This is a genomic window from Streptomyces sp. NPDC002276 (genome assembly GCF_053891435.1).
In genome coordinates, this window is the sequence record NZ_JBSFCQ010000004.1 from 113,719 (window position 1) to 171,216 (window position 57,498).

A 57,498-nucleotide genomic window follows, 5' to 3' on the forward strand; every position below is an offset into this window, starting at 1 on the left:
TCGCCGCCGCCCGCCCGGGTTCGGGGCTGACCGCCACCACCCGCTCCCTCTACGCCTCCCTCGCCAAGGCCACCGGACGGACCCCGGGCGAGCTGGCACGGGCGGTCGCCGCCTGGCGGCAGGGCGGCATCGAGGGGCTCGCGGTGCTCGAAGAGCCCTGGGACCCGCCGGCCGGCCGCTTCGACCGGGCCCGCCCGCTGCTCCTCGCCGCCGACCTCCCGGCCTTCCGCCCCTGGCACAACCACCTCACCCACCCGCACGGCCATGTCCAACTCCGCCTGGGCCGCGACGGCTTGTGGTACGCCTACGAATCGGAACCCGGCCACGACGACTGGTGGCCCAGAGGCACTCCGGACCTGGACCCGGTCGGCGCACTCACGGGCCTGGGCGCCCCCGGCGAAATCTGAGCCGTAACTCTGAGCGGCAACTCACTCACCACCGGCTCACCCACCACCCCCGCCCCGCGCGAATTCCGGTGAAGCCGATGTGAGAGTTCCCCACCCAAGTGTGGGAGCCGGGTGCGGAGACCGAGGGCCCCACAGCCGGGCCGTAAGAAACGGCGGTTACGTTGGAGCGGTGAGCGACATGAACAACAGCCCCGCCCTCCAGTACCGCTTCGACGGCCCCGAAGACGCCCCTGTTCTCATCCTGGGCCCCTCGCTCGGGACCACGTGGCACATGTTTGATCGCCAGGTGCCCGAGCTGTCGAAGCAGTGGCGGGTCTTCCGGTTCGATCTGCCGGGCCACGGCGGCTCGCCCGCGTATCCGGCAGGCTCGGTCTCCGACCTGGCCGACCGGCTGCTCGCCACGCTCGACGCGCTCGGCGTGCAGCGCTTCGGCTACGCGGGCTGCGCACTCGGCGGCGCGGTCGGTCTCGAACTGGTCCTGCGCCACCCCGAGCGGGTGGCCTCGCTGGCGCTGATCGCGACCTCGCCGCGCTTCGAAACGGCGGACGAGTTCCGCCAGCGCGGGGTGATCGTGCGCACCAACGGGCTCGACCCCATCGCCCGTACCTCGCCCGAGCGCTGGTTCACCGGCGGTTTCGCCGCCGCGCAGCCCGCGATCACCGAGTGGGCCGTGCAGATGGTGCGCACCACCGACCCCGGCTGCTACATCTCCGCGTGCGAGGCGCTGGCCGCGTTCGACGTACGGTCCGAACTCGCCCGGATCGGCGTGCCGACCCTCGTCCTCGTCGGCTCGGACGACCAGGTCACCGGCCCCGCCGAGGCCCGCACCCTGGTCGCCGGCATCCCGGACGCGCGCCTCGCGGTCGTACCCGGCGCCTCGCACCTGGTCCCGGTCGAGCAGCCCGCCGCCGTCACCGACCTCCTGGTCCGGCACTTCTCCACCGCCTGGCAGCCGCCCTACGACCAGTCCACCGGGCAGGTCGCCGTCGTGGCGCCCCCGGTCAGGCCGGTCCTCGCCGCGCCGCAGCAGATCGTGCCCATCGCCGAGATCGCGCCGCCACCCCCGGCCCCGCCGCAGGTCATGGGCCGTCCGGATCCCTACGACGCCGGGATCAAGGTCCGCCGGGAGGTGCTCGGCGACGCGCATGTGGACCGGGCGCTGGCGCAGGCGGACGAGTTCTCCGGGGACTTCCAGGAGTTCATCACGCGATACGCGTGGGGCGAGATCTGGGACCGGCCCGGCCTCGACCGGCGCTCCCGCAGCTGTGTCACCCTCACCGCGCTGGTCGCGGGCGGTCACCTGGAGGAACTGGCCTTCCACACCCGGGCCGCACTGCGCAACGGCCTCACCCCGGTCGAGATCAAGGAGGTGCTGTTGCAGGCGGCCGTGTACTGCGGGGTGCCCGCGGCGAACAGCGCCTTCAAGGTCGCCCAGCAGGTCATCCGGGAGGAGACGACCCCCACGGAGTGATCTTCAGCCCGGTACCGAAAGCACCAGTCTCGGCCGCCCGCCCGGAGCCGGGCAGCGGCAGGATGGACCCATGACGCTCACGACGCTCACGACGCTCACCAAGAAGTCGCACGCCTGCATCCGCCTGGAGAAGGACGGCCGGACCCTCGTCATCGACCCGGGCACCTTCACCGAGGAGGACGCCACCAACGGCGTCGACGCGATCCTCGTCACGCACGAGCACTTGGACCACTTCAACGAGGACCGGCTGCGGGCGGGCCTGGACGCCAACCCGGCCGCCGAGATCTGGACCCTGAAGTCGGTCGCGGACCAGCTCTCCGCCGCCTTCCCGGGCCGCGTCCACACCGTCGGCCACGGCGACACCTTCACGGCGGCGGGCTTCGACGTCCAGGTGCACGGCGAACTGCACGCCGTGATCCACCCCGACATCCCGCGCATCACCAACGTCGGCTTCCTCGTCGACGCCGGCCGCGTCTTCCACCCCGGCGACGCCCTCACCGTCCCCGACCACCCCGTCGAGACCCTGATGCTCCCGGTCATGGCCCCCTGGAGCAAGATCTCCGAGGTCATCGACTACGTCCGCGAGGTCAAGCCGCAGCGCGCCTACGACATCCACGACGCCCTGCTCACGGACCTCGCCCGCCCGATCTACGACCACCAGATCGGCGCGCTCGGCGGCGCGGAGCACCTGCGGCTGGCGCCGGGGGACAGCGCGTCGGTCTGAGTGTCAGTGCCGCCCGGTAGGTTGTGAGGCATGCGCATCGCGACCTGGAACGTGAACTCGATCACCGCCCGTCTGCCGAGGCTCCTGGCCTGGCTGGAGAGCAGCGGCACCGACGTGCTGTGCCTCCAGGAGGCCAAGCTCGCCGAGGCACAGTTCCCGTTCGACGAGCTGCGCGCGGCGGGCTACGAGGCGGCGGTGAACGCGACCGGCCGGTGGAACGGCGTGGCGGTGCTCTCCCGCGTGGGACTCGACGACGTGGTCAAGGGCCTCCCCGGGGACCCCGGTTACGACGGCGTCCAGGAGCCCCGCGCCGTCGCGGCGACCTGCGGCCCGGTCCGCGTCTGGTCGGTGTACGTGCCGAACGGCCGCGAGGTGGACCACCCCCACTACGCGTACAAGCTCCAGTGGTTCGAGGCCCTCAGAGCGGCCGTCGCCGACGACGCCCAGGGCAGCCGCCCGTTCGCGGTCCTGGGCGACTACAACGTGGCACCGACCGACGACGACGTCTTCGACGTGTCCGCCTTCGAGGGCCTCACCCACGTCACCCCGGCCGAGCGCGCCGCCCTCACCGCCCTGCGCGACGCGGGCCTCTCGGACGTGGTCCCGCGCCCCCTCAAGTACGACCACCCGTACACGTACTGGGACTACCGCCAGCTCGCCTTCCCGAAGAACAGGGGCATGCGTATCGACCTGGTCTACGGCAACGAGCCGTTCGCGAAGGCCGTCACCGACTCCTACGTCGACCGCGAGGAGCGCAAGGGCAAGGGCGCCTCCGACCACGCGCCGGTCGTCGTCGACCTGGACGTCTGACCGAACCGAACCAGGCCGAACCGAACCGGACCGGACCGCCCCCGCGCGCCCCCGCCCGCTCAGCCCAGCGAGGTGAACCACCGCACGACGGCCCCCGTCGCCGCCTGCTGGGAGCCCAGATGGCGGGAGCCGCCGTAGTCCGGAGTGCCGAGGTCGACGAGCGGTACGTCGACGCCCCGGGCCCGGAACGACGCCTGGCAGTGCTCGCTGTTGCCGTTCACGGCCTGCTCGTCGCCCTCGGCGTAGTAGAGCCGCATGGGCATCTTCGGTGTCCAGCCCGTGCACACCCCGTCGGTGATCCGCAGCGCGGCGGCCAGCCCGCCCGTCGGATGCGTGATCAGCGCCCGCCCGTGCCGGGTGAGGAGTGCGTCGATAGTGTTCGGCGTCTTCGCCATGACCTCCTGCCCGGTGTGCGTGCCGTCCAGCAGGCGCTCGATCGTGCGGGAGTACGGCGCCCGGAAGACCTCGCCCGGGCTGTCGTAGAGGTGATGGAGCCGGTTGAAGGAGACCAGGGCGAGCGCGGTGTAGATCACGCCGTCCTTCGGGTCCGCCCGCCCGTCCAGCAGGGACGGGAACGCCACGTCCCGGAAGGCGTACGCGCCGCTCACCGGTGCCACCGCCGCGACCCGGAAGCGGGGATCGGCCCCCTCCTGAAGGGCCCGGGTCAGCCCGAGCGCGGCCGACGCCCCCTGGGAGAAGCCGGTGGCCAGCACCTCGTGCCCCAACTGCCGCCCCACCGTGGGCGCGTAGGAGGCCGCGGCCCGCAGCAGGTCCAGCGCGGCCGTCGTCTCGGACGGCACGTCCATCCACGCCTGTCGACCCGGGCCGAGGCCGAGCCCGAGGTAGTCCGGGAGTACGACGGCGAAGCCCGCCGACGCGTAGGTGAGGGCGGGAGCCTGGCCCCACACCTCCGTGGACACCGAGGCGACATCGCCCTTGAAGAGTTCGGTGCCGTGCGTGAACGACACCGTCCGCAGTCGCCGCTCACCACCGCGCGGGAACGCCAGCAGCCCGCTCGCGGTGCTCGGCCGGCCCTTGGCGTCCACCGTGCGGTAGACCACGCGGTACGTGTCCACGCCGTAGCGGACGCTCCCCGTGTCCCAGTCCGGGCCGTCCTCGTCGCTCCTCAACTCGGCGGTCACCTGCCGCGCGGACAGCGTCCGCAGATGCGTCACCGACACCACCCGTCCGCGCCCCGCATCGTGCACGGCCTGCGCCGACGCGGCCGGAACCGCCCCCGCCCCCACGGCACCCGCGGACACCGAACCGCTCACCACCAGGGCCGCGGCAACCGACGACATCACGATCATCCTGCCTGTCCGATTCATACTGCGACCGTACGAACGGGACATCGCACCCACCATCCGGCCAACCCGCGCCCGGGAGAGGGGCTTTCCCCCGCCGCGGCCAGGGTGCTGACACGCCACCGGCGACGCCTTGTGGTGCGCACGGCGGTGCGAATGACACGCTGTATGTATGAACATCCCTTTCCTGGGTGACCGGGCCGAGAAGCACCGTATCCATGACGCCGAGGGCATCGCCGAGTTGCTGGCCGAGTGCGAACTGCTCCGCTCGCACGCGGCCCGGGAGGGCATCCAACTCGACGACTCCGCAAGCTCGTTGGAGGCACTCGACCAGCTGGTGCCGCGCTGGCGGGACGACGAGGAGACCGTGTCCTGGCTCGGCAACGACGCCGGTCTGTATCTGGGGACCGTGATCGTGCGCACGGTGGAGGGCGCCGCCTGGGAGATCCGGTCCGACGGCCAGCCCGTCGTACGGCTGGACTCCGGGCGCGAGTTCGACGTCGTGGCCTCCGGTCATGAGTGGGCCGCGAGCGGCGTGCCCGAGCTCTCGCAGCTCTACGCGGAGGTCTCCGAAGAGTAAGAGCGGCGTAAATACGGCTAATGCCCGAAAAGTGCGTGTCGTGCGTTAACTCCGTTCTTGTGTGGATAGTTTGCGGCAACCACGACACAGCTGAGAGTGAGTAGGGCTGGGCATGGCCGTCGATCCGTTGATCGAACTGCGGGACGTCAACAAGTACTACGGGGAGCTGCATGTCCTCCAGGACATCAACCTCACCGTCGGCAAGGGGGAGGTGGTCGTGGTCATCGGCCCTTCGGGGTCGGGAAAGTCGACGCTGTGCCGGGCGATCAACCGGCTGGAGACCATCGAGTCCGGGACGATCCAGCTCGACGGGCAGCCGCTGCCCGAGGAGGGCAAGGCCCTCGCGCAACTCCGCGCCGAAGTCGGCATGGTCTTCCAGTCCTTCAACCTGTTCGCCCACAAGACGGTGCTCCAGAACGTCTCGTTGGCCCAGATCAAGGTCCGCAAGCGAAAGCGGGACGACGCCGACCGGCGCTCCCTCGAACTCCTCGACCGCGTGGGACTCGCCTCGCAGGCACCCAAGTTCCCCGCGCAGCTCTCCGGCGGCCAGCAGCAGCGCGTGGCCATCGCCCGCGCCCTCGCCATGGAACCCAAGGCACTGCTCTTCGACGAGCCGACCTCGGCCCTCGACCCGGAGATGATCAACGAAGTCCTGGAAGTCATGCGGCAGTTGGCCCACGACGGCATGACCATGGTCGTCGTCACCCACGAGATGGGCTTCGCCCGCTCCGCCGCCAACCGCGTCGTGTTCATGGCCGACGGCCGCGTCATCGAGGACCGCACCCCCGAGGAGTTCTTCACCAACCCGCGCACCGACCGGGCCAAGGACTTCCTGTCCAAGATCCTCAAGCACTGAGCGGGGGAGTGCGATCCATGTTCCGTACCACTCGTGTGCTCCTCGTGCTCGTCCTCGCCCTGCTCGCGACCGCCTGCGGCAAGGAGGGCAGCCCGCCCGTGAAGGGCCCGGCCGCCGAGAAGCTCCCCAACTACCAAGTGGCACAAGGCTTTCAGCTGCCCGACTCCAAGACCTGGAAGCGGGCGAAGAAGCGTGGCTACTTCGTCGTCGGCGCCAAGGAGGACCAGCCCTACCTCGGCGAGAAGGACCCCGCGACCGGCGCCTACTCCGGCTTCGACATCGAGATCGCCAAGATGATGTCGGCCTCCCTCGGCTTCGCCCCGAAGACCGTCCACTTCAAGACGATCGCCTCGGCCAACCGCGAAACCGCCCTCCAGAACGGCCAGATCGACTACTACGTCGGCACCTACACCATCAACGACATGCGCAAGAAACTCGTCGGCTTCGCCGGCCCCTACTACATGGCCGGTCAGTCGCTCCTCGTCCGCAGCGACGAGCACGACATCCACGGCCCCCAGGACCTCGCCGGCAAACGCGTCTGCTCGGCGGCCGGTTCGACGCCGTACCAGCGCATCAAGGACGACTATCCGAAGGCCCAACTCGTCGCCTACGACACGTACTCGGTCTGTGTCGACAACCTGCTCACCTATCAGGTCGCGGCCGTCACCACCGACGACGCGATCCTCATCGGTTACGCCGCGAAGGTCCCCGATCAACTCAAGGTCGTCGGCAAGCCCTTCTCGAAGGAGCCGTACGGCATCGGTGTCCCGCACGGCGACAACGCCCTGCGGTTCGCCCTCGACGACGCGTTGGAGGCCCGTGAGAAGAACGGCGACTGGAAGAAGGCGTACGAGGCGACGCTCGGCCTGTCCGGAGTGCCCGCGCCCACCCCGCCCGCGATCGACCGCTACCCGGCGAGCTGAGGGAGGCAGACGTGAACGTACTGACAGACAACTTCTCGACCTTCGGCGACGGCTTCCTCGGCACCGTCGAACTCACCGTCTACGCCTCGGTGTTGGCGCTCGTCCTCGGCTTCCTGATGGCCTCCTTCCGGGTCGCCCCCGTCGGTTCGCTGCGCGTGTTCGGCACGGTGTGGGTCACCGTCCTGCGCAACACCCCGCTCACCCTGCTGTTCTTCGCGGTGCTGCTCGGCCTGCCGCGCTTCGGACTCGTGCTGCCCTTCAAGGTGTTCGCGGTCCTCGCGCTCGGCTGCTACACCTCGGCGTTCATCTGCGAGGCACTGCGCGCCGGCATCAACACCGTGCCCAGGGGACAGGGCGAGGCGGCCCGCAGCCTCGGGATGTCCTTCGGGCAGAGCCTCGGCCTGGTCGTGCTGCCGCAGGCGTTCCGCTCGGTGATCCCGCCGGTCGGCTCCACCCTCATCGCCCTCGCCAAGAACTCGGCTATCGCGGGCGCCTTCAGCGTCACCGAACTCCTCGGCACGTACCGGACGTTGAGCGAGCTCGGCTACAACATCGTCTGGACCTTCGTCTGGATCGCCCTCGGCTACCTGATCATCACCCTCGCCATCAGTGCGCTGTTCAACGCGCTGGAGAGGAAGTGGGGAGTCGCCCGATGACCACCGCCAACGCCCTCTACGACGTCCCCGGCCCCAAGACCCGCAAACGGCACCGGCTTTACGGCATCGCGTCCACCGTCGTCATCCTCGGTCTCCTCGCCTGGATCCTCTATCTCCTGTTCGACACCGACCAGTTCACGTACACGAAGTGGATGCCCTTCGAGTACAAGGGAATTCAGGAACTGCTGCTGCGCGGCCTCGGCAACACGCTCAAGGCCTTCGGGCTCGCGGCCGTACTGTCACTGGCACTTGGCACCCTGCTCGCCGTAGGGCGCCTCTCGGACCACCGCCCGGTGCGCTGGCTCTCCACCCTCCTCGTGGAGTTCTTCCGCGCCATGCCCGTCCTGGTGATGATCTTCTTCATCTTCGTGGCGCTCAAGGTGCAGCCACTGCCCGCACTGGTCGCCGGACTCACCCTCTACAACGGCTCGGTGCTCGCCGAGGTCTTCCGCTCCGGCGTCAACAGCGTCGAACGCGGCCAGCGGGAGGCCGCGTTCGCGCTCGGCCTGCGCAAGACCCAGGTGATGTCCTACGTCCTCGTACCGCAGGCCGTACGGGCCATGCTGCCCGCCATCATCAGCCAGTTGGTGGTCGCGCTCAAGGACACCTCGCTGGGCTATCTGATCACCTATGAGGAGTTTCTCCACGCCGGGAAGCTGATCGCGTCGAACCTCGACTACGATTTGCCGTTCATCCCCGTGGTGATGGTGATCTCGCCGATCTACATCGGGATGTGCATGCTGCTCTCCTGGTTCGCCGGATGGGTGTCCCGTCGGGAGCAGCGCAGTCCCAAAACCGAGGCCGCGGACGTTGCCCCGGCCGAACCAGGGACGCTGCTGCCGCGGGTGCAGTAGTTGGAGAGGGCACTTGCCCGTCCGGCGGCAGCCGGAGATCACTGCTCGCGCAGCGGGATCGACACGTACGACGGGTCGTTCGCGGGCGAGGAGAAGGTCAGCTGCGCGCCGGTCGGGTTGTGCTCGATGTAGAGCGGGTCGACCGTGTCGACGACCAGGGCGAGACGATGCCCTGCCGGGACGTCGTAGGCCGTGGAGAACAACTCCAGGTCCACACCGAACGGTTGGCCGGGCGTCTGCCCGTGCCAGGTGTACGGCGCGTTGGAGACCAGCTTGCCGAGGCCGAGCGGGCCCACGTCGTAGAGGTACGCGACGAGGGTGCCGCTCTCCTTGGTGTCCGTGACCGTTGTATGCAACTTCACGGTGCCGCGCACCTGTTGGGCGCTCGGGTACTTCGCCGACTGCCATACGGCGGCCCAGCGGCGCGGCAGCAGCGGAACCCAGGCGACCGGGGGCACCTGCGCCACCTGGTCGAGGATGCTGGACAGGAAGACGATCCCGCCGTCCGCGCCCGAGTCCACGTTGGTGTGGATGGTGGTCGTGCCCGCGAGGTCGATCTTCTTACGGGTCGCGCCGACCGACTTCCAGTCCGGATAGCCCTCGTAGCCGCCCGTGGAACGGGACTTGAGCTCCACGGGGTCCTCGCGGTTGATCCCGTTGTCCGCGCCCTTGAGGTAGTGGTCGAACCAGCGCTCGGTGTCCGTCCACACGTCGTTGGGCAGCCCGAACAGTCCGGTCAGTTCGGCGGTGGCGTGGTCGCCGGGGCGGAGTTCGAGCCGCTTGGGGCCGGTCAACTCGCCGTAGAAGTCGGCTATTTGGTTGGGCGGGAAGATCGTGTCGCCCCAGGCGTTGGCGAGCATGATCGCCGCGCCGTTCTTGTTGAGCTGATCGATGTAGGTCGCGGGGGAGCGTTCCTTGCCCCAGTCGATCAACTCCTGTTCCTTGGACAGGTCGGAGGCGAAGAAGTCCTTGAGGACCTGGCTCGTCTCCGCGCTCGGCCGGCCGGTGACGAGGCCTACGCCGTCCAGCAGGGCGGTCGCCTGGGAGTGTTCCGTGCGGCCCGAGTAGATCGAGTCGATCAGGTCCGCCCAGCCGCTCAGCGAGGCAACTGCCTTGATCCGCTTGTCGTGTGCCGCCGCGAGCAGGCTGATGCCGGCGCCGTACGACACGCCCGCCATGCCGATGTGCCCCGCGTCGGACGGGGTGTTGGCGAGCGCCCAGTCGATGACCTTGGACGCGTCGGCCACGTCGGCCGGGCCGCCGACCTCTATCCCGCCGCCGGACTGCCAGAAGCCGCGGACGTTGTAACTCACCACGACATAGCCGGAGTTCGCGAGCTTCTCGGCCTGGGCCAGGTACTGGACCTGGGGGAAGCCCCAGCTCGTGGGCAGGACGAGAAGGGGGTAGCGGTGCGATCCGTCGGCGTCCGCGGGTGTGACGACGTTCGCCGCGAGCTTCGTACCGCCGTCGCCCGCGATGTCGACGAAGCGGACGCCGCTCGTGGCGGCCTGGGCGGTGGGGGCGAGCCCGAGGACGCCACCGGCGACGAGAGTCGCGGAGACGGCGACCGCGGCGGTCGTACGCAGGGACTGGCGACGGTTTCGCACGGGTCACTCCTCACACGTGTCAATGCAAAGTGACCCGACGGTAACCGCAGCCCTTTACCTGAGGTAACCCGTGGGTAAGTTACGTGCCAGTAACGATTGTTGAAGTGTGGGTGACTTCAGGAGGCGCGGTGCGTACTTCGTGGTGCCGGTGCAGGTAGAGGGGTCTCCGCGGCTCGCGTCACATCCGCCACCAGCTCCACCACATCGGGGCCGTACGCCTGCGAGTTGACCACCTTCAGCAGCAGGACGAAGGTGTTGCCGCCGTGTTTGCGGGCCAACTTCTCGTGGTTGCGGGCGAGATAGCGGCTCGCCGCCTGATTGGTGATCGCGCGCTGCCCGCAGAAGAGGAACACCGGCCGCGCGCCGCCGAGTTGACCGGCGGTGAGGCGGGCGAGCAGCACGTACTCGCCCCTGCCGGGCTCAAGTCGGTAGCGCTCGCTGCCTATTTGGAACGCGCCACGGTCCGGCCCCGGCTCCGGGTCGACGTTGACGCGGATGCCGGGCAGCAGGGACGCGAGATGCGCGGCCATCCGGCGGTTGGAGGCCGGGCCGCCCACGCAGAACTCGGTGCGTTCGCCGAAGCCCTGCTGGGCCGCGTCGTGCGCGACGACCTGGGCGTGCGCGTTGCAGTCCTTGATCAGGGCGGCGAGTTCGAGGAGCGCGAACACGTCGTGCCGCATCACCGTGAGTTCGGGGCCGCCCGCCTCGCGGTTGACCACGAGCAGCGACTCGGAGTTGTCGGGCAGCCCGAAGAACGCCTGCTTGCGCCGGAGTTTGCGCTTCCACAGGTAGGTGCGGGCGAGCCAGCCGAGCGCGGCGCTGATGCCGGCGGCGGCCACGCCCAGAACGATGTTGCGCAGGTCGTCATTCATGGGCGCGCATGTTAGCGGCCCGATGTGGCTGGTACGTACCGGTGTTCGACGTGTGACGTTCGTGTGGCGGCGGCCGGAAGCGGTCTGTCCGGGCCCGTGCCAGGTGGATACGCTGCGCGGACGGTTCTGGACTGGAGGTACGGATGCGTCGCCCTGTGGCACGGAAACTGTCGGTCCTGGCGGTCTCGGCCGCCGTGGTGTCGGTCGGGGCAGCGGCCCCACCCGCCGCGACGAGCAGCAGCACACCGACGAAGGTTCCGGTCGCCGTCGGCTACGGCGGCGCCGTGGCGAGTGTCGACGCGGACGCCACCGCGGCCGGTATCGAGGTCCTGAAGAAGGGCGGCAACGCGGTCGACGCGGCCGTCGCCACCGCCGCCGCGCTCGGCGTCACCGAGCCCTACTCCTCCGGCATCGGCGGAGGCGGCTACTTCGTCTACTACGACGCCAAGTCCCGTACGGTGCACACCATCGACGGCCGCGAGACCGCCCCGCTGACCGCCGACTCCAACCTCTTCGTGGAGAACGGCAAGGCCCTCGCCTTCGCCGACGCCGTCAGCAGCGGCCTCAGCGTCGGCACCCCGGGCACGCCCGCCACCTGGCAGACGGCCCTCGACCAGTGGGGGAGCAGGACGCTCGGAACGGTCCTCAAGCCCGCCGAGCGGATCGCGAGCGACGGCTTCACGGTCGACGACACCTTCCGCACCCAGACGGCGGCCAACGAGACCCGCTTCCGTTACTTCCCCGACACCGCCAAGCTGTTCCTGCCCGGCGGCGCGCTTCCGGTCGTCGGCTCCACCTTCAAGAACCCCGAACTCGCAGCCACCTACAAGGAGTTGGGCAAGAAGGGGATCGGCGACATCTACCGCGGCGCCCTCGGCAAGGACATCCTCGCCACGGTCAACACCCCGAAGGTGGACGCCAGTACCGGCTGGAACGCCCGCCCCGGCCAACTCTCCGCCAAGGACCTCGCGGCCTACCGCGCCAAACTCCAGGCGCCCACGAAGACGACGTACCGCGGACTCGGCGTCTACTCCATCGCGCCCTCCTCCTCCGGCGGCACGACCGTCGGCGAGGCCCTCAACATCCTTGAGAAGACGGACCTTTCGAAGGCGAGCGAGGTCCAGTACCTGCACCACTACATCGAGGCCAGCCGGATCGCGTTCGCGGACCGGGGCCGCTGGGTGGGCGACCCCGCCTTCGAGGACGTACCGACGAAGGAACTCCTCTCGCAGAAGTTCGCCGACTCGCGCGCCTGCCTCATCAAGGACGACGCGGTCCTCACCAGCCCGCTCGCGCCCGCCGACCCGCGCGACCCGACCGCCTGCACCGCCGCTGGCACGGCCGCCCCGACGACGTACGAGGGCGAGAACACCACCCACCTCACCGTCGCCGACAAGTGGGGCAACGTCGTCTCCTACACGCTCACCATCGAGCAGACCGGCGGCAGCGCGATGACCGTGCCCGGCCGTGGCTTCCTGCTCAACAACGAGCTGACCGACTTCTCCTTCACCCCCGCCAACCCGGCCGTCCACGACCCGAACCTGCCGGGTCCGGGCAAGCGCCCGCGCTCCTCGATCTCGCCCACGATCGTCCTCGACAAGCACAACAAGCCCGTCGTGGCGCTCGGTTCACCCGGTGGCGCGACCATCATCACGACCGTGCTCCAGACCCTCACGGAGTTCCTCGACCGGGGGCTCCCGCTGGTCGACGCGATCGCCGCGCCCCGCGCGAGTCAGCGCAACGCGGCCAACACCGAACTCGAACCGGCGCTCTACAACAGCGACTTGAAGACCCAACTGCAAGCCATCGGGCACTCCTTCACGCTGAATCCGGAGATCGGCGCGGCGACGGGTGTCCAACGGCTGCCGAACGGCGAGTGGTTGGCGGCCGCCGAGAAGGTACGGCGCGGTGGCGGCTCGGCGGCGGTGGTCAATCCGGCGCCGTAGCCGGTGAGTCGGAGGCGGGCGGAGTCGCGGACGGGGAGTCGGAGGCGGGCTGGGCCGCCGTGTCCGTCCGGAACGCGAGCCGCCCGTCCGTCACGTCCACCGTCACCCGGCCGCCCTTCGCGATCCGGCCGTCCAGGAGCAGCCGGGACAGCTGGTTGTCGACCTCGCGCTGAATGGTGCGGCGCAGCGGCCGGGCGCCGTACTCCGGCTGGAAACCCTGCCGGGACAGCCAGTCGACGGCCGGGTGCGTGAACTCGACTGTGATGCCCTGCGCGTGCAGGAGACGGCGGGTGTGTTCCAGCAACAGCTCGGTGATCAGCCGGAGTTGGTCCGCCGTGAGCTGGCGGAAGACCACGATCTCGTCGATCCGGTTGAGGAACTCGGGGCGGAAGTGCTCGCGCAGCGGGCGCAGGATCTGCTCGCGCCGGGCCTCCTCGTCCGCGTCGGCGCCGCCCGGACCGAAGCCGATTCCGGCCCCGCGCCGGGTGATCGCCTCGGAACCGAGGTTGCTGGTCATCACGATCACCGTGTTGGTGAAGTCGACAGTCCGGCCTTGCGAGTCGGTCAACCGGCCGTCGTCCAGCACCTGGAGCAGGATGTTGAAGACGTCCGGGTGCGCCTTCTCGACCTCGTCGAGGAGGAGAAGCGAGTAGGGGTGGCGGCGTACGACCTCGGTCAGCTGACCGGCCTCCTCGTGGCCGACATAGCCCGGCGGGGCGCCGACGAGACGGCTCACCGTGTGCCGTTCCTGGTACTCGCTCATGTCGAGGCGGACCATCCGGTCCTCGCTGCCGAACAGCGCCTCCGCGAGCGCGCGGGCAAGTTCCGTCTTGCCGACGCCCGTTGGGCCCAGGAACAGGAAACTGCCGATCGGCCGGTCCGGGCTCGCCAGCCCGGCGCGGGAGCGCAGCACCGCGTCCGACACGACCCGTACCGCCTCCTCCTGGCCGACGACCCGCCGGTGCAGATGCTGCTCAAGACCGAGCAGCCGGTCCTTCTCCTCCGCGGTGAGACTGCTCACGGGGATGCCGGTCTGCCGGGACACGACTTCGGCGATCGCCTCACCCGTGACCTCCAGGTGCTGCCCCTCGTCGCCCGTGTCCTCGCCGCCGGCCTCCGCCAGCCGTACCTTCAACTCGGCGATACGGTCCCGGAGTTGGGTCGCCTTCTCGTAGTCCTCATCGGCCGCCGCCTGGTCCTTGTCCCGGGCGAGCTGCTCCATCTCGCGCTCCAGGGCCCGTACGTCCGTGCCCTTCGTGCGCGCCCGCAGCCGAACCCGCGCGCCCGCCTGGTCGATCAGGTCGATCGCCTTGTCGGGGAGACGGCGATCGGTGAGATAGCGGTCCGACAGTTCCACGGCCGCCACCAACGCCTCGTCGGTGTACCGGACTTGGTGGTGGGCCTCGTAGCGGTCGCGCAGTCCGCGCAGGATCTCGATCGCGTCCGCGACGGTCGGCTCGGGCACCAGGATGGGCTGGAAGCGGCGGGCCAGCGCCGCGTCCTTCTCGATCCGGCGGAACTCCTCCAGCGTCGTGGCGCCCACGATGTGCAACTCACCGCGCGCCAGCGCCGGTTTGAGGATGTTGCCCGCGTCCATCGAACCGCTCTCGCCGCCACCGCCCGCGCCGACCACGATGTGCAACTCGTCGATGAACACGATGAGTTCGTCCGAGTGTGCGCGGATCTCGCCGACGATGTTCGTCAGCCGCTCCTCGAAGTCGCCCCGGAAACGGGTGCCCGCGACCACGCCGGTCAGGTCGAGGGCGACCACCCGCCGCCCGGTCAGCACGTCCGGGACGTCCCCGTCCGTGATGCGCTGCGCGAGCCCCTCCACGATCGCGGTCTTGCCGACACCCGCGTCGCCGATCAGCACCGGGTTGTTCTTGCCGCGCCGGGACAGCACCTCGATGGTCTGCTCGATCTCCTCGTCGCGGCCGATCACCGGGTCGATACGGCCGTGGCGGGCCAGGTCGGTCAGATCACGGCCGTACTTGTCGAGGGTCGGGGTGCCGGTGGGGCGGGGCTGGTCCGTGCGCGGCAGCGTGCCGTCCGGTGCCTCGGGCGGCACGCCCGTGGGGGCGAAGCGGGCCGCGTTCAGGATGTGGCCGGCGGCGGAGTCCGGGTTCGCGGCGAGGGCCCCGAGCACGTGCTCGGGGCCGATGTAACCGGCGCCGCCCGCCCTCGCCAGGTCGTGGGCGTCCAGGAGGGCGCGTTTCACGGCGGGGGTGAGGTTGAGGGACGTGCCCTCCGGGGGTTGGACCGGTCCAGAGCGCTCGTCGATCTCCGCGGCGAGGGAGTCGGGGTCCGCGCCCGCGCGAGTGAGGAGGTCACGGGTCGGCTCCGCGGAGAGCGCGGCGCGCAGCAGGTGCTGGGTGTCCAGGTCGTGGCTGCCGTGTTCCGCGGCGTACTGGGCGGCGCCTCGGACCAGGTCCCTGGCCGGTTGGCTCAGCAGGCGGGCTATGTCTACGTGGCGTGGACCGGGGCGGGTGGCTCCTCCGAAGAACCTGGCGAAGAAGTCCGCGAAGGGATCGTTTTCGGGGGGTATGTAGCCGCTGGTCATCAATCCACCATGGCACGGACCACTGCGTGGGGCATGTGCGGTTTGGGCGCGTTTGTGTGTGCGGGTGCGTTGTGGCCGGTCGCGCCCACGCGGCGGAGCCGCACATCGGCACGGCCTCGCGCCCCTGAAAGCACTCAGCGGGCCGTGAGGATCCTCGGACCGTCCTCCGTGATCGCCACCGTGTGTTCCACGTGGGCCGCCCTTGATCCGTCGTTCGTGCGGAGGGTCCAGCCGTCCTCGGCCTCGTGGTAGCCGTCCTTGCCGCTGGCGATCAGCATGGGCTCGATCGCGAGGGCCATGCCGTGGCGGAGGGGGAGGCCTCGGCCGGGGCGGCCCTCGTTCGGGACGCCCGGGTCCTCGTGCATCTGGCGGCCGATGCCGTGGCCGCCGAAGCCCTGGGGGATGCCGTAGCCCGCCGTACGGCACACCGTGCCGATCGCGTGAGCGATGTCGCCGATGCGGTTCCCCACGACGGCCGCCGCGATGCCCGCCGCGAGGGCGCGCTCGGCGGTGTCGATCAGGCGTACGTCGGCGGGGCGGGGCGTGCCGACGGTGAAGCTGATGGCCGAGTCGCCGGCCCAGCCGTTCAGTTTCGCGCCGAAGTCGATCGAGACCAGGTCGCCGTCGCGCAGGCGGTAGCCGTCCGGGATGCCGTGCACGATCGCGTCGTTCACGGAGGCGCAGACGACCGCCGGGAACGGGGTGGGCGCGAAGGAGGGGCGGTAGCCCAGGAAGGGTGAGGTCGCGCCCGCCGCGCGCAGCACGTCGTGCGCCAACTCGTCCAGTTCCAGGAGGGATACGCCCACGTCGGCGGCCTCCCGCACGGCCGTGAGGGCGCGGGCCACGACCTGGCCCGCCTCGTACATCGCATCGATAGACGTGTCCGTCTTGAGTTCCACCATGCCAATTACTATACCGGTATTAGAATGACGGCATGGTACGCACCCCTCTCACCCCCGAAGAGCGTGAACGCGGCGAACGGCTCGGCCGGTTGCTCCGCGAGGCCCGTGGTGGCCGGAGCATGACGGACGTGGCCGCGCACGCGGGCATCTCGGCGGAGACCCTCCGTAAGATCGAGACCGGCCGGGCTCCCACGCCCGCCTTCTTCACGGTCGCCGCACTTGCCGACGCGCTCGGGCTGTCCATGGATCAACTCGTGGTCAGATGTGCGCCGTTGGCGGCCTGAACCGGGTGTTGGACGCGTCGGATATCGCGGAACCCGGCGGGCGCACAGGGGGGAGGCGTAGGCTCCGAACTCTCTGCGCCCGGCTCGAAAAGCTTCTGTAGCCGCGTCGTAACACAAATGGTGTTTTCTACGGATCGGAGCATTCCGGTCTGGCGGGAGTTGGAGCATGGCTGTGGATCAACTCCCCGGACAGGTGCGGGAGTTCGCGAACTACCTCGACCGACTCCTGGCGCGCCTCGACCAGGGCGGTGGCTGGTGCGGGGTGTTCTGGCAGCGCGATCCCGATGGTATGCAGGCCTGCCTGGGCGGACGTGAGATACCGCCCTGGGACGTGGTGGAGGCGCTGCTCCAGGACCTCGGTGCCGAGTACGGCCCCGGTGTCGCCGCCCAGGAGAAGGAGCGGGCCCGCGCCCTGCACGCGGCGGCGCTCGCCGCGTTCGACGCCCGGCCCGGCAGCCGGGACGCCCTCGGCGACCGGCTCGACGTGATGCTCCGCGAGCAGAAGTACGCCGCCGAACGACAGGCGGAACTGGGACGGCTGCTCACCTCCGCCACCACGCAGGAAGAGGCCGACGCCCTCCGCCTCGACCTCGCCTGGGCCCACGACGACCACGAACGCGCCACCGCCCGCTGCATCGAACTCCGCGCCCGCATCGAGGAGTTGGACAACCTCGTCCGCCTCCGAGGTGGCGGGGCCGTCCACCGCGACCGGCACGGCAACGTGTTCCGGGTCGACGAGACCTTCCAGGACCAGAGCGGCTGGTCCGACGGGCAGGCCCCCTACGGTGCGTACGGCAACGGACCGGCCCCGCACCGCCTGCCCCGCCAGCGCGACGCCGAACAGACGCCCGCCACCGGACCCCGGAGCGGCTACGGCGGCCCTGATCCCCTGCGCCACGACGAGGGCGTCCGTGAGGCGCGCCGCGGCTACGAGGACTTCGACCGCGCCAACCCCGGCTACGGCGGCCCGGCCCCCCTGCGGGACGACTTCCCGAGCCCCGCCGCCACCCCCGCCGACTGGCCCACGGCCCCCGAGCCCGCACAGTCCCCCGACCCCGACCCGGCCCCCGCCTCTACCCCTGCTCCCACCCCCAAGCAACGCAAGCGCCGCCGGGGCAGTGCCCGCTTCGCCGGTATGACCGAGGACGACACCGCAGCGGGCGCCCCGGCGCCGGACCCCGCGGCCGCCGTACCGGAGCTGCCGACCCCCGCGTCCGCTGCCCGTCGCACCCCGCGCGGGGCCCGCTTCGCCGGGGCCGCGCGGCCGGCCGAGCGGACGCAGCCCAAGCGGGAGGCGTTGGACGCCGACGCCCGGCAGACCACCGTGGAGGCCGTGCAGCGGCTCGTGGGGCTGCGGCGGGAGGGCCGTAGCGGCGAGGCGCACGCGCTGCTCGCCGAGGCCGCGTACTGGCCCGCCGCGCGCTTCCCGCTGCTCGCGGCCGAGCTCCAGCGCGCCGGGCTCGGCGCGGACTGGGCGACGCTCCTGTGGGAGGCCGCCTCGCTGCCCGCCGACCGGCTGGTGGGCGCGGCGGACGCGCTGGTCGCGGCGGGCCGTACGGCGGACGGAGAGCAGATCCTGCGGCAGGGCGTGGCCCGCCCGGCCGAGGAGATAGGTGACGCGGTGCTCGCGCTCGTCGCCGAGGGCCGCCGCCGCGAGATCAACGCCATGCTCGACGCCTACGTCCGGGTCCGCACCCCCGAGGAGGCGGCCCGCAGCGTCGCGGCCGACCCCCAGCAGCTCGTCCCGCTGCTGCTGGAGGCCGCCCAGGGCGTCTCGGACGAACGCCACTGGGACCTGGTCCACGCCCTCCGGGTCGCGGGCTTCACTGCCTGACCGGCCCATCGACTCGCCCACCGGAGTGTGAAACGCGATCGACTCCGCGGGTTAACGACGATGGTCTTGGCAAGGCTCCTCCGGAGGCTTACGTTCATCCCTCTACGGACTTGTCTACGGGCGTAGAGGCTCTGACGTCCCGTCGAAGGAGCAGCTCATGGCCAACGTCGTACGCGCCGCTCTGGTCCAGGCCACCTGGACCGGCGACACCGAGTCCATGGTGGCGAAACACGAGGAACACGCCCGCGAGGCGGCCCGTCAGGGGGCCAAGATCATCGGGTTCCAGGAAGTGTTCAACGCCCCCTACTTCTGTCAGGTCCAGGAACCGGAGCACTACAGCTGGGCCGAGCCGGTGCCCGACGGGCCGACCGTGCGTCGTATGCAACAGCTCGCACGCGAGACCGGCATGGTGATCGTCGTCCCGGTCTTCGAGATCGAGCAGGACGGTTTCTACTACAACACCGCGGCCGTGATCGACGCCGACGGCACCTTCCTCGGCAAGTACCGCAAACACCACATCCCCCAGGTCAAGGGCTTCTGGGAGAAGTACTACTTCAAGCCGGGCAACGCCGGCTGGCCCGTCTTCGACACCGCGGTCGGCAGGGTCGGCGTCTACATCTGCTACGACCGCCACTTCCCCGAGGGCTGGCGCCAACTCGGCCTCAACGGCGCCCAGTTGGTCTACAACCCGTCCGCCACCTCACGCGGCCTCTCCGCCTACCTCTGGCAGCTGGAGCAGCCCGCCGCGGCCGTCGCCAACGAGTACTTCATCGCCGCGATCAACCGGGTTGGACAGGAGGAGTACGGGGACAACGACTTCTACGGGACGTCGTACTTCGTCAACCCGCGAGGCCAGTTCGTCGGCGACGTCGCCAGCGACAAGGACGAGGAACTCGTCGTCCGCGACCTGGACTTCGGGTTGATCGAGGAAGTCCGCCAGCAGTGGGCGTTCTACCGCGACCGTCGTCCCGACGCCTACGAAGGGTTGGTGCAACCGTGACCAAGGATCTGCTGGGACGGCACAAGGCCGTGCTCCCGGACTGGCTCGCCCTCTACTACGACGACCCGCTCGAAATCACCCACGGCGAGGGCCGGCACGTCTGGGACGCCGAGGGCAACAAGTACCTCGACTTCTTCGGCGGCATCCTCACCACCATGACCGCGCACGCGCTCCCCGAGGTCACCAAGGCGGTCAGTGAGCAGGCCGGGCGGATCCTCCACTCGTCCACGCTCTACCTCAACCGCCCGATGGTCGAACTCGCCGAGCGCGTAGCCCAGTTGTCCGGCATCCCCGACGCCCGTGTCTTCTTCACCACCTCGGGCACCGAGGCCAACGACACCGCGCTGATGCTCGCGACCTCGTACCGGCGCAGCAACCAGATCCTGGCCATGCGCAACAGCTACCACGGCCGCTCCTTCAGCGCGGTCGGCATCACCGGCAACCGCGGCTGGTCCCCGACCTCGCTCTCCCCGCTCCAGACGCTCTACGTCCACGGCGGTGTGCGCACGCGCGGACCCTACGCCCACCTGTCCGACGGCGAGTTCATCGCCGCCTGCGTGGCCGACCTCAAGGACCTGCTCGGTCACGTCCGCCCGCCCGCCGCCCTCATCGCCGAACCCGTCCAGGGCGTCGGCGGGTTCACCTCCCCGCCCGACGGCCTGTACGCGGCTTTCCGCGAAGTCCTCGCCGAGCGCGGGGTGTTGTGGATCGCCGACGAGGTGCAGACCGGCTGGGGCCGCACCGGCGACCACTTCTGGGGCTGGCAGGCGCACGGCCAGAACGGCCCGCCGGACATCCTCACCTTCGCCAAGGGCATCGGCAACGGCAGCTCGATCGGCGGTGTCGTCGCCCGCGCCGACATCATGAACTGCCTCGACTCCAACAGCATTTCGACCTTCGGCGGCACCCAGATCACCATGGCGGCGGGCCTCGCCAACCTCACCTACCTCCTGGAGCACGACCTCCAGGGCAACGCCCGGCGCGTCGGCGGCCTCCTCATCGAGCGGCTGCGGGCCGTCACCGCCCAGCACCCCGGCGTACGGGAAGTGCGCGGGCGCGGGCTGATGATCGGCGTCGAGCTGGTGAAACCGGGCACCGACGAGGCGGATCCGCAGGCCGCCTCCGCCGTGCTCGAAGCGGCCCGCGAGGGCGGGCTGTTGATCGGCAAGGGCGGCGGACACGACACCAGCGCCCTGCGCATCGCCCCACCGCTGTCCCTCACCGTCGCGGAGGCCGAAGAGGGCGCCACCATCCTCGAACGGGCTCTGGCGAGCACGCGGTAGCAGCAGTACGAGCAAGGGAACATCGTCATGGCCACCACCTTCGACCCCCTGGAACCCGCGCTGTCGGTCCGTCAGGTCCTCGCCCTGGAACGGGTGTTGGCCGGGGAACCCGAGGTGGTGGCCGGCGCGAGCCAACTCGACCGCGCCGTGCGGTGGGTGCACGTCGCCGAGGCCGCCGACGTCGGCGTGATGCTCACCGGCGGCGAGATGGTCCTCACCACCGGAGTGCTCCTCGCCGGCGACGAGGGCGCCCAGGCCGAGTACATCCAGTCCCTGCACCGCGCGGAGGCCTCGGCCGTCGTCCTCGGGCTCGGCCGCGCCTTCCCCGCCCCGCCGGACGTGATGCGCCGCGCGGCCGAGCGCTGCGGGCTGCCCATGGTGGTGCTCCACCGCCCCTTCCCCTTCGCGGAGTTGACGGAAGAGGTCCAATCCCGGCTGGTACGGCGGAAGTTCGCCGCCGTCAGCCTCTCCGAGGCCGTACGGACCGCGCTCACCGGACTCATCACCGGCGGCGCCCCGTTGCAGAGCCTGCTCGACGAGGTCGCCACGCACAGCGCCTGTCCCGTGGTCGTCACCAACCTCGCGCACCGGGTCCTCGCCACGGCGGGGGAGCGGTCGGCGGTGGACGACGTGCTGCGCGACTGGGAGCGCATCTCCCGGCAGGCCGGGGGCAGCGAGGGCGACGGCTGGATCCGCGCCGAACTGGGCGGACGCGGCGAGCGCTGGGGCCAGATCATGCTGTGCGGCCACCGCGGCGACACCGCCACCGGACGCCTCCTCGCCGACCGCGCCGCCGAGGCCCTCGTCCTGCACCGCATGCTCGGCGGCTCCGCCCACACCTGGGAGGAACAGTCCGCGCAGAGCCTGCTCACCGACCTGGCGAGCGGAGTCGTACCGGCCCGCCAACTCCTGCCCCGCGCGCGGGCCGCAGGCCTGCCGGTCAACCGGCGCACCTTCGTACCGATGGTCGTACGCGACGGCGACACGACCCAACTGGACCGAGTCCTACGGCTGTTGGGCCTGCCCGGACTCGTCGCCGAACTCGCCGACGGCGTCACCGCCGTCCTGCTCAGCCTCCCCCGGGACCAGGACGCGGACGCCCTCGCCGCGCACTTCGCGAGCCGACTGCGCACCGAGTCGGGGTCGTTGAAGGCGGTGGTGGCCGCCGCGGGGCAGCGCACCGTCTGGGACGACGTGCCCGCCGGGCTGCGCGAGGCACAGCACGTGGCCGACGCCGTGGCCGACTCCAGCGACGCCCTCGAACTCCCCACCGTCGTACGCCTCAAGGACGTCCATCTGCGCGGCCTGATCAGGCTGTTGCGGGACGACCCACAGGTGCAGTCCTTCGCCGAACGGGAGTTGGACGGGCTGCTGTGCGCGGCCGACGAGGACCTCCTGGCCGTACTGCGCACGTATCTGGCCACCGGTCGCAACAAGTCGCGCACCGCTCAGCTCCACCACGTCTCACGGCCCGCGCTGTACCGCCGGCTGGAGGCGATAGAGGGCCGGCTCGGCGTGGACCTCGACGACTTCGAGCAGGCCGCGTCGGTGCACATCGCGCTCCTCGCGCACGACGCGCAACAGGGGTGAAACATGGGACTACCTGCGAAAACGGCGGTGAAACATGCGGCCACGACAGGGTGACACGGTGGAACGCCGTGCGCCCGCAGACGTGACACCGTGCAACTCAAAGACGACTTTCGGACTTCCTAGGCTCCTCACACACCTAGCGACCGGAGGTCCCGATGAGCACCGTGATTCGTGCCGCCCTGTTCCAGACAGCCTGGACGGGCGACAAGGAGTCCATGATCCAGGTCCACGAGCAGGCGGTCCGCGATGCCGCCGCGCAGGGTGCTCAAGTCCTGTGCTTCCAGGAGCTGTTCTACGGACCGTACTTCTGCCAGGTCCAGGACAAGGCGTTCTACGAGTACGCCGAGGCGATCCCGGACGGCCCGATCGTCAAGCGCTTCCAGGCGCTCGCCAAGGAACACGGCATCGTCCTGGTCCTGCCGATGTACGAGGAGGAGCAGCCCGGCGTCCTCTACAACACGGCCGCCGTGATCGACGCGGACGGCTCCTACCTCGGCAAGTACCGCAAGCACCACATCCCCCAAGTCCCCGGATTCTGGGAGAAGTTCTACTTCCGCCCGGGCAACAGCGGCTGGCCGATCTTCGACACCAAGGTCGGCAAGATCGGTGTCTACATCTGCTACGACCGGCACTTCCCGGAGGGCTGGCGTGCGCTGGGCCTCGCGGGTGCGGAGATCGTCTTCAACCCGTCGGCGACCTCGCGCGGCCTGTCGGCGTACCTGTGGCAGCTGGAACAGCCCGCTGCCGCCGCCGCCAACGAGTACTTCGTCGGCGCCATCAACCGTGTCGGCGTAGAGGAGTTGGGCGACAACGACTTCTACGGCACGACCTACTTCGTCGACCCGGAGGCCCAGTTCGTGGGCGAGGTGGCCAGCGACAAGGAGCCCGAACTGGTCGTCCGGGACTTGGACTTGGCCAAGCTGAGGGAAGTCCGCGACCGCTGGCAGTTCTACCGCGACCGCCGCCCGGACGCGTACGGGCCCCTGACCGCCCCGTAACTCGGGCTGCTTCCGCGCCCCTTTTTGGGAGGGCGCAGCCCTTCCCAAAGGGGCGCGGGGCAGCGTCCATTAGCGGCTTCGCCGCGGGGCGCGACCAGCCCCCACCGACCCGCACCCGACAACCCAACGACCCGCACCCGACGACAACCCAGCGGAGTCAAAATGAGCACCCGTACCGTCATCCGCGGCGGCCTAGTAATCACCGCGTCCGACGAACTCCACGCCGACGTCCTGATCGAAGACGGCCGCATCGCGGCCCTGGCCACCTCCGGCACCCCGACGGCCGACGCGTGGACCGCCGAGCGGGTCATCGACGCCACCGGGAAGTACGTCATCCCGGGCGGGGTCGACGCCCACACGCACATGGAGATGCCGTTCGGCGGCACCAAGGCGGCCGACACCTTCGAGACCGGCACCCGGGCCGCCGCCTGGGGCGGTACGACGACCATCGTCGACTTCGCGATCCAGAGCGTCGGCGGAGCCCTCCGCGAGGGCCTCGACGCCTGGCACGCCAAGGCCGAGGGCAACTGCGCCATCGACTACGGCTTCCACATGATCGTCTCCGACGTCAACGAGGACACCCTCAAGGAGATGGACCTGCTGGTGCAGGAGGGCGTCACTTCCTTCAAGCAGTTCATGGCCTACCCGGGCGTCTTCTACAGCGACGACGGCCAGATCCTGCGCGCCATGCAACGCGCCGCCGACAACGGCGGGTTGATCATGATGCACGCCGAGAACGGCATCGCGATCGACGTGCTGGTCGAGCAGGCGCTGGCCCGCGGCGAGAGGGACCCCCGCTACCACGGCGAGGTCCGCAAGGCCCTCCTCGAAGCCGAGGCCACCCACCGCGCCATCAAGCTCGCGCAGGTCGCCGGTGCCCCGCTCTACGTCGTCCACGTCTCCGCGATGGAGGCGGTCGCCGAGCTGGCCAAGGCGCGCGACGAGGGGCTCCCGGTCTTCGGCGAGACCTGTCCGCAGTACCTGTTCCTCTCCACCGACAACCTCGCCGAGCCCGACTTCGAGGGCGCGAAGTACGTGTGCAGCACGCCCCTTCGGCCGAAGGAGCACCAGGCCAAGCTGTGGCAGGGCCTGCGCACCAACGACCTCCAGGTGGTCTCCACCGACCACTGCCCCTTCTGCTTCGTGGGCCAGAAGGAACTCGGCCGGGGCGACTTCTCGAAGATCCCGAACGGCATGCCGGGCGTCGAGAACCGCATGGACCTGCTCCACCAGGGAGTCGTCGACGGCCACATCAGCCGCCGCCGCTGGATCGAGATCGCCTGCGCCTCCCCGGCGCGGATGTTCGGCCTCTACCCCAAGAAGGGCACCATCGCCCCGGGCGCCGACGCCGACGTCGTCATCTACGACCCGCACGCCGAGCAGACCGTCTCCGCCGAGACCCACCACATGAACGTCGACTACTCGGCCTACGAGGGCAAGCGCCTCACCGGCCGCGTCGAGACCGTCCTCTCGCGCGGCGAACTCGTCATCACCGAGCGGGAGTACACCGGGCACGCGGGCCACGGCGTCTACACCCCGCGCTCCACCAGTCAGTACCTCAACTAGGAGTGGCGCCAATGGACTTCGGACTTGTCCTCCAGACCGACCCGCCGGCCTCGCGGGTCATCAGCCTGATGAAGCGCGCCGAGCGCAACGGCTTCACCTACGGCTGGACCTTCGACTCCGCCGTGCTGTGGCAGGAGCCGTTCGTGATCTACAGTCAGATCCTGGCCAACACCACGAAGTTGACGGTCGGCCCGATGGTCACCAACCCGGGCACCCGCACCTGGGAGGTCACCGCCTCCACCTTCGCGACCCTGAACGACATGTTCGGCAACCGCACGGTCTGCGGCATCGGCCGCGGCGACTCCGCGATGCGCGTCGCGGGCCGAACTCCCAACACCCTGGCCCGGATCAGCGAGGCCATGAAGGTCATCAGGGCGCTCGGCTCCGGCCAGGAGGCGGACCTCGGCGGCACGGTCATCAAGTTCCCCTGGGCCAAGGAGGACGCCCAACTCCCGGTCTGGATGGCCGCGTACGGCCCCAAGGCCCTGAAGATGACCGGCGAGGAGGCCGACGGCTTCATCCTCCAGCTCTCGGACCTCTACCTCACCGAGTACATGGTCAAGGCGGTGAAGGACGCGGCCGTCGCCGCCGGACGCGACCCGTCCGAGGTCAAGATCTGCGTCGCCGCGCCCGCCTACGTCACCGAGGACGACTCCCCGGAGGCGCTCGCCCACGCGCGCGACCAGTGCCGTTGGTTCGGCGGCATGGTCGGCAACCACGTCGCCGACCTCGTCTCCAAGTACGGCGAGCACTCCGCGGCCGTACCCGAGGAACTCACGGACTACATCAAGGCCCGTGAGGGGTACGACTATTCGCACCACGGTCGCGCCGACAACCCCGACACCGCCTTCGTGCCCGACGAGATCGTCGACCGGTTCTGCATCATCGGATCGGCCGAGAAGCAGATCGAAAAGCTCAACGCACTGCGCGAGTTGGGCGTCGACCAGTTCGCCGTCTACGACATGCACGACGCGCAGGAAGCGACGATCGACGCCTACGGCTCGAGGGTGATCCCGGCCGTCAACGGCTGAGCCGTACTGGTAAATCCGCTCAACTCCCCGTCCCCCCACTCCAGTTCTCCCCCTCCCCACCGTCCTGGGGAGGGGGGTGGCGGGGCCGGGGAAGGGCAAGCACGCCCCCACGCCGCCCGGCACGCACTCTCGCCGCACCGGGCGAAGGCCCAAGTAGCTCCGCTACGAGGACCTTCGCCCGGCACACCGAGAGCACGCACCGAACGACGCGGGCACGCACTCGCCCTTCCCCGGCCCCGCCAAGCCCCCGCACGGCCTTTCCGGACCCACCTCATTGATTGGCCTGCCCATGACCGACACCGCTCCCACGGCCATAGAGCCGACCGCTCAAGTCACCCTCGCCGACGGGCGGGTGGAGATCGCCCCCGGATCTCCGCAGCCCAGCGGGCCCTACGCCAACGACGATCTGCTGCCGGTTCCCGTCGAGAAGCGCACCTGGACCACGTACAACTTCTCCGCGCTGTGGGTCGGCATGGCCCACAACACGGCCTCCTGGACCCTGGCTTCGGGGCTCATCGCCGTCGGCATGGACTGGAAGCAGGCGGTGTTCACCATCGCCCTCGCCAACCTGATCGTGCTGGTGCCGATGCTGCTCACCGGGCACGCGGGGCCGAAGTACGGCATCCCCTTCCCGGTCTTCGCGCGCGCCTCGTTCGGTGTGCGCGGCGCCAACCTCCCCGCCGTGGTACGGGCGTTGGTGGCCTGCGGCTGGTTCGGCATCCAGACCTGGATCGGCGGTGAGGCGATCTTCTTCCTCGCCGGCAAGCTGATCGGGGACAGTTGGGCCAACGCCTCGCACATCGGCGGGTACGCCTGGACGATGTGGCTGTCGTTCGCGCTGTTCTGGGTGCTTCAAGTGGCCATCATCTACCGGGGCATGGAGACGATCCGCCGCTTCGAGAACTGGGCGGCGCCCTTCGTGCTCGTCGGCGCGTTCGTGATGCTGTGGTGGATGAGCAGCAAGGCCGGCGGCCTCGGCCCGCTCTTCGACCAGCCCTCGAAGCTCGGTTGGGGCGGCAGCTTCTGGAAGCTGTTCTGGCCCTCGCTCATGGGCATGATCGGCTTCTGGTCCACGCTGTCGCTGAACATCCCCGACTTCACCCGCTACGGCAAGAGCCAGAAGGCCCAGACGTGGGGCCAGGCGCTCGGTCTGCCGACCACCATGACCCTGTTCGCGTTCCTGTCGGTGCTCGTCACCTCCGGCTCGCAGGCCGTCTACGGCAAGGCGATCTGGGACCCGGTACAGCTCGCGGCGAAGACCGACAACGTCGTAGGCCTGCTGTACGCGTTGGTGACCGTGCTGGTCGCGACCCTGTCCGTGAACATCGCGGCCAACCTGGTCTCGCCCGCCTTCGACTTCTCCAACATCGCGCCCCGGAAGATCAGTTTCCGTACCGGCGCCCTGATCACCAGCGTCCTGGGCGTGCTGATCTTCCCGTGGAAGCTGTACTCCGACCCGCAGGGCTACATCTTCACCTGGCTCGGTCTGGTCGGCGGTCTGCTCGGCACGGTCGCCGGCATCCTCATCGCCGACTACTGGATCCTGCGCCGCGGCAAGCTCGACCTGACCGATCTGTACAGGGCGGGCGGCCGCTACTGGTACGACGGCGGCTGGAACTGGCGGGCCGTCGTCGCCTTCCTGGTGGGTGGCGTACTCGCCGTCGGCGGCGCCGACTTCCACCCGCTGATCGACGGCCGCCCCATCCCGGCCCTGTCCTCCCTCGCCGACTACGGCTGGGCGGTGGGCCTGGGCACGTCGATGGTCCTCTACGTGGGGCTGACACTGGGGACCCGGAAGAAGTGGACGCGCGTCAAGGTGTAGGACGTGCCGACAGGGCGCCGGGGCTAGCTGGCCTTGGCGCCCTGTAGCGCGGTCACCGCTTCCTTCGCGGCCTTGATCGCGCCCTTGTTGATGACGTCCGTGCTCGGCGCCTTCTTGTTCTCGAAGTCGCTGCCGTTGTACGTGATGGTCACCAGCGCGTTGCCCGCGCGGACGACGACCGTGCCCTCACGCGTCTGCTGCTTGTCCTCCGTGGTGAGGTTCACGATGGAGTAGGCCGCGTCCCCGAGCCCGGGCACCACTCCGCCGCCACTCTTCTCCGTAGTCGTCTCGGTGTACGACTTCTTTGCCGCTTCGTCCGATTCCGTGATCTCGTACGACACGTCGAGCCAGCGGTAGTCGTACCCCTTGAGCGCGTTCCACGAGCAGGTGCGGCGCACCTTCGTGTCCGTCGACGGGATCTCCTTGCCGGCCGTCTTCGCGCCCGGCACCAGGGACTTGATCGTCGCCACCGTCACACTTCCGCACGGGGCGGGGGACGTGGAGTACGCCTTGACCACGGGTGCCGTCGACGGCGCCGAGGTCCCGGACGAGGAGTCGGACTCGGGCGTCGCCTTGTGATCGGCGGTCGTCGTCGCGGCGAACGGACCGGACGTCAGGGCCCAGCCCATCGCGGCGAGCACGACGACCGGCGACAGACGCGCGGTGAGAGCGAGCGGCAGAGGTAGAGAACGCAAGTCGCACTTCTCGTGGGGGAAGGGTGCGGAGCGGGTCCGCACTGCGGACGGGAACGTCAGTGTCACATGACTCCCTGTGAGGCGGAAGTGTGAACTCGCTCCGTGCCTGTGCGGTGACAGTGCCCGACCGCGGACGCGTTGTGTGTCCTCTTATGTCCACCGCTCAGGTGAGGCAGGCGGCCACCCGCATCGTCGTCTCGATCCGTTCGACGGCCGCGAACGCACCGTACGCGACGAGTCGCACGAGACTCGCGTCACTCCGCGACGGCTCCCGCCAGGCGGCCACGTCCTCCTCCGATATCCGGTACGGCGCGAGCGCGGCCAGCACCGCCAGGCGCGCCGCCGGCCGCTCCCGCCGGTTCGGGAAGCCGCGCAGCACGACCGGCGGATGCCCTCCGTCCCAGGCCCACAACGTCTCCCGTACGAGGGTCAGGTCGTCCGCGTCGAGCAGATCCGCGCCCGCGAGCGCCGCCGTGCGCAGGGCGTCGTAGGCCGGGCCCACCGGGGTTCCGGCCGCCCAGCCAGGGCCGGGGCCCGGCGTGTCGAGCAGGGGGAGCGCCGCTCCCGGTACGGCCCTGCGGCGCACGGTGCGGGCCACGCTGCGCCCGGCGAGGCTGCGGACGGCCCGGAACCGCTGGGCGTTGCCCGGCAGGAGCTGTTCGGTCAGCAGGGCCGACACGATGCGGTTGATGAAGTGGAAGGCGAGTGCGGTGCCGAGGTAGGCGGGTGCCTGCTCGGGCGGGAACGGGTACGGCGCCAGGGTCGCGCCCGGGACCCGGGTGCGGCGGCCCCAGTCGAGCATCCGGGCGTGCTCCTTGTCCTCCGGTGTGCCGCCGCGCGCCAGGTGCTCGGCGAGGGCGTGGTCGCCGGTGGCGTGCAGCAGGACGGTGTGCGCGTCCGCGCAGAACGGGCACTTGTTGGCGAGCGAGACCCCGAGGGCGGCCAGCTCCTTGCCGGTGCGGCTGCCGGCGCCCGCGATCAGCGACTCCCGCATCAACGCCCAGGCGGGCGCCAGGAGTTCGGGCACGGAGGACAGGACCACGAAGGTCGGGGGCCGTTCGATGCCGAAGTCGACGGCGATCTGCTCGAAGACCTCGGCGGTGCGGCCGGTGGCGGACTTCGGCGACGGGGGCAGGGTGTGACGGAAGGGTGTGGGCATGGCAGTAGCGTGCGCCGCCCGGGTGCCCCGGGTCGTCGTACGGCCGAAGGGAGTTGACGCTGCGTCGGCCGGGTGGTGCGGGGCCGGGAAGTACTGCGTGGGGAGTAGTCCAGGAGTTGTCCACAGGGCTGACGCCCACGTCGGCGCGGCGGTCTACTGTGCGGTCATGAGCGGGTACCCGGTCGATGTGACCCCACGCAGGCGCCTCGCCGACGCTTCCCTCGCGGTCGTGATCGGCGCCCTCGTCATGACCGTCGCGGCCTTCGACGCGGGCACGACCGCCGTCGACCACGCGCTGATCGCGCTCGCCTCGGCGGCCCTGGCGTTCTACCAGACGGCTCCGCGCGCGGTCCTCGCCGTGGCCACGGTGGCGGAGGCGGCCTACGTCCTGCACGCCCACCCGGGGCCGGTCGCCGCTCTGCCCGTGCTCGCCGCCATGCACACGGCGGCCCGCGCGGGACACCGCGGTTGGGCCGCCGGGGCGGGCGGGCTGTTCCTCGCCGCGTACTTCGCGACGGGGCCCACGACCCAGCAGGTGGTCGAGCGGACCGCGCTCATCGCCGGCTGGTTCCTGTGCGCGGTGGTCACCGGCCTCGCCGACCGCAACTGGCAGGCGTATCTGCGCCAGACCGAACAGCGTGCCCTGGAGGCCGAACGCACCCGCGAGGAGGTCGCGTTGCGCCGCGCGGGCGAGGAACGCCTGCGCATAGCGCGGGAGTTGCACGACTCCCTCACCCACAGCATCTCGATCGTCAAGCTCCAGGCGGGCGTCGCCGTCCACCTGGCCCGCAAGCGCGGCGAGGAAGTTCCGCCCGCGCTGCTCGCCATCCAGGAGGCGGGCGGCGAGGCGATGCGGGAGCTGCGGGCCACCCTGGAGATCCTGCGCACCACCGAGGAGCCCACCGGCACCCCCGAGTTGCTCGTCGAGCGGGCCTGCGCGGCCGGACTCGCCGTCGAACTCGCGGTGACGGGCGAGGAGCGCCCCCTCGCGGCGACGGTCGACCGCGCGGTGTACCGCATCGTCCAGGAGGCCCTGACCAACGCGGCCCGGCACGCGGGCCCGGCCAAGGTCAGCGTCCAACTCGACTACGGCGACGACGACTTGACGATACGGGTGGAGGACGACGGGGCGGCCGACCCCGGCTGTCCGCCGAAGCCCGGCATCGGACTCACCGGCATGCGCGAGCGTGTCACGGCCCTGGGCGGCACCCTGCACACCGCCCCGCGCGCGGAGGGCGGCTTCGCGGTGCGGGCCGAACTGCCATTGGGGGAGGCGAGATGATCAGGGTCGTGGTCGTCGACGACCAGGCGTTGATGCGCGCGGGCTTCCGCGCCCTCCTCGACGCCGAGGACGGCATCGAGGTGGTGGGCGAGGCGGCCGACGGCGAACAGGGCGTGGCCCTCGTCCGCGCGCAACTGCCCGACGTCGCGCTGATAGACGTACAGATGCCGGTCATGACGGGCATCGAGGCGACCCGCCGTATCGCCGCCGACCCCGCGCTCGCCGCGGTCCGGGTCGTCATCCTCACCAACTACGGCCTGGACGAGTACGTCTTCGAGGCGCTGCGGGCGGGCGCCAGTGGCTTCCTCCTGAAGGACACCGATCCGGCGGACCTGCTCCAGGCGATCGGGATCGTCGCCGGCGGCGAGGCCCTGCTGTCCCCGTCGATCACCCGCACCCTCATCGGCGAGTTCGTCTCCCGGCCCCCCGACCGCTGCACCGCCACCGGCCTGGAACACCTCACCCGCCGCGAACGCGAGGTCACCGCCCTGGCCGCGCGCGGCCTCACCAACGAGGAGATCGCCGCCCACATGGTCATCAGCCCGTTCACGGCGAAGACCCACATCAGCCGCGCCATGACCAAGCTCGGCGCCCGCGACCGGGCCCAACTCGTCGTGTTCGCCTACGAGTCGGGCCTTGTGACGGCTCGTGCACCGGACTCCCGCGGCGAGGCGCGGACGCCCGCCCCGCCGCCCACGGTCAGCCGCCCGTCCTCGTGAGGTCGAGGAGCAGCGCCTGCTCGGGGTTGAGGTTCGGCAGCGGGAGGCCGGCGACGGTGAGCACCGAACCGGGCAGGGACAGGCCCTCGTCGAGGGCGGCGGACAGCCAGGCCGGTTCCGCCGTCTCGTGGAAGGACGGCAGGCCCAACTCGGCGCGTACCCGCACCCGGTAGGTCGCCTCGGGGTCCAGGCCGGGCAGCGGCACGCGCCCGTACTGGCCCTCGGGGGAGGTGGCGAGCCGCGCCCAGCAGTACAGCGCCGCCGACCCGTCGTGGGCGACGACCCCGTGCAGCAGCGTCGACTCGTCGGCCAGGTCGGCGCGGACCGTGCGACCGCCGTGGAGCAGCGGGCGCAGTTCGCGGTGGAGGGCGGTCCAGGCGGTGAGGCGGGCCAGTTCCTCCGGGGAGCAGCGGGTGAGGTCCTGTTCGATGCCCGCGTGCCCGAACAGGGCCGTGGTCAGGCGGAGTTGGTCGGAGCTGACGCGGTGCGTGGTGTGGCTGGTGCGCGGCCCCACGTGGGTGCCGACCAGTTCGGGGGGCAGTAGCTGCGCGGTCCAGCGCTGGATGGTCTGGCGCTCCACCGGGTCGTTGCAGTCCGAGGCCCAGACCCGGTCGGTCCGTTCCAGGATGCCCAGGTCGATCCGGCCGCCACCGGCCGCGCAGCTCTCGATCTCCAGCGCGGGATGGCGCTCCCGGAGGGTGTCCATCAGCCGGTAGAGGGCCACTACTTGGGCGTGCGCCACGGGACGGTCGGCGGCGGAGTGCACGGTCTCGTGGAGTTCCCGGTTGTGGTCCCACTTGAGATAGGCGATGCCGTACTTCTCCACCAGCGCGTCCAGCGTGTCCAACAGGTACCGCCAGGCATCGGGGTCGGCCAGGTCCAGCACATGCTGATGGCGGGCCGCGGGACCGACCCCGCGGGCGGGGCCCAGCACCCAGTCGGGGTGCTCGCGGGCGAGGTCGGAGTCCAGGTTGATCATCTCCGGCTCCACCCACAGCCCGAACTCCATGCCCAGCGACCGCACATGGTCCACCAGCGGGGTCAGTCCCTCGGGCCACACCACCGGGTCGACGGTCCAGTCGCCGAGCCCGGCGTCGTCCGAACGACGGCCCCGGAACCAGCCGTCGTCCAGCACGAACCGCTCGACACCGACCTCGGCGGCCCGGTCGGCCAGCCGTAGCAGCCGGTCCAGATCGTGGTCGAAGTACACGGCCTCCCAGCTGTTGAGGATCACCGGGCGGGGGCCGCGCGGATGCGTGGGGCGGGCCCGGAGCAGGGTGTGGAAGCGGTCGGCGAGCCCGTCCAGGCCCTGGTCGGACCAGGCGAAGTGACAGACCGGAGCGGTGTACGACTCGCCGGGCGCGAGCCGGATCTCCCCGGCCCGCAGGAGTTCGCCGCCGCCGAGCACCCCCGCGTGGGCGCCCGCGCCCTCCGGCAACCGCTCCGCCAGATACCGCTGGTCGCCGCTCCAGGCCACATGAACGGACCAGATCTCCCCGTCGCGGAAGCCGAATCCGGGCACACCCACCGCCATGACGTACGGCGAGTCCACTCCCGGCTTGCCCCGCCGCACCTCACGGGCATGTGTGCCGAATCCCAGCGGCTGCCGCTGCGGTGAACGCTCCCGGCTCCACTTGCCGGTGAAGTCCAGGACCTCGGATGCCCGGCGCGGCAACGGCAGCAGCGTCGTGAGGGCCGCCAGGTCGTACGGCGCGGGGTCGGCGTCCGGTCGGCGGGTGAGCGTGGTCCGTACGCCCAGTACCCCGGAGGGCTCCAGAACGTAGGAGAGGGTGACGTCGAGTCCGGTGCCGGGGTCGGTGAGGTGAAGGGTCAACTCCCCACCCGTAGAACGTGGTTGGTAGGAACTGTCGGCCAGGGTCAGCCGGGGTGCGGCGAACGCGCCGGCGAGATGGCCCTCCTGGGCCGGGGTGCCCGACCAGGCGTCGGCTTCGGTGGGCCAGACGGTGAACCGGCGCGGAATGTCCACGGAGTTGTTGAGCACGGCGGGTTCGCCGGTCAGGGCGAGCGCGGCCAGGGACTCCCGCGGGAGGTCGCCGAGGTCGGCACCCCAGTGCAACACCCTGGGCACCGGCTCGGTGAGCTCCACGACGAGGGCGGTGCCCGCCGCGCGCAGGATGTGGATCCGCGCCGTGGTGTCCGGCATGAAGAGTCCTTTCCGAGCGCCCGGATCTCACCGGACGGGCCCGGCTCAGTGGGCCCGTCCGGCGGCCGGACAGGGAGTGCGGAGGAGTGGTGGGGTCACTTCTTGGCGAGCAGCTGCTTGCTCTGCTTCTGCATGTCCGTGAAGACGGAGTCGCTCTTCTGACCCGCGAAGTAGGCCTGGAACAGCGGCTGGAACGCGTCCTGGAGGGCCGCGCCGTTGCCGTAGACCGGGGACGGGTAGAGCACCTTGTCCTTGATCATGTCCGTGAAGACGGACAGATCCACGCCCGTCTTGGCCAGCGCCGCGGCCGAGGCGTCCATGGAGGCCGGGATCGACGGGAAGAAGGTGCCGGTCAGGGAGGCCTTGGACTGGCAGGCCTCACTGCCCATGTAGGAGACCCACTTCCAGGTCTGCTCGGGGTTCTTGGTGCCGGCCCAGATGTTGTTCCCGTTGGAGTTGCTCAGCACGGACCTGGTCCTGCCGTCCGGGCCGTAGGGGGTGGGCGCGATGCCGACCTTGAGGCCGGGGATCTTCACGAAGGTCGAGGCCTCCCACGAACCGCCGGTCTCCATCGCGACCTTGCCGGAGGAGAGCAGGTCGACATCGCTGACGCTGTCGTTGAACTGCCCGATCTTGGGCGCGTACCCCTTGTCGGTCAGCGAGCGGATCCAGTCCATGGTCTTCACGAACCGCGGGTCGGCGTAGTTGAACACCGTCGGCCAGGTGGTCTTGTCGCCCAGCCGCCAGCCCGTGGTGCTGACCAGCGGGTTCCAGGTGAACTGGCCGATGAAGTCCTTCGACGCGACCTCCCCGTAGCCGTACGTCTTGACGTGGGACTTGTCGAAGCCCTTCTCGTCGCCGCGCCTGCCCTTGGTGTCGATCGACAGGTGGGCGATCATCTTGCCGAGCGTGCCGCCGTTGTCGGGGTTCCAGTTCAGCGACTTGACGTCCTGGTCGGTGTAACCGGCCTTCTTGACGGCGTCCTCGTTGAAGTAGACGCCGGACGCCGCCCAGTCCAGCGGCAGGGCGTACTGCTTGCCGTCGGTGAACTTCCAGGCGTCCACACCCACCGAGAACCGGGACAGGTCGAAGTTGTCCTTCTTGATGTAGTCGTCCATCGCCAGCAGTTGGTGCTGGGAGGCGTACGCCTGGAAGAACTGGACGCTGTTCTGGAAGGCGTCGGGCGCGTTGCCGGCCACGAACCCGGCGGTCAGCTTGGTGAAGTAGTCGTTGACGTTGTACTGGGTGATCTTCACCTTGATGTCGGGGTTGGCCTTCTCGAAGTCCGTGGCGCACACCTTGTACGCGGCGGCCTGCTTGTCGTCCCAGGTCCACCAGTTGACGGTCTTCGAACCACCGGCGGAGGAGGAGCCGTTGGAACACGCGGAGAGCAGCGCGGCCAGCGTGAGCGTGGCGCCCAGCGCGACCGTCTTCCGAACTCCCTTGATTCTTCTCATTGTTCCTTCTTTCGGGATGACGCGGTCGGTGCGGGGGACGGCTGCACCAGCGGATGGGACGACGTCTTGAGGAGGGCGCCGAACGCGCCCAGTGCGATGGCCAGGTCCTCGGGTCCGCCGGCGTCGTGGCCGTTGAACTCCCAGAGCCGCAGCTCTTTCTGGCCCGCGTAGGCGTGGTAGGCGGCGATCGCGGTGGCCGGCGGGCACGCCTCGTCGCGCAGCCCGGCGGAGAACCAGGCCGGGGCGTTCGCGCGGCGGGCGAAGGCGAGTCCGTCGAAGTAGCCGAGGGTGTCGAAGGTCTGCTCCACCCGGTCCCGGCGGGCCCCCAGATAGCCGATGAGCTCGGCGTAGGGCTCGGCGGAGGTGAGCCTGGTGGCGTGCCGGATGTCGCAGAGGAACGGCGACTGGAAGTGCGCCGCCGTCAGGTCGGGCACCAGTCCGGCGACCGCGAGGGCGATACCGCCGCCCTGGCTGGGGCCGACCACGGCGACCCGCTCCGGGTCGACGAGATCGGTGCGGGCGCGCAGCGCGTCCACGGCACGGACGGCGTCGGTGAACACCCGCCGGTAGACGTAGGTGTCCTTGTCCTCGATGCCCCGGGTGAGAAAACCGGGATGCGCCGGACCGCTGCCGACCGGGTCGGGGGTCGCGCCCCCGCCCGCCCAGGCGCCGCCCTGGCCGCGCGCGTCCACCAGCAGATGCGCGTACCCGGCGGACGCCCACAGCAGGTCGTCGATCGGAGCGCCGCGCCCGCTGCCGTAGCCGTGGAACTGGACGACGGCGGGCAGTTGGCCGTCCCGCTGCCGGGGCATCCGCAGCCAGGCGCGGACGGGGTGGCCGCCGAAGCCGGGCAGGACGGCGTCGAAGACGTCGACCGTCTCCAACCCGGTGGCGACCTCGGTCAGTTGGAGAGTGGCCTCCTGTCCGGCGCGGGTCTCGGCGAGGGTGCCCTTCCAGAAGCTGTCGAAGTCGGCGGGCTCCCGGTAGGCGCTGCGATAGGCGAACAGCTCGGGGACGTCCTGTTCGCTCAGCACGGCACCGGCTCCCCTCGGGGCCGCAGATCGGCGTCCAACTCGACCTGATGACCGGCCGGAAGCAGCAGCTCGGCCGTCCGGTCGCGGTACCGGATCCGCACGGGCTCACCGGAGTCACCCGCGTGCCTGCGCACGGTCGCACTGGTCAACTCGCCCTCGTTCCAGGCGAAGTCGACGGCCAGACCACCCCGGCAGCGCAGGTCCCGGGCCTCGCCCTCGGCCCACTGAACGGGCAGCGCGGGCAGCAGATCGAGGATGCCCGTGTGGCTCTGCACCACCATCTCGGCGATGCCGGCCATCAGCCCGTAGTTGCCGTCGATCTGGAACAGCGGATGCGTGGAGAAGAGGTTGGGCAGCAGTCCGCCCCAACGGGAGCCGTCCACCGGGGCGTTCACCCCGGAGTCGCCGTCAAGTGGCCGTACGGCTTCGAGGAACAGCGAGCGCGCGGTCGCCCCATCGCGCAGCCACGCCCGCAGCGCGATCTTCCACGACCACGACCAACCCATCGCCCCGGGCCCGCGCCGGTCCATCGACCTCCTTGCCGCGTCGGCCAGTTCGGGGGCCGAGTCGGGATCGATCAGACCGAGCGGGTGTACGGCGATCAGGTGCGAGAGGTGACGGTGGTGCGGGTCGGCCTCCGTCAGGTCCTCGGCCCACTCCTGGAGCAGGCCCTCCGACGAGACCGGCAGCGGGCGCAGCCGGGGCAGTGCCGCGCGGATCTCGCCGGTCAGCGGGGTGTCCAGACCCAGCAACTCGGCTGCCACCAGGGTCCGTTCGAAGGTGGCGCGGATCAGGGCGAGGTCCATGGTGGCGGTGCGGGTCAGGGATCTCGGGGCGCCGTCGGCCAGGAACAGGTTCTCCGGTGAGGTCGACGGCAGGGTGTCCAGATGGCCGGTGCCGTCGTCGACGAGCCAGTCGAGCAGGAACTCGGCGCAGCCGCTGAGCAACGGCCAGGCCCGCTCCCGCAGGAAGCCGGGGTCGCGGGTGAACTCGTAGTGGTCCCACAGGTGTTGGGACAGCCAGGCGCCGCCCATCATCCACAGCGCCCACGAGGTGTTGCCGTGCCCCATGCCGACCGGCAGCGCCCACCCCCACGGATCGGTGTTGTGGTGCGCCACCCAGCCGCGCGCGCCGTACAACTCCCGTGCCACATGGGCCCCTTGGGCGGCCATGCGGTCGAGCAGGTCGAAGAGGGGCGCGTGACAGGCGCTGAGCCCGACCGTCTCCGCGCCCCAGTAGTTCATCTGGGTGTTGATGTTGATCGTGTAGTTGGACGACCAGGCGGGGCGCAGCTCGGCGTTCCAGATGCCCTGGAGGTTGGCCGGGGGGCCGGTGCCCGGGCGGGAGGCGGTGGCCAGGAGATGGCGGCCGAGCTGGAACAGCACGGTGGCGGTGAGGAGTTCGTCGTCGCCGCCGAGGATGTCGCGGGCGACGTCGTAGGTGCCGGAGCGGCGGGGCCCGAGGCGCAGGGACGTGCCGCCCGACAGGGCCCGTACGTCGGCCTCGTGGTCCTTGAGGAGACGGTCGGCGCCCTGCGCGACGGCCCGCGCCGCGAGGTCGCCCGCGGTGGCCAGATGGGCGGCGCGGGCCACGGCCGGGGCCCCGCTCCAGTCGCGGTCGGCCGCGGTGGAACTGGCCAGGGTGAGCAGGAGGTTGGAGACGCCGGTGACGCGCAGACCTCCCTCGTCGTCGACGGTCGTCGTGCCGTCGGTGCGCACGGCGAGCGCGAGGGCGCCGAAGGGGTCGTAGCCGTCGACGGGACCGTCCGCGTAGCGCAGCGGTTCCGCGACCTCGGGCTCGTGCGCGGGGGCGCCGTCCACGGGTATCCCGATGCCCAGCGTGATGCCGTCGGGCGAGGCCGAGCGGAGCAACTCCCGCAGCGGGGTGGAGAGTTCGACGGTCAGGTCCACGGTGCCGCCGTCCGCGTCCAGCGTCACGCACAGGGCGCCGGTGACCGCGTCGGCCCAGACCCGGCGCCGTACCGTCGTCCCCCGAAGGTCGAAGGCGTCCTCGGTGACCGCGGTGTCGAGGTCGAGCGTCCTGCCGAGATAGGTGGCGTGCTCGCCGCCCGACACCGTCAAGTACAGGTCGGCGTACGGCAGATACTCCTGGCTGTAGGGCCCCTCGAAGGTCATGAGGAGGGACTCGGCGCGGTCCTGGTCGCCGGCGCGCAGCGCGGCGCGGACCTCTTCGAGCCGCTCCGGACCGGCTCCTCGCGCGCGGAGTGCGGCGAGGGCGGTGGCCGGTCCGGAGGGGGTGCCGGACCAGACGGTGGAGTCGTTGATCTGGATACGGGTCCGGCCGGTGCCGCCGAAGACCATCGCGCCGATCCTGCCGTTGCCGACCGGGGCGGCCTCCGTCCAGGTGGCGGCGGGCGCGGGCCAGCTCAGCACCAGGTCGCTGGAGTGCATGGCTGTGTCGTCCAATCGAGGGGTACGGGCGGTCACTTGAGGCCGGAGAAGCCGATGGAGTTGACGATGCGCTTGCCGAAGGCGACGAACAGCAGCAGCATCGGCAGGGCCGCGACCAGGGCGGCGGCCATCAACCCGGCCCAGTCGGGGGCCGCTTGGGGCGAGGACTGCTTGAAGACGCCGAGGGCGAGCGTCAGCGGCTCCACGTTCTCGCTGTTGGTGATCAGCAGCGGCCAGAAGTAGTCGTTCCAGGCGTTGACGAACATCAGCAGCGACACGGTCGCGATCGGCGCGGACGACATCGGCAGGATGATCCGGAAGAAGATCCGCAGCGGGCCCGCGCCGTCGATGATGGCGGCTTCCTCGACCTCGGTGCTCAGGCCCAGCATGAACTGCCGCAGGAAGAACAGCGTGAACGCCTGGAAGAGCGCCCCCGGCAGGATCAGTCCGGCGAACGTGTTGGTCAGGCCGAGGTCTTTGACGAGGACGAAGTTGGGCAGCAGCGTGAAGACGCTGGGCACCATCAGCGCGGTGATCAGGATGTTGAAGACGAGGTTGCGGCCCCGCCAGTGCAGCCGGGAGAACGCGTAGGCGCCGGCCGAGGCGAACAGCACGATCAGCACCGTCTGCACGGATGCGTAGATCAGCGAATTGCGCAGGTAGAGCGCGATGTTGATGGCCGCGCCCGAGCCGCCCTGGGCCTGTGCGTCGGCGGTGGAGGCGATCCCGAGGACGCGTTCGAAGGCGCCCCAGGTGAAGCCGACCGGCAGCGGCGAGGACGGGTGCGTCGACAGCTTGTAGTTGTTGGACAGCGCGGTGCGCAGGATCCAGTAGAACGGGAAGAGGGTGATCAGGACGACGATGCCCAGATAGATCCAGGCGACGATCCTGCCGGGGGAGAGGCTTCTGCGGTACTTCCGGGGCCGGGGCCGCGCGGTGGCCGCCTGGCCGGGGGCGAGGGTGACTGCCATGACGGGCTCCTTCAGCTCAGGTCGGATTCGCCTGCGCGGGCGAGCCGCAGCTGGGTGAAGGTGACCGTGATGAGCAGGGCGAACAGGGCGAGCGAGAGGGTGGCCGCGTAGCCGAAGTCGAACTGCCTGAACGCCTTGCTGTAGATGTACATCTGGAGCACGTTCGAGGCGTTGGCCGGGCCGCCCTGGGTGGTGACCTGCACGATGTCGAACACCTGGAAGGAGTTGATCACCGTCAGGACGACCACCATGACGAGGATCGGCCGCAGCAGGGGCACCGTGAGGCGCCGGAACATCTGCACCTCGCTGGCGCCGTCCACCCGGCCGGCCTCGTAGACGGTGGCCGGGATGGTCTGGAGGCCGGCGAAGATCAGCAGGGAGTAGTAGCCCATCCACTTCCAGATGCTGATCGCGGCGAGGGACGGGATGGCCCAGGCGCTGCTGCCGAAGAAGAGGATGGAGTGGCCCGTCAGATGCTGTAGGACGAGGCTGACGACGCCGAGGGACGGGTCGAGCATCCACTGCCAGACGAGCGCGGCGATGACGTTGGAGATCAGGAACGGCAGCAGGATCACTCCGCGCAGCGCCGACGACCTGGTCACCCGGTGCAGCACCACGGCCGTCACCAGGGAGGCCAGGGTGCCGAAGACGACGGCCAGGATCACGAAGTAGACGGTGACGAGCAGGGAGTGCCAGAAGACGTCGTCGCCGAACATCTGGTGGAAGTTGGCCAGTCCCACCCAGTTCGGCGGGGTGAGGACATGGAAGTCGGTGAAGCTGAGGTAGATGCCGCGCAGGGTCGGATAGGCGTAGAAGACGGCGAATCCGACGACACTGGGAAGGATCAGCAGGAGTGCGACCGGCAGGTCGCGGCGGCGGGCCGCCGCGGACCTGGTCGGCGCGTTGCGGCTCGCCCTGCGGGCCGAACGGGTCGTGCGGGTCGAACGGGCCTTGCGGACGCGGGGTGTTGGGCCGGGGGCGGTGGCCGTGGTGGTCACCGCGGCGGACGGTGGTGTGGTCGGCGTCTTGGGCTCGCCCTGTGATGTGACCACCACGGAACTCTCCTCGGATGTCGGTCGGTTGGAGGCTGGTCAGGTCGGACGGACGACGGTCAGAGGACGATCCGGTCCACGTCGGCGGCGTAGTCCGTGGCGTTGCCGAAGGTGATCGTGTTGTCGCCGGCCTTCAGCTGGACGGGCACGGTGATCGAACTCGGCCGGCCCCAGACGTTGTCGTTGCTGCCCGGCAGGAACTGCTGGAAGGAGGTGCCGCCGGTGGTGACGATCATCGTGCGGCCGGTGTCGCCGTCGGTGTAGTCGAGCTTCATCAGGTACGTGCCGTCCCGGGGCGCGGTCACGTGGTTGACCGCCACGGTTCCGGTGCCGCCGAGGTTGCCGACCTTCTTGCCGCCCGAGCACGCGGAGCAGTCGCCCACGGAGGCGTTGCCGCTGAGCGTGTTCCCGGAGGCCTCGGCCTCGTACGACACCGGTCCGCCCGCCGCCGGGGTGGTGACGTCAACTGCCTTGCTGGGGGCGGACTTCCGTCCCTTGGCGTCGTGCGCGACCACGGTGAGGGAGTAGGCGGTACCGGCCTTCAGACCGCTCACGGTGGCGGAAGTCCCGGTGACGGTGGCCTTCTTGGCGCCGTTGGCGTACACGTCGTAACCGGTGGTCTTCGTACCGGAGTTGACCGCGCTCCAGGCGAGCGAGACGCTGCCGGCCGTCGACGCGGTGCCGTGCGCGTTCAGCGGCACACCCGGGTGGCTGCCGGTCGCGGCGGGCGTGATGCGCAGCAGACGCGAGCCGTGCGGGGCCAGGTTGGCGGTGAACCTGCCGCTGACCGGGGCGAGGTTCTTGTGGCTCCACAGGTCGCGGACCTTGGCCTTGCCGGTGATGCCGAGGTCGCTGAAGTCGGCGGTCACGTCCGAGTAGCCCTTGCCCAGGTTGAACAGGGCCACGGTGTAACTGCCGTCCGCGTTGCGGGTGTACCAGGTCTGCTGCGGGGTCTTCTGACTGACCGGCCTGGCGGGGGTGCCCGCCTGGTCGACCGCGATGACCTCGTCGTTGGTGAGCAGCTTCAGGCCGTACTTGTCGAGCTTGGTGAGGTCGTCACCGATGTACAGCGGCGCGGCCTCGATGGCCCACAGCGTCATATAGCTCTGCCGCTCGGTCTGGTTGACGCCGTCCATGACGTCCGAACCCACGTCGAGCGAGTCGAGGTTGTTCCAGTGGCCCGGCCCCGCGTCGTCGATCCACGGCACGACGTCGTTCCAGCGCGCCTTCACCGAGTTGTTCCACGTCACCAGGGTGTCGCAGTAGCACTCGACGTCCGTGTCGATGCGCCAGCCGTTGGAGTTGGCCTTCCAGACGTCGGCCTGGTTGTGGCTGAGCGACCAGGACAGGGTGAACTCGATGGGCCGCCCGGTGTTCTTCAGGGCGGTGTGCCAGGCCTGGATGTCGGGGACGTTGTTGTGCGCGTCGTCGCCCTGGTTCGAGCCGGGGCCCACGCCGTCGATCTTGAGGAAGTCGACGCCGAAGGAGGCCAGTTGGTCGGCCTCGGACTGGATGTACTTGGTGGTGCAGGGGCTGGAGAAGTTCAGCTGGTAGGAGACGTCGTCCCAGCCGCTGGTCTTGCGCAGGTCCGGGTAGACGATGTCCTTGGTGGTGCAGCCCGGCGCGTTGTAGATCGGCGTCTTGCCGTCGTTGTACGCCTGCTGGTAGAGGCCGACGGCCAGATACAGGCCGAACTTCAGTCCCTTGCGGTGGAGTTGGTCCGCGAGGTACTTCATCCCGTGCGGGAACTTCGTCAGGTTCGGGGTCGGCCGGGCGTAGGCGTCGCCCTTGGCGTCGTTCCAACCGGCGTCCACGTTCACGTAGTTGTAGCCGTGCGACTTCAACTTCGAGGACAGCACGTCCGCCTGCTGAAGGACGTGCGCCTCGGTGAGCCAGTCCCCGCCGTAGCCGGGGAAGTTGGTGGATTCGACGCTCCAAGTGCTGTAGCCCATATAGGGCTTGGCGGCCACGACGGGCGCGGTCGTGGCGGTCGTGGTACCGGATGCCCGGGCCCCCGAGGCGTCCGCGGCGGTGGCGGCCCGTGCGGAGGCGGGCACGACGAGCGCCGCCGTCAGCGCGGTGAGGCAGGTGAGAGTTCTCAGACGTGTGGGTCGAGCTGGACGAGGCATGTGTGTACTCCGTCAGGGCGCGGCTGGAGGCGGGGTTCCCGCCTGAGGTGTCGAGGTGCGGGGAGCCTCTCGGTGTGGTCGTCCCGGGACATCACCGAGGGGGTTCGCTGGGACCAACGGGCGAGTGGGTGGGGGCCACACACTCCTCACCGGCGCAGGACCGTCCCGTCCGCCCCGACGAGGAGTGCGGCGAATCTAGGCTTAGTTTCCTTCCAGCGTCAACATAGTCGGCGCCCAGAAAACTCCGACCTTTGTGCGGCCTGGTGGGGGGTTTCAGCCGTCTGCTGTCGAATGACCTGCGGTTTCAGGCCCATAGGGCCGATGTATATCCCTTGTCTTACTTTCCAAAGGAAAGGTAACGTCGCCCCATGACCCTCGCCGACCAGCCACCCGCGGCCGCACTCGTCCTGCAGACCCTGCTCCAGTACGGTCCGCTGAGTCGCGCCGAGATCGGCCGGCGGACCGGACTGACTGCGGGGGCCGTCACCAAGGTGGCCACCTCGCTGATGGCCGACGGCTGGATCACCGAGGGCGGCAGGCCCGCCACCGAGCGGACCAACGGCCGCCCGGCGACCCCGGTCGAAGTACGGCCCGAACGCGCCCTGTTCGCCGGTGTGAAGGTCACCGGCGAGGAACTCATCGGCGTGCTCGCCGATCTGACGGCCCGTCCGCTGGCGTCCCGGCGCGTCCGCCTCGACTCACGCGACGTGGGGACCGTGGTGCTGGCCATCGCCCGGCTCGTCGACGAACTGCGCACGGCGGCGAACCCGGCGGGCGCCGCCGACCTCCACGGCATCGGGGTCACCATCTCCGGCGACGTGGACAGCCAGTTGGGAACGGTCCAATACTCGCCCTTCCTCAACTGGCGCCGGGTACCGCTCGCCCAGCTCGTCGAGACGGCCACCGGGACACCCACGGTCATCGAGAACGACGTACGCGCGCTGACCGTGGCCGAGCAGTGGTTCGGCGCCGGAGTCGGGCTGTCGATCTTCGCCCTGGTGACCGTCGGCGCCGGCATCGGCGCCGGGCTCTGCGTCGCCGGCCGGGTCGTCTCCGGAGCGCACGGCGTGGCGGGCGAGGTGGGACACCTGCCGGTGAGCGGCACCGACCGGATCTGCACCTGTGGCAACAAGGGCTGCGTGGAAGCGGTCGCCTCCACCCACGCGATCGTCGAACAGGCCCGACAGGCCACCGGCGACGGGGAGTTGACCATGGACGGCGCGATCCGCCTCGCGCACACCGGAGACCCCGCCGTCCGCGCCGTCTTCGCCCGCGCCGGACACGCCGTGGGCCTCGCCCTCGCCTGCGTCGCCAACCTCATCGGACCGGAGCGGATCATCATCTCCGGCGAGGGCGTCGCCTCCTACGACCTCTTCGCCGACCACATCCGGCAGGCCTTCGTGGACCACGCGTTCGGCGCCGCGGTGGACTGCGATCTCGTGGTCCGCCCCCTGCCGTTCGAGGAATGGGCACGCGGCGGCGCGGTGGTCGCGGCCCAACGCGTGTTCGCGCCCGCGAAGTAGCGAGGTGACGTGTGCACGCCCCCGGTCGATAGTCTGCTGCCCGATCAGGACGATCGGGACGACCACGCGCGCGACCGCAGAGGTGAGACATGTCCTTCACCACCCGCCCCACCCTCCAGGGCACCTTCGGCATGGTGTCCTCCACCCACTGGCTGGCCTCGCAGTCCGCGATGGCCGTCCTGGAGGACGGCGGCAACGCCTACGACGCCGCCGTCGCCGGAGCCTTCGTCCTGCACGTCGTCGAGCCGCACCTCAATGGCCCGGCCGGCGAGGTGCCCGTCCTGCTCGCCCCGGCGAGCGGCGAGGTCCGGGTGCTGTGCGGACAGGGCGTCGCACCCGCCGGAGCCACGATCGACCACTACAGGGGACTCGGTCTGGATCTCGTACCCGGCACGGGCCCCCTCGCCGCGGCCGTCCCCGGCGCCTTCGACGCCTGGCTGCTGCTGCTCCGCGACCACGGCACGAAGTCCCTCGCCGACGTCCTGAAGTACGCCATCGGGTACGCCGAGGACGGGCACGCGTGCGTGGAGAACGTCGGCGCGACCGTCGAGACCGTACGGCGGCTCTTCGAGACGGAGTGGACCTCGTCGGCGGACGTGTACCTGCCCGGCGGCAAGGCGCCCCGCCCCGGCGAGCTGTTCCGCAACCCCGCCCTCGCCGCCACCTGGAGGCGGCTGCTCGCCGAGGTCTCCGGAGCAGGGGACCGGGAGGCCCAGATCGAGGCGGCGCGCGCGGTGTGGCGCTCCGGATTCATCGCCGAGGCCCTCGTGCGGCAGTCCGGGCGGCCCACCATGGACACCAGCGGCGAGCGCCACACCGGCACCCTCACGGCCGCCGACCTCGCCTCCTGGTCCGCGTCCTACGAGGCCCCGGCGACCTACGACTGGAACGGCTGGACACTCTGCAAGGCCGGTCCCTGGAGCCAGGGCCCGGCCTTCCTCCAGCAACTCGCGCTGCTCCCGCCCGAGTTGCCCGCCTACGGTTCCGCCGACTACGTCCACCTCCTGATCGAGGGCTGCAAGCTCGCGATGGCCGACCGGGAGGCCTGGTACGGGGACGCGGGCGAAGACGCCGTACCGCTGCGGGAGTTGCTGTCGGCGGACTACAACGCGGCGCGGCGGGAGCTGATCGGTGAGAAGGCCTCGCACGAGCTGCGGCCCGGCAGTCCCGGAGGGCGCGTTCCGCGGCTGAGCGGGCACGCGCGCGTGGTGGCGCCCGCGGAGTCCGGGTTCGACCCGCTGGGGGCGGGGGAGCCGACCGTCGCGCGGGTCACGGCCGACGGCGGTACCCGGGGCGACACCTGCCACCTCGACGTCGTCGACCGCTGGGGCAACATGATCGCGGCCACGCCCAGCGGCGGCTGGCTCCAGTCCAACCCCGTGGTGCCCGAACTGGGCTTCCCCCTCGGCACCCGTTTGCAGATGGCCTGGCTGGAGCCGGGGCTCCCCAACTCCCTTGCGCCGGGCCGCCGTCCGCGCACCACGCTCACCCCGTCGATCGCCCTGCGCGACGGAGTGCCGGTGCTGGCGTTCGGTACACCGGGCGGGGACCAGCAGGACCAGTGGCAGCTGCACTTCTTCCTTGCGGTCGCCACGCGCGCGAAGGCACGCGGCGGCCTCGACCTCCAGGGCGCGATCGACGCTCCGAACTGGCACAACGACAGCTTCCCCGGCTCCTTCTACCCGCGCGGCATGCGACCGGGCAGCGTGACCGTCGAGTCCCGCATCGACGAGACGGTGGTGGAGGAGCTGCGCAGGCGCGGCCACGACGTGACCGTGGGGGACGCCTGGTCGGAGGGGCGGCTGTGCGCGGTCGCCCGGGACCCGGCGGCCGGGATCCTCTCGGCGGCGGCGAATCCCCGGGGCATGCAGGGGTATGCCGTCGGACGCTGACGCACCGGGTGAACCTGACAGTGATCGCGAATCCGGGTGTTCATGGTGATTCCACCCGGAGTGCACCGGGCCGGTGGGGATTGTCAGTGGCCCGTGCTCTCATGGAGACATGATCGAAGACACCGAAACCATCGACGAGTTTCTCGTACAGCACACGGCCGACGTCGAGGACGCGATCCGCAAGGCGGCGGCGGCCGAGATCATGCCCCGCTTCCGGCAGCTCGCCGCGCACGAGATAGACCAGAAGAGCGGCCCGCACGACCTGGTCACGGACGCCGACCGCAACGCCGAGCGGCACCTCACGCAGGTCCTCGGCGCCCTCCTGCCCGGCTCCGTCGTGGTCGGCGAGGAAGCGGTGCACGCCGACCCGGAGACCTACGAGGCGATACAGGGCGACGCCCCGGTCTGGATCGTCGACCCGGTCGACGGCACCCGCCAGTTCGTGCGCGGCGAGACCGGCTTCTGCACCCTGGTCGCGCTGGCCCGGCACGGCGAACTGCTCGCGTCCTGGACCTACGCCCCCGCCCGCGACCAACTGGCCACGGCGGTGAAGGGCGGCGGCGCCTTCCTCGACGGCGTCCGGCTGCGCTCCGGTGCCCCGGACCCCACCCGGGACCTGGAAGTGGCCACCTCCCACCCGGACTACACGACGGACGCCCAGAAGCGCGCCCTGCTCGGCCTGTGGGCGGACGGGGTGCGCACGCGCCCGTGCGGCTCGGCCGGACTGGAGTATCTCGCCATCGCCCGGGGCGAGTTGGACGCCACGGCCTTCTCCTGGGAGGCCGCCTGGGACCACGCGGCGGGCCTGCTCCTCGTCGAGGAGGCGGGCGGCGCCCACCTCACCCTCACCGGAGAGCCCTTCCGCATCACGGGCGGCAACGCACTGCCGTTCACGGCGGCCCGGGACGCGGCGACGGCCCGCCGCGTCATGGAGCTGCTGAGGGCGTCGTAGGGTCACGGGTTCCGCACACTGGACGGACCGGCCCCGGGGATGTCAGTCCCGCGGCATATCCTGACCCCGAGTTGCCATGGGCTGACGAAGAAGGGGTCCGAAGGTGCCGTCGATGCTCGATGCGGTCGTGGTGGGTGCGGGGCCGAACGGACTGACGGCTGCCGTGGAGCTGGCCCGGCGCGGCTTCTCCGTGGCCGTGTTCGAGGCACGGGACACCGTGGGCGGCGGCTCCCGCACCGAGGAGCTGACCCTCCCCGGCTTCCGGCACGACCCCTGCGCCGCGGCGCACCCGCTGGGCATCAACTCGCCCGCGTTCCGCGCCCTGCCCCTGGAGCGCTACGGCCTGGAGTGGCTGCACGCCGAGCTGCCCATGGCGCACCCGTTCACCGACGGCAGCGCGGCCGTGCTGTCCCGGTCCGTCGCGGAGACGGCCGCCTCCTTCGGACCGCGCGACGCGGGGACGTACCGCAGGCTGGTCGAGCCCTTCCTCCCCAAGTGGGACACCCTGGTCCGCGACTTCATGTCCCTGCCGTCCACCTCGCTGCCCCGCGACCCGGTCACCCTCGCCCGCTTCGGCCTGGCCGGACTGCCCCCGTCGACCTGGCTGACCAGCCGTTTCCGCGACGAGCGCGCAAAGACCCTGTTCGCCGGACTGGTCGGCCACGTCATGGCCCCGCTCAACGGCTTCGCCACCGGAGCCATCGGCCTGGTCTTCGCCCTCGCGGCACACGCGCGCGGCTGGCCGGTGGCCCGCGGCGGCTCCCAGTCCATCTCGGACGCCCTCGCCGCCTACCTGAAGGACCTCGGCGGCGAGATCCACACCGACTACGAGGTCAAGCGCCTCGACGACCTCCCCCCGGCCCGCGCCTACGTCTTCGACACCTCGCCCACCGCCCTGGCGAAGATCGCGGGCTTCGGCAACCACTACGACAGCTACCGCTACGGCCCCGGCGTCTTCAAGATCGACTACGCGCTGGACGGCCCGGTGCCCTGGACCGCCGAGGAGGCGCGCACCGCGGGCACCGTACAGATCGGCGCCGACAGCACGGAGATCGGCAACGCCCTGCGCGCCGCGTCCCGCGAGAACCGCGCCCCCGACCGGCCGTTCATGATCACCGTGCAGCCCAGCGTCGTCGACCCCACCCGGGCCCCGGCCGGCAAGCAGGTCTTCTGGGCCTACGGCCATGTCCCCAGCGGCTGGACCGGCGACCTCACCGACGCCCTGGAACGCCAACTGGAGCGCTTCGCCCCGGGTTTCCGCGACCGCGTCCTCGCCCGCGCGACCGCTGGCCCGCCCGAACTCGCCGCACGCAACGCCAACTACGTCGGCGGCGACATCGGCACCGGCGCGGTCTCCGGCCTCCAGATCCTCCTTCGCCCCAAACTCTCCCTCTCTCCCTACGGCACCCCGCACCCGGCCGTTTTCATCTGCTCCTCGGCGACCCCGCCAGGACCCGGTGTGCACGGCATGTCGGGCCACAACGCGGCGAAGGCCGTCTGGCGCAAACTGCGGCAGACATGACCACCATCACCCTCGTCCAGGGCGACATCACCCGCCAGGCCGCCGACGCGATCGTCAACGCGGCCAACTCCTCGCTCCTGGGCGGCGGAGGCGTGGACGGCGCGATCCACCGCCGCGGCGGCCCCGCGATCCTGGAGGCCTGCCGAAAACTCCGCGCCTCCCACTACGGCAAGGGCCTGCGCACCGGCCAGGCGGTCGCGACAACAGCGGGCGAACTCGACGCCCAGTGGGTGATCCACACCGTGGGCCCGGTCCACTCCCGCGAGGAGGACCGCTCGGCCCAACTCGCCTCCTGCTACCGGGAGTCGCTGCGCGTCGCCGACGAACTCGGCGCCCACACCGTCGCGTTCCCCGCCGTCTCCGCCGGGATCTACGGCTGGCCGATGGACGACGCGGCAAGGATCGCGGTGGAGACCGTACGGGCGGCGAAGACGTCGGTCGAGGACGTCACGTTCGTGCTCTTCGACGAGGCGGCGTACGAGGCGTTCGGCAGGCAGCTCCGCTGACCGAGCTTGGCGGGACAGCCCTCACGCATCGATCACAACGTCCTCCAGCGGCTTCGAGCAGCAGAGCAGAACCTTGTTCTGGGCGATCTCGCGTGGCCGGATGCCCCCGTTGTGCCGCATGTCGACGGAGCCGGAGAGCAGGGTCGCCTTGCAGGTGCCGCACATGCCCTGCGCGCACGAGGCCGGCAGGCTGAGGCCCGCTCTGGACGCGGCGGCGAGGAGGGAGGTGTCGGCGTCGCACTCGATGGTGCGTCCGGTGCGGGCGAACTCGACCTTGAAACCGGTGTCCGCGGCGGCCGACGAGGGGGCGGCCTGCCCGGTCGGCGCCTCGAAGGTGAAGCTCTCCTCGTGGTAGTGGTCCATGTCGAGGCCCGCGTCCGACAGCATCCGCCGTACCGCGGCCATGTAGGGGGCGGGGCCGCAGGTGAAGACCTCCCGTTCGAGGAAGTCCGGCGCGATCTGCCGGAGCGTCTCGATCGTGAGCAGGCCGCGGTGTCCGCCCCAGGGGGCGTACGGGCGGTCCTCCTCGCAGATGTGGACGATCCGGATGTTGGGCGCGGTCGCGGCGATGAGGTCGAGTTCGTGGCGGAAGACGATGTCCGCCGGGGTGCGCGCGCTGTGCGCGAACACCACGTCGGCGGGGTCCGCGAGGTCGTACAGCGTCCTGGTCATCGACATCGACGGCGTCACACCGACGCCCCCGGACAGGAAGAGGTACTTGGGTGCCGGATGCCGGGCCGTGGAGAAGTCGCCGAGCGGTCCGTGCGCCCGTACGGTGTCGCCCGGCCCGAGGTGGTCGTGCAGCCAGTTCGACGCGAGCCCGCCCGGTACGCGCTTCACCGTGATCGAGAGCAGGAAGGGGCGGGTGGGCGGTGAGGAGATGGTGTAACAGCGCCGCACCGGTCGGCCGTCGATGTCGAGGGTCAGCGTCAGGAACTGGCCCGGGTCGTGCCGGAACGGCCGGGGTTCGGCGTACTCGAACACGAACGTGGAGACGTCGTGCGTGAGCGGGTGCACCTGACGGCACACCAGCAGCTCTTCGGTCTCGCTCATGGCCGGCGCTCCAGGTGTGCCTTGAGCCTGGTCACGTACCAGTTGACGAACGCCTCGACCTGTTCCTCCGTCGGACCGTACGGGCCCGGCAGATAGGCCGGGCTGCTGATGCCCCGATGGGCGCGGGCCACCAGCACCGCGTCCTGGTCGTTCGTGGCCTGCCACACCTTGGTGAGGGTGTCGAGGTCGTAGTCGATCCCCTCGACGGCGTCGGCGTGCACGAGCCAGGTGGTGCGGACGAGGGTGCGGTCCGGGCCGAGCGGGATCACGGAGAACGTGATCGCGTGGTCGGCCATGAAGTGGAACCAGGAGTTCGGCTGGATGTGCATGGACAGGCGCCCCAGGCGGGCCGTGGGGAAGTCCGCCAGCAGGCGTTTGCACGCGGCCGTGCCGTCCGGGGTGTACGACTCCCCGGCGAGGTCGAGGGGCTCGCGCTGGATGCGGAAACCGGTGGGGCGGGTGTCCAGTTCCTCGATCTCGGCGTAGGGCAGGCCCAGCGAGTCGTAGGTCTCGCGGGCCTCGGCGTCGGCCACGAGGAAGCGCTCGTAGGCGGGGCGCAGCGCGGGCGGGAGGTCCTTCTCCTGGTAGCCGTAGATGGGGAAGTAGCAGGCCTGGAGTTCGGGATGGCCCACGCAGTGGTAGCACTCCCGGTTGTTCTCCATGGTCAGCTTCCAGTTGCCGTTCTCGACCAGGTCGATCTGCGTGGCGACCTTCGTCTCGGCCAGGCGGTGCGGTGCGAGGTACGGCGCGATGCGGGCGGCGACCTCGTCGAAGTCCTCCGGCGGCTCCTGGGCGAGGCAGATGAAGACCAGCCCGGCCACCGTGCGCGCGTGCACGGACCGCAGCCCGAAGCATGACGGGTCGAAACCGGGCGCCTGGGACTCGGCGTACAGCAGCTTGCCGTCGACGCCGTACGTCCAACGGTGGTATCCGCAGACGATGTTGCCCACCGAACCGCGCTCCTCGTCGAGGATGCGCGCGCCGCGGTGGCGGCAGACGTTGTGGAAGGCCCGGACGTCCTCGTCGTCGTCGCGCACGACGATGACCGAGTACGACCCGAGGTCGACCGTCACGTAGTCGCCGGGCTCGGGGAGCTCCGCCTCGGCGGCCACGAACAGCCAACTCCGGGCGAAGACGGCCTCGATGTCGAGGTCGAAGAACTCCTCGCCGACATAGAACGGGGCTTCGAGGCTCCGGCCCGCGGGACGTCGGGCGACGAGGTCGCCGACGTCGGAGGTCGCTTGCTTCATCTCATCTCTCCGGTACGACTGGGGAGTTGACGTCAGGACGGGGGGTGACGCTCAGACCGGCAGGCACAGCCGCAGCGCGTCGTGGATCGCGGCGTGGATGTTGCGGGAGGCGACGGCGTCGCCGACGCGGAAGAGCTGGTAGCGGCCCGCCTCGTTACGGACCACGGACTGCGGCTCGTCGGCCAGCAGGGCGCGGTGGTCGACCTCGCCCAAGTTGCTTGATCCGGGGCGGAGTTCGACGTACAGCTCGTCCGCGGGCAGGGTCCCGTGCTCCACGACCACGTGGTCCACGATCCGTTCCGTCTCGGCCTCGGTGTACTCGCTGTAGAGGGTCGCGGCCAGTCGTCCGTCCCCGGTGCGGCGCACGGAGCGCAGTCGCCGGGCGAGCGTGATGGTGACGTCGTGCGCGGTGAACGCCCGTAGGTAGGCGGGGGAGTTCATGCTGCCGACGTCGGGGGCGAGGGCGCGCTCCGGGGTGACGTACTCGATCCTGAGGTCGGGCGACGCGGTGAGGACCTCCACGGCGTCCATGGCCGGGTAGCCGCCGTGGTCGTCGTAGACCAGGATCTTGCCGCGTGGGCGCCGCAGCGAGCCCGTCATCACGTCCCAGGTGTCGGCGACCAGGTCCTCGCCGGCGGTGAGGAAGCTGCGGTTGGGCATGCCTCCGGTGGCGACGATCACGAGGTCGGGGTGTTCCGCGAGGACGTCGTCGGCCTCGGCGTACGTGCCCAGGCGTAGATCGACGCCGAGGACTTTGCACTCGGCGAGGCGCCAGTCGACGATCTGGATCAGGTCGGCCCGGCGCGGGTTCGACGCGGCGAGCCTGATCTGCCCGCCGGGCCGGTCGCTCGCCTCGAACAGGACGACGTCATGGCCGCGTTCGCCCAGGACGCGCGCAGCTTCCAGTCCGGCCGGTCCCGCTCCGACGACAACTGCCGTCCTACGACGGCCTTTTGTGCGGGAGATGAGGTGGGGCAGGTGGAGTTCGCGGCCGGTGGACGGGTTGTGGACGCACTTGGTGTCGCCGGAGTCGTAGATCGCGTCGAGGCAGTAACTCGCCCCGACGCAGGGCCGGATGCGGTCCTCCTGGCCGGCCTTCACCTTGGCGACCAGGTGTGGATCGGCGATCTGCGCACGGGTCATGCCGACCAGGTCGAGCAGTCCCTCGCGCAGGGCGTGCCGCGCGGTGGCGACGTCGGCGATGCGGGCCGCGTGCATCACGGGTATGGGGAGGCGACGTTTGATCTCGCCGGTGAACTCCAGGTACGGGCCGAGCGGGGTGCCGATGGACGGGATGACCCTCGCCAGGGACGCGTCCCGCTCGATGGAGCCGTGGATGGTGCTGATGAAGTCGATGCCGTCGGCGGCGTATTGGCGGGCGGCGGTGATCGCCTCGTCGAAAGTGAGGCCGCCGGGTTGTGCCTCGTCCAGCGACATCCGGATCCCGACGACGAAGTCCGGGCCGACGGCTTCGCGCACCGCCCGGATCACCCGGCGCGGAAACGCCATCCGGTTCTCCGGGCCGCCGCCCCACTCGTCGTCGCGGTGGTTGGTCGCGGGGGAGAGGAAGCTGTCCAACAGGTGGCCGTACGCCTCCAGTTCGATGCCGTCGAGACCGCCCTCCCGGCAACGGACCGCCGCGGCGGCGTAGTCGGCGACGATCCGGTCCAAGTCCCAGGACTCGGCGGCCTTCGGAAAGGCGCGGTGCGCGGGCTCGCGCAGCGGTGAGGCGGACACCACCGGGAGCCAGTCCCCGGTGAAGTTGCTGGTGCGGCGGCCGAGATGGGTGACCTGGCACATGACGGCGGCCCCGGCCTCGTGCACGTCGTCGGCGAGCCTGCGCAGCCACGGGACGATGTCGTCGCGGTACAGGAGCAGGTTGCCGAACGCCGGCGGGCTGTCGGGCGAGACGACCGCCGAGCCGCCGATCATCGTGAGACCGACCCCGCCGCGCGCCTTCTCCACGTGGTAGGCCCGATAACGGTCCTTGGGCAGGCCGTCCTCGCCGAACGCCGGTTCGTGAGAGGTGCTGACCACGCGGTTGCGCAGGGTGAGGTGCTTGAGCCGGAAGGGTTGGAGCAGGGGATCCAGGATGGCTGAGGGCACGGCTGCTCCTCGAAGGATGCTGTGGCGCGTCTGTTTCGCGATGCAAAACAGCATCGCCATACGAGACAAATGGTGGAGCTGGGAATCCCCGGCCGTCAATAGCCCGCCGTGTTAACTCGCCGTGCGCGCGGCGCTCATCCGCGTTTCACGTGGCCCCGGCGCCAGGAGATCTTCGCGGCGGCCGCCAGCAGCTGGTCCGCGAGACCGGACACGGTGTCCTCGCCGATGCGGAAGGTCGGCCCGGACAGGGTCACGGCCGCGATGACCTTGCCGTCCAGGGCGCGGATCGGGGCGGCGATGGCGGCCAGACCGATCTCGTGCTCCTCGCTGGTGGTGGCGTAGCCCCGCTCGCGGATCGTCTCCAGCGCCGCCGCGAGGGTCCTCGGGTCGACGATCGTGTGCGGGGTGTACTTCTCCGCCCCCCTCGCGAAGATCTCCGCGACCTGGTCGGGGGCCATGTGCGCCAGGAAGAGCTTGCCCGCCGCGGTGGCGTGCAGCGGGGCGCGTCGGCCGACCCAGTCGATGCTCGTGATCGCCGCCGCGCCGATCGCCTGGTCGATGGTGATCACGTCGTGCCCGTCGTGGATCGCCACGTTCACGGTGTCGCCCACGGCCGCGGCCAGTTCCTGGCAGACGGGACGGCTCAGCAGGGACAGGTCGTTCACCTTGCCCGCCCCGGCGGCCAGTTCGACCATCGTGTACCCGATGCGGTACCGCCCGCGCTCGGTGTCCTGCTCGACCAGGCCCCGTGACTCCAGGGTCGCCAGCAGCCGGAACACGGTCGACTTGTGGATGCCCAGTTCCTCGGCGACTTCGGTCACCCCGCTGGGACCCCGCGTGGCCAGCACCTGGAGGATCGACACCGCCCGGTCGACGGACTGCACCGAGTGATCACGTGGGCGGCTTCCGCTGCTGGTCATGGCGGAAGGGTAATCGAGGGGACGGCACCGGCCGCGAGCCTCCGGTCCCGACAACGAAGGGGGGTGGCGGTGCGGTCTGCCGACCCCACCGCCACCCCCCTTTCCGTCAGCCGATGATGCGGTGCGTCGTCCAGAACGAGGTCAGGTCCGTGGTCGTCGCGGCCTGGGCCGCCGCCTTGAACTCGGCCGTGGTCGAGACGCCGTACCAGTGCGAAGTGGCGTAGTCCTTCAGGAGTTTGGCCATCACGGTGTCACCGAGGGTGCGGCGCAGATCGTGCAGGGCGCACTTGCCGTAGCCGTAGACGACGGTGGAGTAGCGGGACGAGTGGGCGTCCCAGTACGCCATCGAGTTGGTGATGTTCTCCGCCGTCGAGGCCCAGGAGACGTTGTTCCAGCAGTTGGTGCCGGTCAGGCCCTGGGCCAGGTCGGTGGCGTAGTCGGTGAACGCCTCGTCCAGCCAGGGGCTGTTGTACTCGTCGTCGCCGACGATGCCGTAGAACCACTGGTGGCCGATCTCATGGGTGAGAGCCGTGGTGCTGACCAGGTCGAGGACGAAGCCGGGGTACTCCATGCCGCCGAACCAGAAGTTGTTGTCGATGACGGCGTCCAACTCGCCGTACGGGTAGGCCCCGAAGCGTCCCGCGTGGGCGTCGACCGCCGACTTGGCGGTGGTCAGCATCGACTGGGCGTTGGCCGAACTGATGCCCGTCACCGAGTAGATGTTGATCGGCGTGCCTGCCGTCGACGTACCGGAGATCTTGGTGAACGGGCCCGCCGCCCACGCGAAGTCGCGGACCTTGGAGGCCGTGGCCGTGGTGATCGTACGGCCGCTGGTGCCCGGGGTGTCGACCGAGGCGCCGGTGGCCGGGACCAGCAGGGTGGTCGGGTGGTCCAGGGTCACCTTGAAGTCGGCGGCCAGGGAGTAGAAGGACTCGCCGTTGTTCGTGTACGGGTCCAGGTGCCAGCCCGAGCCGTCCTTGATCGCGAGGACCGGCAGCGCGTTGCCGATCATGCTGAACGCGCCGTCGTAGCCGAACCGGTCGGCGCCGCTCGGGACCGTGATCCCCAAGTCGAAGCCGATGGTGGTGGATTGACCCTGTGCGAGGGGAGTGGGGAGCGCTATTTGCAGGGCCGTGCAGGCGACCGAGAGGGCGCCCGCGGTGCCGCCGGTGACGTTCGTGACCGTGATCGGCGGGGCGGTGCAGGTGCCGTGGTAGTTGTCCCACAGCCGCAGGTACACCTCGGTGAGCGGGCTCGCCGAGGCGTTGGTGAAGGTCGTGCTCTCGTGGCCGGTCCAGACCGTGCCGGCGGTGTTGCTGGTCAGGCTGACGGTGTACGCCGGGGCGGCCGGAGTGCGCGTCGAGTCGGCCGGCGGGGCGGTGTCGCCCGAGGTGTCGAGGGCGATGTCGTCCACGACGAAGCTCGTCTGGAGACTGGAGTCCTCGACACCGGAGAAGGCGAGGCTCACGGTCTGGCCCGCGAACGACGACACGTCGAACGACTTCTGGACGTACCCGGTGGCCTTGTTCAGGTTCGAGTAGGTCGCGAGGGTCGTGCTGCCGATCTTCGCCGTGAGCTTGTCGTACGCGGTGGACGAGGTCGTCTCGGCGGTGTCGATGTGCAGCCAGAAGGTCAGCGTCGCGCTGGCGCAGCCGGACGGGATCGTCACGCTCTGGGAGAGCGTGTCGGTGTGCGTGCCGCCGGTGCCGTCCAGCCAGGCGAAGCTGGTGCCGCCGTGGGCGCTCTGCCCGGTGCGGCTGGTGATGACGGTTGTCGAGGACTGGGTCCAGGACGAAGTGCCGCTTTCGAAGCCGCCGTTGGCGACCACCTGCGCCGGGGCACAGGCGGCGGCCACCACGGGGGTCGCGTCCGGTGCCGCGGCGGCCGGGGTGACGGGCAGCGAGAGGGCGGCTACCGCGGCGACGGCGAAGACGCCGGCTGCGAGAGCCTTGTGGGGGGTCGGTCTCACACGGAACTCCTTATACGGCGGCCGGGATCCCGGCCTGCTCGGTGGCCGCCCGGCCGGACTGGGTGTGCCGGTGGGTGGCCTCGGGAACGCGCGTAGCTGTTGCGTGATCGCGGGGGAAGCTTCGCAGATTTGACCGGGCCATGCCATAAAAAGAAGGAAGTGTGCGCATGGAGTGGAGGAAGGTGCGAACGGGGGCCGGAGGGTGCCGTGCGTATGCCTACGTTGACCGGGCCATGCCTGGATTTGGCCTCCGGTTGGCCGAATGTACGCCTTCGATTGCTTCCATCGAGCGATGGACCACATCACGTTCCTCGTGGCGGTCGTCATCGTCACGGCCTTGGCCTTCGACTTCACCAACGGATTCCACGACACCGCCAACGCGATGGCGACGTCCATCGCCACCGGGGCGCTCAAGCCCAAAGTGGCGGTGCTCATCAGTGGAGCTCTCAATATCGTCGGCGCCTTCCTCTCCACGGAAGTCGCCAAGACGATCTCCGGCGGCATCGTCGACGACACCCTGGTCACACCGGGGATGATCTTCGCGGGGCTCGTCGGCGCGATCCTCTGGAACCTCCTGACCTGGCTGCTCGGGCTTCCGTCCAGCTCCTCGCACGCCCTCTTCGGTGGCCTGATCGGTGCCGTCTGGGTCGGCGCGGGCTCCAACGGCGTCCACTTCGACAAGGTCGTGGAGAAGATCCTGATCCCGGCGGTCGCCTCCCCGCTCGTGGCCGGAATCGCCGCTCTCCTCGCCACCTACCTCGCTTACAAGATCACCGCCCGGGCCCGCAAGGACTCGGTCACCAAGGGCTTCCGGATCGGCCAGATCGCCTCGGCCTCGCTGGTCTCCCTCGC

46 protein-coding genes (2 of these 46 cut by a window edge) are annotated in these 57,498 nt (G+C 70.4%); 27 read left to right on the top strand and 19 right to left on the bottom strand.

The features are described from left to right. The 4 genes from ACWIHT_RS12555 to ACWIHT_RS12570 all read left to right on the top strand — a co-directional run. On the top strand, window positions 1-407 hold the end of the coding sequence (locus ACWIHT_RS12555; protein ID WP_456167265.1) for an SWIM zinc finger family protein. The gene continues 1,543 nt to the left of window position 1, outside the view; only the last 407 of its 1,950 coding nucleotides appear in the window; the start codon falls outside the window, past its left edge; its stop codon occupies window positions 405-407. Window positions 408-585: 178 nt separating this feature from the next. Continuing rightward, entirely contained in the window at window positions 586-1,878 is a 1,293-nt protein-coding gene (gene pcaDC, locus ACWIHT_RS12560; RefSeq protein WP_456168009.1) for a bifunctional 3-oxoadipate enol-lactonase/4-carboxymuconolactone decarboxylase PcaDC, read from the top strand. Window positions 1,879-1,948: 70 nt separating this feature from the next. Next, complete coding sequence (locus tag ACWIHT_RS12565) at window positions 1,949-2,602, top strand: MBL fold metallo-hydrolase (RefSeq protein WP_456167267.1); 654 nt, start codon at window positions 1,949-1,951, stop codon at window positions 2,600-2,602. A gap of 30 nt (window positions 2,603-2,632) precedes the next feature. Next, entirely contained in the window at window positions 2,633-3,412 is a 780-nt protein-coding gene (locus tag ACWIHT_RS12570; RefSeq protein ID WP_456167269.1) for an exodeoxyribonuclease III, read from the top strand. Between the two features lie 59 nt (window positions 3,413-3,471). Here the strand turns inward: ACWIHT_RS12570 and ACWIHT_RS12575 are convergent, their stop codons facing one another. Further along, window positions 3,472-4,740: a lipase gene (locus ACWIHT_RS12575; protein ID WP_456167271.1), complete on the bottom strand. Its 1,269-nt coding sequence runs from the start codon at window positions 4,738-4,740 to the stop codon at window positions 3,472-3,474. Between the two features lie 148 nt (window positions 4,741-4,888). Here ACWIHT_RS12575 and ACWIHT_RS12580 point away from each other — a divergent pair, with 148 nt between their 5' ends. The 5 genes from ACWIHT_RS12580 (at window position 4,889) to ACWIHT_RS12600 (ending at window position 8,585) form a co-directional block, all read left to right on the top strand. Beyond that, a complete protein-coding gene (locus ACWIHT_RS12580; RefSeq protein ID WP_200715334.1) occupies window positions 4,889-5,296 on the top strand; it encodes a DUF6278 family protein in 408 nt (135 codons plus the stop codon). A 112-nt stretch (window positions 5,297-5,408) separates the two neighbouring features. After that, window positions 5,409-6,152, top strand: coding sequence for an amino acid ABC transporter ATP-binding protein (locus ACWIHT_RS12585; RefSeq protein ID WP_456167274.1), 744 nt, complete (start codon window positions 5,409-5,411; stop codon window positions 6,150-6,152). A 17-nt stretch (window positions 6,153-6,169) separates the two neighbouring features. Next, a complete protein-coding gene (locus ACWIHT_RS12590; protein ID WP_456167276.1) occupies window positions 6,170-7,075 on the top strand; it encodes a glutamate ABC transporter substrate-binding protein in 906 nt (301 codons plus the stop codon). Between the two features lie 11 nt (window positions 7,076-7,086). Beyond that, window positions 7,087-7,731 (top strand): amino acid ABC transporter permease, encoded by a 645-nt coding sequence (locus ACWIHT_RS12595; RefSeq protein WP_456167278.1) that lies wholly within the window; start codon window positions 7,087-7,089, stop codon window positions 7,729-7,731. Further along, window positions 7,728-8,585, top strand: coding sequence for an amino acid ABC transporter permease (locus tag ACWIHT_RS12600; protein WP_456167280.1), 858 nt, complete (start codon window positions 7,728-7,730; stop codon window positions 8,583-8,585). Before ACWIHT_RS12595 ends, ACWIHT_RS12600 begins: the two co-directional genes overlap by 4 nt. Window positions 8,586-8,623: 38 nt before the next feature. Here ACWIHT_RS12600 and ACWIHT_RS12605 read toward each other — a convergent pair whose 3' ends face one another. Next, complete coding sequence (locus tag ACWIHT_RS12605) at window positions 8,624-10,192, bottom strand: alpha/beta fold hydrolase (protein ID WP_456167282.1); 1,569 nt, start codon at window positions 10,190-10,192, stop codon at window positions 8,624-8,626. A gap of 116 nt (window positions 10,193-10,308) precedes the next feature. After that, a complete protein-coding gene (locus ACWIHT_RS12610) occupies window positions 10,309-11,064 on the bottom strand; it encodes a hypothetical protein (protein WP_456167284.1) in 756 nt (251 codons plus the stop codon). A gap of 143 nt (window positions 11,065-11,207) precedes the next feature. Between ACWIHT_RS12610 and ggt the strand changes: the two genes are divergently transcribed. After that, window positions 11,208-13,010 carry a gamma-glutamyltransferase gene (gene ggt, locus ACWIHT_RS12615; RefSeq protein WP_456167286.1) on the top strand — a complete coding sequence of 601 codons (1,803 nt, stop codon included), beginning with the start codon at window positions 11,208-11,210 and terminating at the stop codon, window positions 13,008-13,010. On the opposite strand, the gene ACWIHT_RS12620 is transcribed toward ggt, so the two are convergent. Both ACWIHT_RS12620 and map read right to left on the bottom strand, forming a co-directional pair. Next, on the bottom strand, window positions 12,994-15,570 hold the full coding sequence (locus tag ACWIHT_RS12620) for an ATP-dependent Clp protease ATP-binding subunit (protein ID WP_456167288.1): 2,577 nt from the start codon (window positions 15,568-15,570) through the stop codon (window positions 12,994-12,996). The two genes, ggt and ACWIHT_RS12620, sit on opposite strands and share 17 nt — an antisense overlap. A gap of 134 nt (window positions 15,571-15,704) precedes the next feature. After that, entirely contained in the window at window positions 15,705-16,472 is a 768-nt protein-coding gene (gene map / locus ACWIHT_RS12625) for a type I methionyl aminopeptidase (protein WP_456167290.1), read from the bottom strand. 32 nt (window positions 16,473-16,504) lie between these two features. Between map and ACWIHT_RS12630 the strand changes: the two genes are divergently transcribed. The 9 genes from ACWIHT_RS12630 to ACWIHT_RS12670 all read left to right on the top strand — a co-directional run bounded on the left by ACWIHT_RS12630 (window position 16,505) and on the right by ACWIHT_RS12670 (window position 27,880). Beyond that, window positions 16,505-16,756: a helix-turn-helix domain-containing protein gene (locus tag ACWIHT_RS12630; RefSeq protein WP_019071243.1), complete on the top strand. Its 252-nt coding sequence runs from the start codon at window positions 16,505-16,507 to the stop codon at window positions 16,754-16,756. Between the two features lie 166 nt (window positions 16,757-16,922). Then, on the top strand, window positions 16,923-18,590 hold the full coding sequence (locus tag ACWIHT_RS12635) for a hypothetical protein (protein ID WP_456167292.1): 1,668 nt from the start codon (window positions 16,923-16,925) through the stop codon (window positions 18,588-18,590). 157 nt (window positions 18,591-18,747) lie between these two features. Next, entirely contained in the window at window positions 18,748-19,590 is an 843-nt protein-coding gene (locus tag ACWIHT_RS12640; RefSeq protein ID WP_456167294.1) for a nitrilase-related carbon-nitrogen hydrolase, read from the top strand. Further along, window positions 19,587-20,873 carry an aspartate aminotransferase family protein gene (locus ACWIHT_RS12645; protein WP_456167296.1) on the top strand — a complete coding sequence of 429 codons (1,287 nt, stop codon included), beginning with the start codon at window positions 19,587-19,589 and terminating at the stop codon, window positions 20,871-20,873. Before ACWIHT_RS12640 ends, ACWIHT_RS12645 begins: the two co-directional genes overlap by 4 nt. Before the next feature lie 27 nt (window positions 20,874-20,900). Beyond that, window positions 20,901-22,463, top strand: a complete 1,563-nt coding sequence (locus ACWIHT_RS12650; RefSeq protein WP_456167298.1) for a PucR family transcriptional regulator — start codon at window positions 20,901-20,903, stop codon at window positions 22,461-22,463. Between the two features lie 155 nt (window positions 22,464-22,618). Next, window positions 22,619-23,461, top strand: a complete 843-nt coding sequence (locus ACWIHT_RS12655; protein ID WP_019071248.1) for a nitrilase-related carbon-nitrogen hydrolase — start codon at window positions 22,619-22,621, stop codon at window positions 23,459-23,461. A gap of 162 nt (window positions 23,462-23,623) precedes the next feature. Beyond that, complete coding sequence (gene hydA, locus ACWIHT_RS12660) at window positions 23,624-25,027, top strand: dihydropyrimidinase (protein WP_317885525.1); 1,404 nt, start codon at window positions 23,624-23,626, stop codon at window positions 25,025-25,027. 11 nt (window positions 25,028-25,038) lie between these two features. Beyond that, window positions 25,039-26,058 (top strand): TIGR03842 family LLM class F420-dependent oxidoreductase, encoded by a 1,020-nt coding sequence (locus ACWIHT_RS12665; protein ID WP_456167300.1) that lies wholly within the window; start codon window positions 25,039-25,041, stop codon window positions 26,056-26,058. Window positions 26,059-26,347: 289 nt separating this feature from the next. Then, window positions 26,348-27,880 (top strand): NCS1 family nucleobase:cation symporter-1, encoded by a 1,533-nt coding sequence (locus ACWIHT_RS12670; protein ID WP_456167302.1) that lies wholly within the window; start codon window positions 26,348-26,350, stop codon window positions 27,878-27,880. Window positions 27,881-27,903: 23 nt separating this feature from the next. Here ACWIHT_RS12670 and ACWIHT_RS12675 read toward each other — a convergent pair whose 3' ends face one another. Together ACWIHT_RS12675 and ACWIHT_RS12680 are read right to left on the bottom strand one after the other, a co-directional pair. Further along, on the bottom strand, window positions 27,904-28,575 hold the full coding sequence (locus ACWIHT_RS12675; protein ID WP_456167304.1) for a hypothetical protein: 672 nt from the start codon (window positions 28,573-28,575) through the stop codon (window positions 27,904-27,906). A gap of 163 nt (window positions 28,576-28,738) precedes the next feature. Continuing rightward, on the bottom strand, window positions 28,739-29,734 hold the full coding sequence (locus tag ACWIHT_RS12680; protein ID WP_456167306.1) for a carboxymuconolactone decarboxylase family protein: 996 nt from the start codon (window positions 29,732-29,734) through the stop codon (window positions 28,739-28,741). Between the two features lie 166 nt (window positions 29,735-29,900). Between ACWIHT_RS12680 and ACWIHT_RS12685 the strand changes: the two genes are divergently transcribed. After that, window positions 29,901-31,016, top strand: coding sequence for a sensor histidine kinase (locus ACWIHT_RS12685; protein WP_456167308.1), 1,116 nt, complete (start codon window positions 29,901-29,903; stop codon window positions 31,014-31,016). Beyond that, window positions 31,013-31,735, top strand: coding sequence for a response regulator (locus ACWIHT_RS12690; protein ID WP_456167310.1), 723 nt, complete (start codon window positions 31,013-31,015; stop codon window positions 31,733-31,735). The genes ACWIHT_RS12685 and ACWIHT_RS12690 overlap by 4 nt, the downstream gene beginning before the upstream one ends. On the opposite strand, the gene ACWIHT_RS12695 is transcribed toward ACWIHT_RS12690, so the two are convergent. The 7 genes from ACWIHT_RS12695 to ACWIHT_RS12725 all read right to left on the bottom strand — a co-directional run bounded on the left by ACWIHT_RS12695 (window position 31,716) and on the right by ACWIHT_RS12725 (window position 42,953). Next, complete coding sequence (locus tag ACWIHT_RS12695; RefSeq protein ID WP_456167312.1) at window positions 31,716-33,899, bottom strand: alpha-galactosidase; 2,184 nt, start codon at window positions 33,897-33,899, stop codon at window positions 31,716-31,718. The genes ACWIHT_RS12690 and ACWIHT_RS12695 overlap by 20 nt on opposite strands. A gap of 95 nt (window positions 33,900-33,994) precedes the next feature. After that, window positions 33,995-35,356 carry an ABC transporter substrate-binding protein gene (locus ACWIHT_RS12700; RefSeq protein WP_456167314.1) on the bottom strand — a complete coding sequence of 454 codons (1,362 nt, stop codon included), beginning with the start codon at window positions 35,354-35,356 and terminating at the stop codon, window positions 33,995-33,997. Beyond that, a complete protein-coding gene (locus ACWIHT_RS12705; RefSeq protein ID WP_456167316.1) occupies window positions 35,353-36,390 on the bottom strand; it encodes an acetylxylan esterase in 1,038 nt (345 codons plus the stop codon). The genes ACWIHT_RS12700 and ACWIHT_RS12705 overlap by 4 nt, the downstream gene beginning before the upstream one ends. Beyond that, the gene (locus ACWIHT_RS12710; protein ID WP_456167318.1) at window positions 36,384-38,801 is read right to left on the bottom strand and encodes a glycoside hydrolase family 95 protein; all 2,418 of its coding nucleotides are present in this window, start codon (window positions 38,799-38,801) and stop codon (window positions 36,384-36,386) included. Before ACWIHT_RS12710 ends, ACWIHT_RS12705 begins: the two co-directional genes overlap by 7 nt. 32 nt (window positions 38,802-38,833) lie before the next feature. Then, window positions 38,834-39,772 carry a carbohydrate ABC transporter permease gene (locus ACWIHT_RS12715; protein ID WP_456167320.1) on the bottom strand — a complete coding sequence of 313 codons (939 nt, stop codon included), beginning with the start codon at window positions 39,770-39,772 and terminating at the stop codon, window positions 38,834-38,836. An 11-nt stretch (window positions 39,773-39,783) separates the two neighbouring features. Further along, a complete protein-coding gene (locus tag ACWIHT_RS12720; RefSeq protein WP_456167322.1) occupies window positions 39,784-40,827 on the bottom strand; it encodes a carbohydrate ABC transporter permease in 1,044 nt (347 codons plus the stop codon). A gap of 56 nt (window positions 40,828-40,883) precedes the next feature. Next, entirely contained in the window at window positions 40,884-42,953 is a 2,070-nt protein-coding gene (locus tag ACWIHT_RS12725) for a fibronectin type III domain-containing protein (RefSeq protein WP_456167324.1), read from the bottom strand. A 368-nt stretch (window positions 42,954-43,321) separates the two neighbouring features. On the opposite strand from ACWIHT_RS12725, the gene ACWIHT_RS12730 reads away from it, so the two are divergent. From ACWIHT_RS12730 to ACWIHT_RS12750, 5 genes are all read left to right on the top strand, one after another. Continuing rightward, window positions 43,322-44,476, top strand: coding sequence for an ROK family protein (locus tag ACWIHT_RS12730; RefSeq protein WP_456167326.1), 1,155 nt, complete (start codon window positions 43,322-43,324; stop codon window positions 44,474-44,476). A gap of 89 nt (window positions 44,477-44,565) precedes the next feature. Next, window positions 44,566-46,368, top strand: coding sequence for a gamma-glutamyltransferase family protein (locus ACWIHT_RS12735; RefSeq protein WP_456167328.1), 1,803 nt, complete (start codon window positions 44,566-44,568; stop codon window positions 46,366-46,368). A gap of 109 nt (window positions 46,369-46,477) precedes the next feature. Next, window positions 46,478-47,320 (top strand): inositol monophosphatase family protein, encoded by an 843-nt coding sequence (locus ACWIHT_RS12740; RefSeq protein ID WP_456167330.1) that lies wholly within the window; start codon window positions 46,478-46,480, stop codon window positions 47,318-47,320. 112 nt (window positions 47,321-47,432) lie between these two features. Continuing rightward, on the top strand, window positions 47,433-48,842 hold the full coding sequence (locus ACWIHT_RS12745) for a phytoene desaturase family protein (RefSeq protein ID WP_456167332.1): 1,410 nt from the start codon (window positions 47,433-47,435) through the stop codon (window positions 48,840-48,842). Then, window positions 48,839-49,348 carry an O-acetyl-ADP-ribose deacetylase gene (locus tag ACWIHT_RS12750; protein WP_456167334.1) on the top strand — a complete coding sequence of 170 codons (510 nt, stop codon included), beginning with the start codon at window positions 48,839-48,841 and terminating at the stop codon, window positions 49,346-49,348. The genes ACWIHT_RS12745 and ACWIHT_RS12750 overlap by 4 nt, the downstream gene beginning before the upstream one ends. Before the next feature lie 21 nt (window positions 49,349-49,369). Here the strand turns inward: ACWIHT_RS12750 and ACWIHT_RS12755 are convergent, their stop codons facing one another. The 5 genes from ACWIHT_RS12755 to ACWIHT_RS12775 form a co-directional block, all read right to left on the bottom strand. Beyond that, the gene (locus tag ACWIHT_RS12755; protein ID WP_456167336.1) at window positions 49,370-50,401 is read right to left on the bottom strand and encodes a 2Fe-2S iron-sulfur cluster-binding protein; all 1,032 of its coding nucleotides are present in this window, start codon (window positions 50,399-50,401) and stop codon (window positions 49,370-49,372) included. Then, on the bottom strand, window positions 50,398-51,651 hold the full coding sequence (locus ACWIHT_RS12760; protein ID WP_456167338.1) for an aromatic ring-hydroxylating oxygenase subunit alpha: 1,254 nt from the start codon (window positions 51,649-51,651) through the stop codon (window positions 50,398-50,400). The genes ACWIHT_RS12755 and ACWIHT_RS12760 overlap by 4 nt, the downstream gene beginning before the upstream one ends. A gap of 51 nt (window positions 51,652-51,702) precedes the next feature. Beyond that, the gene (locus tag ACWIHT_RS12765) at window positions 51,703-53,757 is read right to left on the bottom strand and encodes an oxidoreductase (RefSeq protein WP_456167340.1); all 2,055 of its coding nucleotides are present in this window, start codon (window positions 53,755-53,757) and stop codon (window positions 51,703-51,705) included. Window positions 53,758-53,891: 134 nt separating this feature from the next. Then, window positions 53,892-54,677, bottom strand: a complete 786-nt coding sequence (locus ACWIHT_RS12770; RefSeq protein ID WP_456167342.1) for an IclR family transcriptional regulator — start codon at window positions 54,675-54,677, stop codon at window positions 53,892-53,894. Between the two features lie 106 nt (window positions 54,678-54,783). Then, window positions 54,784-56,646 (bottom strand): M1 family aminopeptidase, encoded by a 1,863-nt coding sequence (locus ACWIHT_RS12775; RefSeq protein WP_456167344.1) that lies wholly within the window; start codon window positions 56,644-56,646, stop codon window positions 54,784-54,786. A 292-nt stretch (window positions 56,647-56,938) separates the two neighbouring features. Between ACWIHT_RS12775 and ACWIHT_RS12780 the strand changes: the two genes are divergently transcribed. Beyond that, window positions 56,939-57,498 carry the 5' portion of an anion permease gene (locus tag ACWIHT_RS12780; protein ID WP_456167346.1) on the top strand. The gene runs 595 nt beyond the window's last position, so 560 of the gene's 1,155 nt are visible here — the first part of the coding sequence; it begins with the start codon at window positions 56,939-56,941; its stop codon lies beyond the right edge, outside the window.

What these genes read in the sequence shown, in the direction of transcription:
- hydA (WP_317885525.1), top strand. Translation starts at nt 23,624, where the DNA reads ATGAGCACCCGTACCGTCATCCGCGGCGGCCTAGTAATCACCGCGTCC.
- ACWIHT_RS12740 (WP_456167330.1), top strand. Translation starts at nt 46,478, where the DNA reads ATGATCGAAGACACCGAAACCATCGACGAGTTTCTCGTACAGCACACG.
- ACWIHT_RS12690 (WP_456167310.1), top strand. Translation starts at nt 31,013, where the DNA reads ATGATCAGGGTCGTGGTCGTCGACGACCAGGCGTTGATGCGCGCGGGC.
- ACWIHT_RS12635 (WP_456167292.1), top strand. Translation starts at nt 16,923, where the DNA reads ATGGCTGTGGATCAACTCCCCGGACAGGTGCGGGAGTTCGCGAACTAC.
- ACWIHT_RS12585 (WP_456167274.1), top strand. Translation starts at nt 5,409, where the DNA reads ATGGCCGTCGATCCGTTGATCGAACTGCGGGACGTCAACAAGTACTAC.
- ACWIHT_RS12770 (WP_456167342.1), bottom strand. Translation starts at nt 54,677, where the DNA reads ATGACCAGCAGCGGAAGCCGCCCACGTGATCACTCGGTGCAGTCCGTC.
- ACWIHT_RS12695 (WP_456167312.1), bottom strand. Translation starts at nt 33,899, where the DNA reads ATGCCGGACACCACGGCGCGGATCCACATCCTGCGCGCGGCGGGCACC.
- ACWIHT_RS12610 (WP_456167284.1), bottom strand. Translation starts at nt 11,064, where the DNA reads ATGAATGACGACCTGCGCAACATCGTTCTGGGCGTGGCCGCCGCCGGC.
- ACWIHT_RS12580 (WP_200715334.1), top strand. Translation starts at nt 4,889, where the DNA reads ATGAACATCCCTTTCCTGGGTGACCGGGCCGAGAAGCACCGTATCCAT.
- ACWIHT_RS12620 (WP_456167288.1), bottom strand. Translation starts at nt 15,570, where the DNA reads ATGACCAGCGGCTACATACCCCCCGAAAACGATCCCTTCGCGGACTTC.
- ACWIHT_RS12710 (WP_456167318.1), bottom strand. Translation starts at nt 38,801, where the DNA reads ATGCACTCCAGCGACCTGGTGCTGAGCTGGCCCGCGCCCGCCGCCACC.
- ACWIHT_RS12640 (WP_456167294.1), top strand. Translation starts at nt 18,748, where the DNA reads ATGGCCAACGTCGTACGCGCCGCTCTGGTCCAGGCCACCTGGACCGGC.
- ACWIHT_RS12575 (WP_456167271.1), bottom strand. Translation starts at nt 4,740, where the DNA reads ATGAATCGGACAGGCAGGATGATCGTGATGTCGTCGGTTGCCGCGGCC.
- pcaDC (WP_456168009.1), top strand. Translation starts at nt 586, where the DNA reads ATGAACAACAGCCCCGCCCTCCAGTACCGCTTCGACGGCCCCGAAGAC.
- ACWIHT_RS12730 (WP_456167326.1), top strand. Translation starts at nt 43,322, where the DNA reads ATGACCCTCGCCGACCAGCCACCCGCGGCCGCACTCGTCCTGCAGACC.
- ggt (WP_456167286.1), top strand. Translation starts at nt 11,208, where the DNA reads ATGCGTCGCCCTGTGGCACGGAAACTGTCGGTCCTGGCGGTCTCGGCC.
- ACWIHT_RS12750 (WP_456167334.1), top strand. Translation starts at nt 48,839, where the DNA reads ATGACCACCATCACCCTCGTCCAGGGCGACATCACCCGCCAGGCCGCC.
- ACWIHT_RS12565 (WP_456167267.1), top strand. Translation starts at nt 1,949, where the DNA reads ATGACGCTCACGACGCTCACGACGCTCACCAAGAAGTCGCACGCCTGC.
- ACWIHT_RS12685 (WP_456167308.1), top strand. Translation starts at nt 29,901, where the DNA reads ATGAGCGGGTACCCGGTCGATGTGACCCCACGCAGGCGCCTCGCCGAC.
- ACWIHT_RS12630 (WP_019071243.1), top strand. Translation starts at nt 16,505, where the DNA reads ATGGTACGCACCCCTCTCACCCCCGAAGAGCGTGAACGCGGCGAACGG.
- ACWIHT_RS12700 (WP_456167314.1), bottom strand. Translation starts at nt 35,356, where the DNA reads ATGAGAAGAATCAAGGGAGTTCGGAAGACGGTCGCGCTGGGCGCCACG.
- ACWIHT_RS12745 (WP_456167332.1), top strand. Translation starts at nt 47,433, where the DNA reads ATGCTCGATGCGGTCGTGGTGGGTGCGGGGCCGAACGGACTGACGGCT.
- ACWIHT_RS12670 (WP_456167302.1), top strand. Translation starts at nt 26,348, where the DNA reads ATGACCGACACCGCTCCCACGGCCATAGAGCCGACCGCTCAAGTCACC.
- ACWIHT_RS12655 (WP_019071248.1), top strand. Translation starts at nt 22,619, where the DNA reads ATGAGCACCGTGATTCGTGCCGCCCTGTTCCAGACAGCCTGGACGGGC.
- ACWIHT_RS12725 (WP_456167324.1), bottom strand. Translation starts at nt 42,953, where the DNA reads ATGCCTCGTCCAGCTCGACCCACACGTCTGAGAACTCTCACCTGCCTC.
- ACWIHT_RS12755 (WP_456167336.1), bottom strand. Translation starts at nt 50,401, where the DNA reads ATGAGCGAGACCGAAGAGCTGCTGGTGTGCCGTCAGGTGCACCCGCTC.
- ACWIHT_RS12735 (WP_456167328.1), top strand. Translation starts at nt 44,566, where the DNA reads ATGTCCTTCACCACCCGCCCCACCCTCCAGGGCACCTTCGGCATGGTG.
- map (WP_456167290.1), bottom strand. Translation starts at nt 16,472, where the DNA reads ATGGTGGAACTCAAGACGGACACGTCTATCGATGCGATGTACGAGGCG.
- ACWIHT_RS12760 (WP_456167338.1), bottom strand. Translation starts at nt 51,651, where the DNA reads ATGAAGCAAGCGACCTCCGACGTCGGCGACCTCGTCGCCCGACGTCCC.
- ACWIHT_RS12570 (WP_456167269.1), top strand. Translation starts at nt 2,633, where the DNA reads ATGCGCATCGCGACCTGGAACGTGAACTCGATCACCGCCCGTCTGCCG.
- ACWIHT_RS12650 (WP_456167298.1), top strand. Translation starts at nt 20,901, where the DNA reads ATGGCCACCACCTTCGACCCCCTGGAACCCGCGCTGTCGGTCCGTCAG.
- ACWIHT_RS12715 (WP_456167320.1), bottom strand. Translation starts at nt 39,772, where the DNA reads ATGGCAGTCACCCTCGCCCCCGGCCAGGCGGCCACCGCGCGGCCCCGG.
- ACWIHT_RS12680 (WP_456167306.1), bottom strand. Translation starts at nt 29,734, where the DNA reads ATGCCCACACCCTTCCGTCACACCCTGCCCCCGTCGCCGAAGTCCGCC.
- ACWIHT_RS12590 (WP_456167276.1), top strand. Translation starts at nt 6,170, where the DNA reads ATGTTCCGTACCACTCGTGTGCTCCTCGTGCTCGTCCTCGCCCTGCTC.
- ACWIHT_RS12665 (WP_456167300.1), top strand. Translation starts at nt 25,039, where the DNA reads ATGGACTTCGGACTTGTCCTCCAGACCGACCCGCCGGCCTCGCGGGTC.
- ACWIHT_RS12600 (WP_456167280.1), top strand. Translation starts at nt 7,728, where the DNA reads ATGACCACCGCCAACGCCCTCTACGACGTCCCCGGCCCCAAGACCCGC.